This window comes from Streptomyces sp. NPDC058665, from assembly GCF_042714995.1.
GTDB lineage: Bacteria > Actinomycetota > Actinomycetes > Streptomycetales > Streptomycetaceae > Streptomyces.
In genome coordinates this window covers 57,672-99,031 of record NZ_JBHXRX010000031.1, presented here as the reverse complement: position 1 = coordinate 99,031, position 41,360 = coordinate 57,672, and the positions used below count along the sequence as shown (strand labels likewise).

The window sequence follows — 41,360 nt, the reverse complement described above, 5'->3', positions numbered from 1 at the left end:
CTGCCGAGATCGGTCGGCTTGCCGTCCTTGTCCTTCCCGCCCTTGCCCTTCGTGAAGGACTTGCCGAAACTGACGCTCCCCGCCGCCTCCGTGCTGGTCTTCGTGATGTCGACGTCCGGCGCCTTCTCGGGCGGCAGGTCGGGCTTCTTCTTGTTCGCGTGGTAGCCGCAGATCGCGCCCAGTTCGGAGGAACGGGGGCCCGCGGGCCTGCTGTTGCACTCGTCCTGTGCCTTCAGATACTCGGTGAACTGCTTGGCGTCCTCCAGATTCAGCTCCAGGTCCTTCTGCGGGTCGCCGGTCCTGTTGCCGTTGAACAGCCACTGACCGCCGCTGCCGCTGCCCTTCATGTAACTGCCGCTCAGCGAAGCGCTGCCGCCCCAGTCCTTCAGACCGGGAATCCCGGCCGAGATGCTCGCGGTGACGCCGCCTCCGGACTCGGTGATCCGCTCCAGGGTGACGGTGCCGTCCGACCACTGCTGGAGTTTGACCTGCTCGGAGCTGCTGATCTTGATGAAGAGGATCTGGACGACCACGGTGGTTTTCGTCTGATCCTGCGAGAGCAGGCACTTCGCGGGCTGGAACGGGTCGCCTGGCGGTCCCTCGGGTATCTCGCCGTCCCCGCCGCCACCTCCGTCCTCGCCCCCGCCGCCCCCGGAGTCACAGCCGTCGCCGCCGTCGCCCGCGTTGACGATCCGGCACACCGCGTCCTGAAGACCCACGGCCGTATCGTCGGGGACCGTCAGCGCCAGGATCCCCGCGACGACCGCGGCGACGACGCCGATCATCGCCACGTACTCGACGCCGCCCTGACCCGTCTCGGCGTACGCGTGCGCTCTGCGACGATGATCATTCCCGTTCATCCGAGCTCCTCGTCCAAGCCTTCGCTGGTTCACTTGTTGGGGCTGGAGGGTAAGGAGTGACCCGGGCCCAGACGCAGGGCCTCAGGGCCCACTCCTGGACCCACTGGGAGAAGGGGCCCCCTGATCGGGCCGTCCACTTGCCCGATACGGGCGTTCGCGGCGTGGGAACGGGCGGGGCGGTGGAGGTGCCGAGGGGGATCGGAGGTTCGGCGAGCCGCGTCGGGGAGAGTTACGGTGGGAAAGACGAGGGCTTCGGGACCCCCAGAGGGTGGCTCGGGCCCAGGAACGTCGTAGGTGAAGAGGTGCTCCGTATGGACGCGGATCGCGCCGAGCGTCTGACCACGCAACTTCGTGACCGCGGAGTCATGGCGCACATGGTGCACGCGGGTGTTTACGAGTTCGGTATCCGGGTCGTCCTCGACGACAAGATCGAGGCGCTCTGGGACATGGACGGAGCGGCGGGACTTGACGCGGAGATCGTCAACGAGGGAGCCCTGATCGGCTTCGTCCCTCATGTGCCGGGGTCGGAGGACTTCACCGAGGAACAGCTCGTGAACTGCATCGCCACCACGGACTACGCTCTCGACACCCTTCAGCGCCCGGCCGAGCGCGGCCCCGGACACGAGGCGCCCGCGCAGCCCACACAGCCTGGACAGCCGTCGGACCGGTCGCCCTCCGCGACTCCTCCGGCCCTTCGGCATCAGCGCCGGGCCCACTGGATCCACCGCGGCAGGTCCTGACCTGTCGGTGACGGCGCGTGGGCGACGCCTTGGCCGCCCGTCGCGACTCCGGCTCGGAACCTCCGGGAGTCACTCCCGCTCCGAAGTGGGGCGTTCCGCGAGACTTGCCACATGTCGGGCACTCACGGTGATACCTCGAACGCGAAGAGCAGGCGGAGTGCGGCGGTGCCTGGCACCACGCCCCTCCGGGCACTCGACGCGCAGCAGTTGGATGTGCTGCGCGGTGTGGGACGTGAGTGGCGGCGGGTGTCGGCGGGCCCCGATGTATGGCGGCGCGCGCTGCCGGTGGACCCGGACCTGGGGGCTCTGCCCACACCGGCCCAGATCACGCCCGCCCGCTTCGGCCGGGTGGTCCCGGTCTCCCCCTTCGGCCCGACCGTGCTGGGCACCCCGCAGGCCCGGCCGGCGCCCGCCCGCCCGGCGGAGGGGGGCCCTCCGGCCCCCGTCGACCGCCCTCGGGGCCTGTACCGGGTACGACGTCTGCTGCTGGGCCCCGCGCTGGCGAGCACGGCCATCGCCCGCGAGCGTATGCGCAAGCTGGTCGCCCTGCCCGTCCTGTCCGCCGACGCGCTCTCCTCCGTCGCGTACGGGCCGGAGGCGATGCTCGCCGTCCTCGTCCTCGCCGGCACCGCCGGCATCGGCTACTCGATCCCCATCGCGGCCACCATCGTCTTCCTGATGCTGGCCATCGGGCTCTCGTACCGCCAGACCATCCGCGCCTATCCCCACGGCGGCGGCTCGTACATCGTCGCGAGCGACAACCTGGGGCGCGTTCCGGGACTCGTCGCCGCCGCCGGGCTGATGACCGACTACATCCTGACCGTCGCGGTGTCCATCGCCGCCGGTGTCGCCGCGATCACCTCCGCCCTGCCGTCTCTTGCCGCCTCCTCCGTACTGATCGGCGTCGCCGCCATCGCCGTCCTTCTCGCCTGCAACCTGCGCGGGATCCGGCAGGCCGGCGCCATCTTCGCAGCGCCGACCTACGCCTTCGTGATCGCGATGGTGGCGCTGGTCGCCGTCGGTATCGCCGACGCGGGCGGCCGGGGCTTCGACCCGGTGCCGCATCCGCCCGTCAACGCCACCGAAGGGCTCGGCATCCTGCTCGTGATGCGGGCCTTCGCGTCCGGCGCGACGGCGATGACCGGCATCGAGGCGATCTCGAACGCGGTCCCCGCGTTCAAGCCCGTCGAGTGGCGCAACGCCCGTACGACGCTGACGTGGATGATCGGGCTGCTCGTCACCCTGTTCTCGGGCATCATCGCCCTCGTCCACTTCGACGGGATCCTGCCCCGCTCCGGCGAGACGGTGCTGTCCCAACTCGCCCACAGCAACTACGGTTCGGGCCCGATATACGTCTACACGCAGGCCGCCACCGCCGCCGTGCTGCTCCTCGCGGCCAACACCGCGTTCAACGACTTCCCGCGCGTCCTGTCCCTGCTGGCCCGCGACGACCACGCGCCCCGCCTCTTCGCGCGGATGGGCGACCGGCTCGCCTTCAGCAACGGCATCATCCTGCTGTCGGTCGCGGCGGGGCTGGTGTACGTGGCCTTCGACGGCCGCACCGCCTCCCTCATCCCGCTGTACGCGGTCGGCGTCTTCCTCGCGTTCTCCCTGTCGCAGGCCGGAATGGTGGTCCACTGGTGGCGTCTGAGGGACCGTCACTGGCGCAAGAGCCTGGTGTTCAACGCGACCGGCGGGGTTCTCTCCGCGATCGTCCTCATCACGGCGGGCATCACCAAGTTCACCGAAGGCGCCTGGGTCGCGCTCGTGGCGGTCGCGCTGTTCCTCTTCGTCACGACACGCATCCGCCGCCACTACGACACCGTGGCGGCGGCGCTACGGCTCCAACTGCACGCGATCGAGATCCCGCGCAGGACCATCGCGCCTCGCGTACCCGCGCCGGCCGAGGGCGTCGAGGGCTCGCCCGACCTGCCCGGCTCCGCCGACTCGTCCCACCCGTCTCACCCGTCCGAACCGGCGGATTCGCCTGACGGGCGCGAGGTACGGGACCCGGAAGCCTTCCGTGCGGCGGGGGACGAGGCGGGGAAGTCGGAGGAGACCGAGGAGGTGCCCGAGGAGGTCCGGCATCTCTCCCTCGTACCGATCGAGACGCTGGACCGCGCCGGAATGCGCGCGCTCGCGTACGCCGCCTCGCTGGAGCAGCCGGTGCTCGTCGTGCATGTCAGCACCGGTGTACGGGAGGCCGAAACCTTCCGCGAGCACTGGCGGTTGTGGGGCGACCATCTGCCCCTCCAGGAACTCGTCTCCCCGTACCGTGCGGTCATCGCGCCCCTGGTGAACTACATCGAAGCCCTGCACCACCAGCGGCCCGACCTCACCCTGACCGTGATCCTCCCGGAGGTCGTCATGCGCCAACGGCGCTACAGCGCCCTGCACGGCCGGACCGCCCCGCGCCTGCGCCGGGCGCTGCGTCCCCTGCGCAAGATCGTCGTCACCTCGGTGCCCTTTCACGTCTGAAGAGTGTCAGCGGCCCCTGGCCCGCCCGATATTCGGTTGCCCCGAGGTCCCGGCGGCGGTTTTCATGGTCGGGTACTGCTGGAACGCGACAAGGACGGTGTGTGTATGTGTACGACGCGGACGGAACCGATCTCGTGATCGAGGTGGGTTCAACTCGGCGCTGATTCCTATCAGTCGCCGGGCGAGACGAGCTCCCTCGACGCGAGACGGACATGAGACCCCGTCGTCGTTCCCGCGTCATCCAAGGAGTCGTACACAGCATGTCCCGTGACAACACGTCGCGTCACAGAAGATCCGGATCCCGCAACACCTCACGGCAGGCGCGCGGCGAGGCGCGTGCCGAGTCCTTCCGGTGTCTGCAGTGCGGGCTCGACGTATCGATGAGCGCGATGGGTACCGACCATCGCAACCACTGCCCGAACTGCCTGTGGAGCCGGCATCTCGACGACACCCCCGGCGACCGGCAGGCCGACTGCGGTGCGCGGATGGAACCGCTCGCCATCTCCGTGCGGGGTGACGGCGAGTGGGTTCTCGTCCATCGCTGCACGAGGTGCGCGGTGATACACGCCAACCGCACGGCGGGCGACGACAACGTACTCCCGCTGACCCGCCTCGCCGTGCGCCCGCTGGCCCAACCACCGTTCCCCTTCGAACGGTTGAGCGGTCTCTAGCAGGCGTTCTCCGACCCACAACTTCATACACGGCACCTCCCGGTGCGCAGGCCGCGGCTACTTCTCAGAGTGAAATCAGGCCGCACGCCGTTCTGATCTCGGGGGGCGCCGGCATCGGGGCGCCCGGTGCGAAGGCGACGGATACTTCTTTCTGCCAAAGGGGACCCGGGTTCGAATCCCGGCGGCCCGGCTCCGGCCGGGCTGTGGTGCAGCGGCCCAGCATCCATGTCTCCGCCGCCGACTCGGATCTCGGGCGTCCCGATGCCGCGCCGCGTCGTCACACCGTGCAGGCCTCGGCGATCGACAGGCTGTTCTCGTAGAGGTGATGGCGGATGATCCGGCCGTCCTCGACGGTCAGGCGCAGCGCGAACGGTCCCTCGAAGGACTTTCCCGTCGCGCGTACGGTCCCCGCCAAGTGCCCGGTCAGCACCGCGTCCTTGCCGTCGACCATGAGGGCGTCGACGGTGGCACGCGCGTCCTCGGGCACGACGTGCTCCATCAACTCACCGAACTGGGCCGCGCATTCGGCGCCGGTGGACCGCGGGCGGATCCACGGGACCACGGGGTTCTCGGCGAGCAGCCAGTCGACCTCGTCCGCGAAGAGCGCGACGAGCCGTTCGGTGTCTCCGGCCGCCCGCGCGGTGAGGAACTCCCGTACGACGGCCCGCGTCGCGTCGCCAAGAGAACTCGCCGTGGCTGAACTCACCGTGCCGGCAGGGGAGTTGTGGGACATGGGCTTCTCCTCGCGGCTGCTGTCGGGATCCCTGCGGGGGTTCCCGTCGATGTCCTCGATCCTGCCGGGAGCAGGGAGACAGGTCGATTACCTCTGAGGTAATCGGCTCAAGATGCTTGGGCCCCTCACTGACTCGACTGCGAGGGCGGCACCAGTGCCTGGAGCGCGGACAGCGCGCCGTTCGAGAGCGGGGACGGCGGCGCCGACTCGGGCGGGACGTCGCGGAAGGCGCTCGGGGCCATTCCGTAGACCGCGCGGAACCGGCGCGAGAAGTGGTACGCGTCGGCGAAGCCGCACTGCACGGCTATGGCGCCCAGCGAGAGGTTGCTCAGCCACAGCAGCGGCTCGGCCCTCGCCAGCCGGAGCCGTTCGAGCCCTTCCACGGGGCTGACGCCGAGCTGTCGCCGGCAGATACGGCACAACGTGCTCTCCGAGACCCCGGCGGCGCGCGCCAGTCGCGCGAGGGCGAGCGGCCGGGCGACGCCGTCCGACCAGTGGGCGCGGACCGCGCCCATCATGGCGACCAGCGGTTCGGAGAGTGTGTGTGCGCCGGCCCTGATGCCGGGGCCGTGCACGAAGGTGAGGAGCAGCAGCCGCAGGGTCTCCTCGGCGTGCCGCTCCCAGGCCGGCGGGCGTGTCGCGCCGAGTGTCAGGAGGTACTGGCAGAGCGCGGCCATCGGGTCGCCCCGCCCCGACAGATCCCGGACGATCGGCCAGCCGGTGTCGTCGGGGGCCTCGTCGCCCGGTACGCCGGGGCGCAGCCGGAAGTGCGTGTAGGCGTGCCGGGTGGGCCGGTGGGTGTCCCAGTGGAACGTGTCGCGCATGCCGGGCCGTACGAGCAGCAGCGCGCTCGGCGCCAGCGGCACGGTCAGATCGCCGCAGACCCAGCGGGCACTGCCGTGCAGCAGCCAGACGAACTCGTACGAACCCGCGTCCCTCGGCCCGAAGGATGACCCCGGCGGGTAGTCGGCGACCGCAGGACCGAGCCGCGCCATCAGCGTGGGCGCGAGGGGCGGGACGGGCGGGACGGGTTCCCCTCCGTCCGTCATGGCCTCACCTGTCACAGCCCCCGGCCCGGTCGCGCCGCACCCGGGGCATACGGATGCCGGCGGTGCCCTTGTAGGCGTACGGGTCGCGGCCCGCGACCAGCACGATGTCCCTGAAGTCGGCCTGGGCCATGGGCTGTTCGGCCTCGGGGGCCGCCCAGGGGAGCAGGGACGCGGCGCTCATGTAGTGGTTGACCAGGGCCCGCCGGAAGCCCCGCCGGCCCGTGTTGGGCAGCGACTTGTGCAGCAGATAGCCGTTGAACAGCAGTACCGACCCGGCGGCGATCTCGACAGGTACGGCGTCGGACTCGTCGTACGGAAAGTCGTAGGACTCCACCGTGCAGTCGTAACGCGCGTCGTCGTGCTCGCGGTTGGGGTAGATGACGCCCGGCCGGTGCGAACCCGGCAGGACCCACAGACACCCGTTGTCGACGGTGGCATCGTCGAGGGCGAGCCAGGCGGCGGTCAGCGACCGGTCCCGGGTGGGGATGAACATCTCGTCCTGGTGCCACGCCTGGCCCGGCTTGCCCTCGGACTTGACGAACAGCATCGACTGCATCGACTTGACATCGGGCCCGATCACTTCGGTCAGCGGCCCGACGACGGCGGGATGGCGCATGGTGTCGAGCATGAGCGCCGACAGCTTGTGCGGATAGTGCACGCACAGGAATCTGCGGACGGTGTCGTCGTCGCTCTCGCCCGCGACGGGGGGCAACGCCCCCTCCACGACTCCCCGTTCACCGCGGCAGATCCGCACGGTCTCCGCCCGCAGCTCCGTCACCTCGTCCGGCGTCAGAACGCCCGGCAGCACGGCGTAGCCGTCCCGGTCGAAGCGGGAAGCGAGGCCGCCGGCGGCAGAGGCCGACGGCAGCGTGCTTCCCGTGTTCTCCGGGATCGTGCGGACGGTCATCCGAATCCCTTTCTCGCCGGAACGCCGGAACGCCGGAAAGTCATTCCTTCCCGATTTTCCTGAATATCGCGCCCGCGTGCCATGGCTCGCCCGTGCGTAAGGATGGCGAATCCTGTCACTCCCCATGATCAGACCATCTGTCAGAAACAAGCAGGACAAAGGCCGTTCACGAGTCTTGACGCTTTTCGCGCCGTCCGAGTACCGTTTTGCGGCACTGCTAATACGTATTAGTTGGGAGCGCTCATGGCCTCTCCCGAACGGCGTCGACGGTCCACCCAGCGGTACATCACCCGCCCCGCCGCCCCTCGCCCGCCCGGCGGGAGGCCGAGTCCGTGCTCCGCATGATCGTGCAACGGCTGCTCATCGGGGTCTTCGTCATATGGGGCGCCGCCTCGCTGATCTTCCTCATCGTCCGCGCCGCGCCCGGCGACCCCGCGACGGTGCTGCTCGGCCCCGACGCCGAGCGGAGCCAGATCGACCAGCTGCGCGCGACGCTCGGACTCGACCGGTCGCTCGGCGCCCAGTACCTCGGCTACCTAGGCGATGTCTCCCGTCTCGACTTCGGTGAGTCGCACCGGCTCGGCAGGCCCGCCATGGACGCGGTCCTCGACCGGCTCCCCGCCACGATCGACCTCACGCTGACGGCCACCGCCATCGCGGTGATCGTGGGGCTGACGCTCGGCCTGCTGGCGGGCGGACGGCCGGGCGGTCCGCTCGACCGGGTGGTCTCGGCGTTCACCATCGCCCTCCAGTCGTTCCCCACGTTCTGGATCGGCATCATGCTCGTGCTGGTCTTCGCACTCGGCCTGCGCCTGCTGCCCAGTTCAGGGGTGGGCACGCCCCAGCACCTGGTGCTGCCGGCCGTCACCCTCTCGTTCCCGTTCATCGCGATCATCGCCAGACTGACCCGGACCAGCGTCGTGGAGACGATGCGCGAGGGCTACGTCCAGACCGCCCGCGCCAAGGGGCTGACGGAGCGTCAGGTGCTGCTCGGCCACGCCCTGCGCAACTCGCTGATCCCCGTCGTGACCGTGGTGGGCGTCCAGGTCGGCGCCCTGGTCGGTGGCGCGGTGATCGTCGAGAACGTCTTCGCCTGGCCCGGCCTCGGATCGCTCGTGGTGGACGCGGTGGCCAACCGCGACTACGCCGTCGTGCAGGGCGTCACCCTTCTGATCGCGGGCATCGTCGTCGTATTCAACCTGCTGGCCGACCTGCTCATCGCCCAGCTGGATCCGCGCATCCGGACCGGAGCCGTCTGATGGCCGACATCGCCGCCGTTCCCGGGAAGCCGCTCACGGCCCCGCCGCGCTCGCGCCGTCGGCCGCTCTCCCGTATCCCGTATCTGGTCGTGGGTTTCTATCTGCTTGTCGCCCTTCTCGGACCGCTGGTGATCGATTACGACCCGGTGCACACGTCCCTGGAGGACCGCCTGCTCTCTCCCGGTTCCGAGACGTCCACCGGAGGCACGGCCTGGTTCGGCACGGACGGACTTGGCCGCGACGTGCTGGCCCAGATCGTCTACGGGGCGAGGACCTCGGTGCTCATCGGTGTGTCCACGGTCGCGATCTCCTGTCTCTTCGGGGTCGTCCTCGGTGCCGTCGCCGGCTACTTCCGCGGCGGCGTCGACGCCGTACTGGCCCGGGTCTTCGACATCCTGCTGGCCTTTCCCGCGATCCTGCTGGCGATCGTGATCGCGGGCGCCTTCGAACGCAGCGTGCTGCTGGTGGTCGTCGCTCTTTCCGCGACCGGCTGGATCACCTTCGCCCGTGTCACCCGTGGTGTCGCGCTCTCCATCAGGGAACGGCCCTGGGTCGACGCCGCCCGGGTGCTGGGAGTACCGCGACGGACCATCCTCGCCCGGCACGTACTCCCGTTCACCGCGGGGCCGATCGTCGCCCTCGCCACGCTCGAATTCGCCCTGGTGGTGCTGGCGGAGGCGGGGCTCAGCTTCCTCGGTATCGGTCTGCCTCCCTCCGCCGTGTCATGGGGGCAGACCATCGCGAACGGCAAGGAGCACCTCGACCCGCAGTGGTGGATCTCCACCCTGCCCGGCATCGCCCTGTCCCTCCTGATCATCAACGTCGGGGTTCTCGGTGACCAGCTCACCGCCCGCTACCGGCGTGGCCGCACCGACTGACTCCGACCGACCCTCGTTCGCAGACAGGAGCACCACCATGACCAAGACGCGTGAGTACGGCCGGAGTCGGCTGCTTCGGCTCGCCGTCACCACCACGGCGACCGCGGCGCTCCTCGCCGCCTGCACGACGACATCGGGCGGCGACGACGACAACGCAGGCGGCTCCGGCGGCTCGGGCGAGGTGACGGCCGCCGGCACCTACCCGATCGAGAGCCTGGACCCGCACGGTGCCCAAGGCGCCTCCACGGGAACGCAGTTGGCCGGGCAGGAGATCTTCAGCAGACTCGTGAAACCCGACCCGGACGGCACACTCAAGGGCGACCTCGCCACCTCCTGGAAGCCCAACGGAGATGTCACGGCCTGGACGTTCACGCTGCGCGACGGGGTGACGTTCTCCGACGGCTCCCCGCTCGACGCGGACGACGTGGTCGCCTCCTTCCAGCGGATGATCAGCCTGAACGGCCCCAACGCGGGCAACTTCACAGGCTCCACGATGAAGAAGACCTCGGCCACCGAAGTGGTGCTCAGCACCCCGGCGCCCGACGCGTCCGTCCCCGGCAAGCTCGGCACCTTCTACGTCATCCCCTCCGGTGTCGGCGAGGACGACACCGCCTTCTTCAACGACCCAGTGGGCTCGGGCCCGTTCACCGTCGACGGGTTCACCCCGGGCGAGTCGCTGGTCCTGGTGCCCAACAAGGAGTTCCGGGGCGAGAAGCCCGCGCCGGGCCGGGTCACCGTACGGAACATCCCGGAGCTGTCGGCGCGCATGACCGCGCTGCGCACGGGCGAGGTCGACATCGTCTGGGGCATCCCCGACGACCAACTGGCCTCGCTGGAGAGCGAGAAGGACCTGACGGTGCGGACGGTCCCGAGCAGCGCAGAGTTCACCATGTGGTTCAACTCGTCGACGCCCGCGCTCAAGGACGCCAACGTACGCAAGGCGATCTGGCAGGCGGTCGACTTCAGCACCATCATCAGCGAGCTCTACCCCGAGACCGGCAAGCCGGCCGACGCACCCGTGACCGGCGTCGTCCTCGGCCATGTGCCGCAGCCGCCAGTGGCCCACGACGCGACAGCCGCCAAGGCGGCCCTCACCACCGCCGGCTTCGACTTCTCGAAGAAGCTGCGCCTCCAGTTCGCCAACGCCGAGTTCCGGCCCTTCATCCAGGCGGTCGTCTCGGACCTGAAGGAGGTCGGTGTACTGGCGGAGCCGCTGGAGAAGGAGCAGGCCACCTTCACGGAGGACCTGATCGCGCTCAAGTGGGACATCAACTTCCAGCAGCTGGCCACCCCCAGCTACGACGCGGCCAGCAACCTCGGCCGCCTCTACACCTGTGAGGCCAACAGGAACGGCTACTGCAACAAGGAGTTGGACGGTCTGCTGGCGGCGGCGGGAGCGACGGCCGACAAGGAGAAGCGCACCGACCTCTACGGACAGGCGAGCGCGATCATCTGGCGGGACGCCGTGGGGATGTACCCGATGTCGGTGAGCATCGCGTACGCCTGGAACAGCGACCTGAAGGGCTTCGTCCCCGACGCCAGCGGTCTGCCGGACTTCGCCACCGTACGGAGCGGTGGCTCGTGACCTCCGCCGGCACCGCCCGTCAACGCGGCATCACGAAACCGGCGCCCGCCCCCGACGGGCCGCCTCTGCGGATCGACGGCCTGGTGGTGGAACTGCCAGGCCCGCGCGGCACCCGGGTGCGGGTGGTGGACGGTGTGTCCTTCGACGTGCCACGCGCCACGACCGTGGGGCTGATCGGCGAGTCGGGCAGCGGAAAGACGATGACCGCCCAGGCGATCCTCGGTCTGCCGCCCGAGGGCGCCACCCTGGCGGGCCGGCTGCTGTGGCACGGCGAGGACCTGATCGCGGCCGATCCGGTACGGCGTCGTACGGTACGCGGCCGGGAGATCGCGATGATCTTCCAGGACCCGCTGGCCGCGCTCAACCCGACCCAGCGGATCGGCCGTCAGGTCGGCGAGATCCCACGCCGCGACCGGCTGCCACGCGCCGAGGTGCACCGCCGGGTCGTCGAACTCCTTGACCGGGCCGGGGTGCCGGAGCCGAAGCGGCGGATGCGCGCCTACCCGCACGAACTCTCCGGCGGGCTGCGCCAACGCGCCATGATCGCACTGGCGTTGGCCGGAGAGCCCTCGCTGCTGCTCGCCGATGAGCCGACCACTGCGCTGGATGTCACCGTGCAGTCCCGGATCCTGCGGCTGCTCGCGAACATCCAGGAGACGGAAGGCCTGTCGATGCTGCTGGTCAGCCATGACCTGCGGGTGGTGTCGCATGTCGCCGAGCGGGTCGTGGTGATGTACGCGGGACGGGTCTGCGAGCGCGGGCCCACCCGCGACGTACTGCGCCGGCCCGCCCACCCGTACACCGCCGCCCTCGTACGCAGCGTGCCCGCCGTCAGGACCCGTACCGCGCCGGCCGATCCGCTTCCTGGTGCCCCGGCGACACCCGCGAACCGGCCGGCCGGCTGCGCGTTCCATCCGCGCTGCCCACTAGCCCGCGAGCGGTGCCGCGGGGAGGTGCCGGCGGTGCGTGAGGTGGCGCCGGGGCGCTGGAGCGCCTGCCACTTCGCCGAGGAGGTGGTGGGGTCGTGAGCGGGAGCCAGGGCCCACTGCTCGATGTGCGCGGTCTGCGCGTGCGCTACGGCGGGCGGGGACGGGGCCGCCGGGGCGGTCAGGTCGCCGTGGACGGCGTGAGTCTGTCGGTGGCGCCGGAGGAGATACTCGGTCTGGTCGGCGAGTCGGGCTCCGGCAAGACGACCGTCGCCAGGTGCGTGGCGGGACTGCTCGGGCCCGGCGCGGGGACGCTCACCTTCGACGGCCGGCCCCTCGGCCGCGCGGGACGCAGACCGCCCGAGTTGCGGCGCGCGGTGCAGATGGTGTTCCAGGATCCCCGTTCGTCGCTGAATCCGCACATGACGGTCGCCTCGGTGATCGCCGAGGTCTGGAGCACCCATCCGGTCACCGCGCCCAAGGGCGACCGTACCGAGGCGCTGCACCGGCTACTCGCCGAAATGGGGCTCGACCCGGAAGTGGCGTCGCGGCGGGCGGGGGACCTGTCGGGCGGTCAGTGCCAGCGGGTGAGCATCGCCAGGGCGCTGGCGGTACGGCCCCGGCTGCTGGTGTGCGACGAGGCGGTGTCGGCGCTGGACGTGTCGGTCCAGGCCCAGATCCTGCGGCTGCTCGTCGATCTGCGTGCCAGGCACCGGCTCGCGATGCTGTTCATCTCGCACGACCTGGGCGTGGTGCACCAGATCGCCGACCGGGTCGCGGTGATGCACCGGGGTGTGATCGTGGAGGAGGGCCCGACGGGCGAGGTGCTGACCGCGCCGCGTGACGCGTACACCCGGGCGCTGTTGGACGCGGCCCTGGACCTGGACGACTCGGTGCCGGACGACGGCACCGCCGACGACAAGGCGGTCGTATGAGCGAGGGTCGTACGAAGGAGAGCCGTGCGGCCGAGGAGCGTACGGACGAGAGGCGGGCCGCCGTCGCTCCTGCGGCGACCGGCTGGAACACCTGGGACGTCCGCACGCACACCGGTATGAGCGTGCTGCCGTCCGGACCACGGACGCGGTTCGGCGTGCTTGGCCCCGGAGGCCCCGTACTGGACGGCTTCACCTGGCGTGACGGGCTTGAGCGGCTGGGGCACCACACCGTGGACGGCACCTACGCCGAGGTGACCGTACGGGCGGCGGGCCACCGGCTGCGGCTGGAGTTCGCCGGCGGCCCCGGCGAGGTCCTGCACGCGCGCGCCGAGAGCACGGGCGCCGTCGTACTGTCCGTGGAGGGCCTGGACGGCGTCGACGACCGTACGCCCCGACCGGACCGGGCGGGAGCCGCGTCTGCCGGCACCTTCCTCCTCGCCACCGTCCTTGCGGGCGGCCTCCGTTGGACGGTCTCCGCCTCGTCGCCGGCCCACAGGATCGAGGGCCCGGCGCACGCGCTGGTGCTGGCGTTCGACACACGGCCCGCCGAGCCCGACGACGAGACCGGCAGCCACCCCGGTCCCGTCACCGTGGACGTACGGATCGCGCCGGAGCGCGCGCCCGGCACGGCGGCGGAGACCAGGGACGTACTCGCGGCGCGCCGCGCCGCCACCGACCGCACCCGGCTCCGCTCGGGCGGCTGGCTGGGCGATGCCGCCGCTGCCCTGACCAGGGCCGTCACCTGGAACACCATCCACGCCCCCGACATCGACCGCGTCCTCACCCTGACCTCGCGGGACTTCGTCTGCGCCGAGCGCAAGGGCTTCTACGGCACCTGGGCCCTGCACGCCTGGGACACGTTCTTCACCGGTCTCGCGGCCTCCGCCGTCGACCGGGACTACGCGCGGGGCGTGTTCGGGCAGATCCTTCCGTACGCCGACGCAGCCGGCATGATCCCGAACCGGATCTCGGACGAAAGGGGCCGTACCGACGACCGTTCACAGCCGCCCGTCGGCGCGCTGACGGTGTATCAGGCCTATTTGGCGGGCGGCCTGTCGCCCGGGACCCGCGACACCGCGCTGCTCGAAGACACCTTCCCGGCGCTGCTGGCCTGGCACGACTGGTGGCCCCGGGCCCGCCGGGGGCCGCACGGGCTGCTCGCCTGGGGCTCCGACCCCGTCGCGGGCGACCCCGCGTCAGCGACCCTCGACCGGGCCAAACGGGAGTCGGGCCTGGACGATTCCCCGATGTACGACGAGTCGCTGTACGACCCGGCGACCCACACCATGGACCTGGCCGACGTCGGATTGAACGCTCTGCACATCGCCGACGCCGAGGCCCTGGCGGACATCGCCGGCATCCTGGGGGAGCGCGCGACGGCCGCCCGGCTGCGCACCGAGGCCACGGCGGCGAAGGAGGTCGCCGGCCGACTGCTGTGGGACGGCGAGCGCGGCGGCTACCGCAATCTCACGGCGGCGGGCGAGCACGACCCGCATGTTTCGCCGACGATGCTGTACGCGCTGCTGGGCGGGCTGCCGGAGGCCGGCCGCGCGGCGGCCGTGGCCGCCGATCTGCTGCGCCCCGAAGCGCTGGGCGGCGTACGGCCGCTGCCCAGCGTGGCCCGGAACGACCCCGGCTTCGCGGCGACCTACTGGCGCGGCCGGATCTGGGCACCGATGGCGTATCTCGCCGTGCGGGGGCTGCGGCGCTACGAGTTGACCGAGCTGAGCCGGCCGGTGGTGGGAGCCCTGCTGCGGCTGTTTCTCGACGAATGGCGCGAGTACGGCCATGTCAGGGAGAACTATCCGGCCGTCGACGGGGAGAATCTGACGGGTCTTCAGAAGCGCTCGGACGGACTGATGGCCTGGGGAGGTCTGTTGGCGTATCTGGCCTTCGGTGAACTGGCTGACGCGCGTCCCGACGGCTGGCGGTTCGCCCACCCGGGCGAACCGGCCGAGCTGTGCGGCCTGCCGCTCGGCGATGGCCGTCTCGACGTCCGGGCGGCAGGCCGCCTCACCGTCGCTCTGGACGGAAAGCTCCTGCTGGACCTGGCACCGGGCGTGGTCGTAAGGGGCTACCGGCTGACCCCCGACCGCGTCACCGGGACCGCCGATGGCGACGGCGACCTGCTCGTCACTCCGCCGGGCGGGGGCCCGCCCGTGCAGGTGGACGTACGGGGCGGACCCCGGAGCTTCACATTCGGCCCGGACGGAGGGCCGGCCGGGCGTGCGGCTCCGGCCGCCACCGGCGGTGACGCCGACAGCGCGGGCAACGCCCGGGAGGGGAGCGGCACATGAGCGCGGACACGTCGGCAGCCACCGAAATCCTTGTCGTCGGCGGGGGCCTCGGCGGCGTGGCCGCCGCGCTGGCCGCCCTCGACCGGGGACGGTCGGTCCTGCTCACGGAGGAGACCGACTGGATCGGCGGCCAGCTCACCAGCCAGGGTGTGCCGCCCGACGAGCACGCCTGGATCGAGCAGTTCGGCGCCACCCGCACCTACCGCGCGCTGCGCGAGGCGATCCGCGATCACTACCGGACCTGGTATCCGCTCACCGACGAGGCCAGACGGCGCCGCTATCTCAACCCCGGCGAGGGGCGCGTGAGCGCGCTCTGCCACGAGCCGAGGGTCGCCGCCGCCGTGCTGGACGCCATGGTCGCGCCGTACGTGGCCGCAAGCCGGCTGCGGATCCTGTACGGCCACCGACCGGTGGCCGCCTCCGTGGACGGCGACCGGGTACGGTCCGTGGTCGTCGAAGGCCCGGACGGCACGCGCGTCGAGGTGTCCGCGCCGTACGTCCTGGACGCGACCGAACTCGGCGACCTGCTGCCGCTGACCGGCGCCGAGCATGTGACGGGCTTCGAGTCGCGCCGGGACACGGGCGAGCCGAGCGCACCCGAGGAGGCGGGGCCCGCCAACATGCAGGCGTTCTCCTGGGTGTTCGCGGTCGACCATCTGGCGGGCGAGGACCACACGGTGGACCGGCCGGCCGGCTACGACGGCTGGGCCGCGTACCACCCGCCGCAGTGGCCGAACCGGCTGCTGAGCCTGAGCGCGCCCGACCCGAGGACGCTTCGGACCGTGCGGCGCGGCTTCACGCCGAACGCCGAGTCGGGGCCGGTCGTCGCCGACCAGAGCAAGGACGCGGGCGACAAGGAGCTGTGGGAGTTCCGCCGGGTGGTCTCCCGCAAGCTGTACCGGCCCGGCTTCGTCGCGAGCGATGTCACCATCGTCAACTGGCCCATGATCGACTACCTGCCGGGACCGCTGATCGGGGTGGACGACAAGGAGCGGGACCGTCATCTGGCCGGGGCCCGTGAGCTGAGCATGAGCATGCTCTACTGGCTCCAGACCGAGGCGCCGCGCCCCGACGGCGGCACCGGCTGGCCCGGTCTGCGGCTGCGCGGCGATGTGTTCGGTACGGCCGACGGGCTGGCCAAGGCGCCGTACATCCGTGAGTCACGCCGGATCGTCGCCCGGCGCCGGATCGTCGAACAGGATCTGTCGCTCGCCGTCAGGGGCGAACGCGGCGCGGTGCGTCATCACGACTCGATCGGCATCGGGATGTACCGGATCGACCTGCATCCGTCCACCGGCGGCGACACATACATCGACATCGCCAGCAGCCCCTTCCAGATTCCCCTGGGCGCGCTGCTCCCCGTGCGGCTGCGGAACCTGCTGCCGGTGTGCAAGAACATCGGAACCACCCACATCACCAACGGCTGTTACCGGCTGCACCCCGTCGAGTGGAACATCGGCGAAGCCGCCGGCTCGCTCGCGGCGTACTGCCTCGACAACCGGCTTGATGTCGAGCAGGTGTACGAGGACGGCGCGTGTCTGCGCCGCTTCCAGGACGAACTCACGCGCGCCGGGGTCGAACTGGCCTGGCCCGAGGTCAAGGGGTACTGATGGCCGGCCAGGACAGAGGGGGCGACGTGGAGAGACCGGCCGACGGCCGCGCCTTGCTCGCCGGGGTCATGGTCCCGCTCGTCACACCGATGGACCGGCCGGGACGCCCGTCGGCCCCGGCGGCGGACACCCTGCTCGGCGCCCTGGCGGCGGCGGGCGCCCGGAGCCTCATGCTGTTCGGCAGCAACGGCGAGGGCCCGCTGCTGCCCACGGCCCAACTGGGGGACTTCGCCGCCGGGGTGGCCAAACGCTGGCGCGAACTGACGGGCGGCGGGCCGGTGTTGGTGAACGTCACGGCCCCAGGCACCGCCGAGGCGCTGGCGCGGGCGGAGGCCGTCCTGCCCGCTGCCCCGGACGCGCTGGTGCTCAGCCCGCCGGTCTACTTCCACCACAGGCACGACGAGATCGTCACCCACTACGCGGCCATGGCCGGTCTCGGCGTGCCCGTCGTCGCCTACAACGCCCCCCGCTACAGCAATCCGCTGACCCCCGCCCTGCTCGACCAAGTGACCGAGCTCGCCCACCTCGTGGGCATCAAGGACAGCTCGGGAGATCTCGCGCTCTTCGGCCACGCTCTCGCGGCGGCCCGCCGTCGCGACGACTTCGGGGTCAGCCAGGGCGCGGAGAGGCAGGCGCTCGACGCGCTGCGCCTCGGGGCCGACGGTGTCGTCCCCGGAGTGGCGAATCTGGCGCCCGGGGCGGCCGTCGAGCTGTTCCGGGCCCACCGCGAGGGACGGGACGGCGAGGCGCGGCGCGCACAGCGGGTGATCGACGAGGTGCTGGCGCTGCACACCGTACGACCCGGTGTGCCGGCGGTGAAGGCGGTCCTGGCCGCACGAGGGCTCTGCCCGCCGTATGTCGCGGCGCCCTTCACACCCTGCTCCGACGACGAACGCCGCGCGCTGCTCGACCTGCTCGCTCCTCTCGACGCGCACCTCATACGCGCCTGATCCCGCGAAGGCGCGCGCCCGATCCGGTCCGTGCCGGCTCCCTCTCCTCCGTACCGCCCGAAAGGGGTGGCTCACCATGTCCGACACCGGACCCAAGCGCACCGCCATGAACCGCAGATCCTTCGCCCTCGGCGTCGCCGGCGTCTCGGCGACCGCCGCGTTCGGCCCCGCGGCCCTCGGTTCGGCGGCACACGCCGCCGGCCCTTCCTCCGCGCCCGGTCTGCCGGCCGCGCCCGACCGGCACGGCTCCTTCTTCCATGAGCAGACTCTCTGGGACTCCGTCGCCGGCCCACTCGTGAACTACCACGTCCACGCGCTCGCCGTCCTTCCCGACGACACGATCCTCGCCGTGACCGAGGGCCGCCACGAGGTGTGCGACGCGGGGCCCCGCGATCTGCTGCTGCGCCGCAGCATCGACGGCGGCAGGACCTGGGAGGCGAGCCGCGCACTGGTCACCTCCGCCGACGGCGATTCCTGGGGCAACCCGGCGCTGGTCGTGGACCGCGAGACGCGGGAGGTCTTCCTCTTCTACATGCTCTCGCTCCGGCTCCCGGAGAACACCTCCTGCTCGGGCGACTCCGGCGACCTCTATGTGATCTCCAGCCGGGACAGCGGCAGGACCTGGGGCGAAGTGCGCAATCTGGCGGGGCTGTTCGACGGATTTCCCTACAACTGGGCTTTGCACGGCCCCGGTCCCGGCCATGGACTCCAGCTCAAGTCCGGCCGCCTGCTGCTCAACTGCTCCCACCGCAGGGTGATCGTCGGCAACACCGTGGCCGAGCGTTACTACGGCGTCGCGCCGATCTACAGCGACGACCACGGCGCCACCTGGCGGGCGACCGGCGAGGTGCCCGTACAGGTCAAGTACCCCATGAACGAGGCACGTATGGTGCAGCGCTCCGACGGCACCGTGCTCGTGAACGGCCGCGCGGCGGCGGGCGGTGAAGGACAGCGCATCGTCTCCGTCAGCTCGGACGACGGTACGACCTGGTCCCAGCCGGCGTTCGACGGCGGCACCGGCTCGTTCAACGCGGTGGACGCCGGATTGCTGCGCTACACCGGCGGTCCCGGCAGCCGCGACACCGGCCGGGTGCTGTTCAGCCGCCCCGACTCGCCCGTCAGATACAACATGACGGTGTCGGTCAGCTACGACGAGGGCATCTCGTACCGGTACCGGCGGGTCATCAACGAGAACCGTTCCTTCTACTCGGATCTCGCCCGGCTCTCCGACGGCACCATCGTGCTTCTCTACGGCTGCGACGGCGACCTGGCGAGCGCCCCGCGCCGGGTCAACGTCTGCCGCTTCTCGCTCGACTGGCTGACCCGTGGCCGCGACAGCCTGCGCCGTGGCCCCCGTCACCGGGAGGCGGTCATCGCGCTGGCGGACACGGACCGCGAGGTCACCGGCGGCACCGTGAAAGCCGTCGCCGATCCGCTGGCGCGCCGCGGCGAGCGACTGGTCCTCACCCCCGAACAGGTGGGCGGCGCGGCCGAGTTCACCTTCCGGGTGCCGCGCACCGGGGAGTACGAACTGGTCCTGCGCCACTACCGCTCGGCGGACGGCGCACTGGCCACCGTCACCGTGCCGGGCACCACGCTGCCCGCCTACGTGATCGACACAACGGCGCAGTCGGCGGACGGCTTCGACCTGGCCCGCATCGGCACCACCCGGCTGCGCGCCGGGCGGCACACCATGCGCTGCGAGGTGACCGGCGCCGGCAGGGGCGGCGGGACCGTGCTCGGCCTCGACTCGCTCAGCCTGGTCGAGGCGCCGGGCTCCGCCGACGTACGCGCGGAGGTGGTCGTGGACAACGACAGGCCGGGCTTCGCGGTCGTCACCGGCAGCTGGCCGACGGCGACGGCCGACCCCGGCTTCTGGGCGGGCAACTACCGCACCGCGCCCGCCGGTTCGGGTGAGCGCATGGTGCGCTGGCGTCCGGCCGTGCCGCGGGACGGGGTGTACGAGATCCAGACGTCGTTCCCGCCGGGTGCGAGCCGCGCGGGCAACGCCCCGTACTCCGTCGTCCTCGCGGAAGGAACCACCACCGTCCGGGTCGACCAGCGGATGGCGGGAGCCGCCGATCCGCGCGGCGGCTCGTGGGTCTCGCTGGGCAAGTACCGGCTGCGGGCCGGTCTCGGCACGTCGGTGGAGCTGACCAACGACGCCGACGGCACCGTGGTGGCCGACGCGATCCGGCTGCTGGGCCCGCGCACCTGAGAACCGGTCCGGCCCCGGCCGCTCGCGATCGGGGCCGTGGCGGCAGGAGCGGTTATCGCTCGACCTCGGCCCGTGCCGCCGCGAGGAGTTCGTCCGAGAGCGGGTCGTCGCGCACCGCGCGGGCCAGGATCAGCGCCCCGACCATCGTGCTGAGGCGGGCGAGGCCGTCGTCTCCCTCCTCGTCGGTGGCCATTCGGCGCGCGAAGGCGCGTACCCCTTCGGCGTAGGTGTGCCGGGCCGCGCTGCCGGCGGCGCCGCGCGCCATGTCGACGGCCAGACCCGCCGTGGGGCAGCCGCCGGCCATGTCGTCCCGGTGGGCGGGGGAGAGATAGGTGTCGACGAACGCGCGGGTCGCGGCCTCCTCGTCGTCGACCCTGGGCGTGGCGGCTCGCTCCTCCTCGAAGCTGTCGAACGCGACGGCGGTGGCCTCGTCCACCAGGGCTTCCTTGGAGTCGAAGTGCTTGTAGAAGCCTCCGTGGGTGAGCCCGGCCGCCTTCATCAGATCGGCGACGCTGACACCGTCGGTGCCCTGTTCACGGAAGAGGCGGGAGGCGGTGTCGACGATCCGACGGCGGTTCTCCTGCGCCTGTTCCTTCGATACGCGGCCCATGTGCCACCTCCCGGAATAAATGTTCGATGACATCTATCCTACGCCTCCATGCCTTCCGCTTTTAGATTATGGATGTAATCTAAGTGGGCTGGCGTACGGCCGGAAGAGGCCGTACGCCGTCGACGAAGGGGCAGGACCATGGAACTGAACAACGCCGTAGTGGTCGTCACCGGCGCCAACCGAGGCCTGGGCCGCCGGATCGCCGAGCAGCTGCTGGAGCGCGGGGCCAAGGTGTACGCCGGAGCCCGCCGTCCCGAGACGGTCGATCTGCCCGGCGCCGTGCCACTGCGTCTGGACATCACCGATCCCGAGTCCGTCCGCGCCGCCGCTGCCGCCGCACCCGACGCCACGGTGTTGGTCAACAACGCGGGCATCTCCACCCACACGCCCCTCGTGGCGGGCGAACTCGGCCGGGTCCGCCTGGAGATGGACACCCACTTCTTCGGCACCCTTCAGGTGACCCGTGCCTTCGCGCCGGTCATCGAGGGCAACGGTGGCGGCTCGATCCTGAACGTCCTCTCGGTGCTGTCCTGGTTCCACCCGGCGGGAGTCGGCGCGTACAGCGCGGGCAAGGCGGCGGCCTGGGCCCTCACGAACTCGGTCCGGGAGGAGCTGGAGCCGCGCGGCATCCAGGTGTCCGCCCTGCACGTGGGCTACATGGACACCGACATGGCCGCTGACATCGACCCCGCCCAGAAGATCGACCCGGCGGCCGTCGCCGCCCAGGCCCTGGAGGGGCTGGAGAAGGGCACGCCGGAGATTCTCGCCGACGAGGTGACGCGCCAGGTCAAGCAGGGGCTGGGGGCGGTGACCGGCTGATCCGGGGCCGGCGCCCGTCGCCGCTGCCGCCACCGGCGCCGGTCAGGTCTCCAGGGGCTCGGCGTAGCGCCGGAACTCCCCGCGGGTCCGATGCATGTCCCACAGCGTGTCGGCCAGCACCGCCGGGTCCTTGCGGGGATGGCCGGGGGTGATCGAGCCGGGGATGACGAGCTGCGTCGCGTGGATGTTCTCGTTCGCGAGGGCGTCGTGGAGCATCTGCGCGTACGCGCTCTCACCGGCGAAAGCGATCGAGGTGCCCGCGCGGTCCGGGTGCGGCTGGACGGCGGTGCCGCCGTTGATGAACAGCAGCGTGCCACGGCCGAGCGTGCGCATCCCGGGCAGGATCTGGCGGACGGCCGTCATCGGACCGATGACGGAGAACGCCACCGGTGCCTCGATGTCGGCCGGAGCGGTCTCCAGGACCGGCCTCATGTAGTCCCGGTGGGGGATCGGGCTGTACTGCAGGACCTCGACCGTGCCAAGGTCGGTGGCCGCCGCGTCCAGGGCGGCGGAGAGAGCGGCCGGATCGTGTACGTCGGCGGCGAACCCGCGCGCGTTCACGCCTTCACCGCCGAGTTCGGTGGCGAGGGCGTCGACGTGCTCCTTGGTGCGGGAGAGGAGGGCGACGTCGAAGCCTTCACGCCCGAAGCGGCGCGCCACGGCGCCGCCCAGACCGCTGCCCGCTCCGACGATGGCGATGGTGGTCATAGGGGGTCCTTGTCGTGAGAGGCGGAGGGCCGCACCCGATGCCGCCGCGGGTTCAGCGAGGGACGAGCTTGAGGGTCGCGGCGCGGGCGCCCTCGGCCACCATGGGGTCGACATAACTGTCGCTGTAGCCGCCGTACTTGCTGCGGTAGGCCCGGTCGATCCGGTCGTTGAGCGCCGGGTCGTCCTCCTCCACGAAGGTGACGTCCTTGTCCACGCCGCCCGAGCTGATGTGGCCCGCGTGCCCGGCGGTGGCGGCGCGGAACCAGTTTCCGCCGCGACCGCGGAAGGCGCGTACATGCAGGTCGTCACCCTCGCGGACCACCCAGATGGTCGTCGGCGGGCGCGGTGTGTTGTCGCTGTCGAAGGGGGCGACGAGCAGTTCGTCGGCGTGCTCGATCTTGTTCAGCTCGTCCTTGGTCCAGGTGGCCATGGGTGGTCTCCTTGTCGGCGCGGCCGGAAGGCTCGGCTCGGTGGGGTGCGAGATGTACTCGGTTCCAGACTGGCAACGATGACCCGCAACGCGCACCTCAACGGGCTGGTCCGGACTCCGCGAGACCCGCCGGGCCGAGCCGCGCCCCGCACCGCCGGCCTGCCCGGGAGCGGGTGTCCGCATCCCCTTGCGCGGCTACTCCAGATGGATGAACCCTCCGGCCGTCCATTGCTCAGACGCGTGGCCAGGGCCTTCCGCCGAGCCGTTCGATGTCGGTGTTGAAGCGCTTGAGATACGCGGCGAACGCGGCGATGTCCTCTTCCGGCCACTCGGCCATGACCCGGTTCAGACTCTGCACGATGCCCTCCCGCTCCTCGTCGAGGACACGTACGCCGTCGTCCGTGATGCGGAATTTGCGCGCCATGCCGCCGTCGGGGTCCGGGATGCGCTTCACGAATCCCGCGCGCATCGCCGCCGCCGTCTGCCGGTTGAGGGTGGAGGCGTCGAGTCCGAAGGCGTCGCTGAGCTCGCCGATCGACATCGGTCCCTGCAGCCGGATGCGGCTGAGCAGGATGTACGCGCTGCGCTCCAGTACGCCGTCCTTGCGGCGTCCGCCCTTCTGGTGCAGAAACGTGTGGCGGCTGAGCAGCATCTGCTCGTACTCGACCTCGTGCGTGGCCCCGACCATGCCTGTGTCGCCTCCTGCCTCTCTCGCCGCGCCATTGTCCCATCACGCCGGCACGGCACGGACATCATCTTCTCATGTTTGTGCAGCGTGCACGTAAAGTGCTCGATACACATGATATGTATGATGCACATGTTCGTTTCGGATGAGACAGCCCTAGGAGCCCTCTTTCATGGACGCCCCCCAGCCCACATCCCGCTCGGGCGGTGTGGTCGCGACGCTGGCGCTCGCCGGCACCACGGCCGCGATCATGCAGACACTGGTCACCCCGCTGCTCGCCGATCTGCCCAAGATCCTCAACACCTCGGCCTCGAACGCCACTTGGGTGATCACGACGACGCTCCTGGTGGCCGCCGTCTGCGTGCCGGTCGTCGGCCGCCTGGGCGACCTGCTCGGGAAGCGCCGCATGCTTCTCGTCTGCTCGGTCCCGCTGATCGCGGGCTCCGTGGTGTGTGCTCTCTCGTCCTCCGTACTCCCGATGATCATCGGACGCGGCCTCCAGGGCATGGGAATGGGCATGGTGCCGCTGGGCATCGCCCTGCTGCGTGACGTCGTTCCCACCGAGAAGCTCAGCTCGTCCATCGCCCTGGTGAGCGCCTCCATGGGAATCGGCGGCGGCCTCGGCCTGCCGATCGCCGCGGCGGTCGCCCAGTACGCGAACTGGCGCGTTCTCTTCTGGGGCTCCGCCGTGCTCGCCACGATCATCGCGCTGCTGATCTGGTTCCTGGTCCCGACCGTGCCGGCCGGCGCCAAGGGGCAGCGGTTCGACGCGATCGGTGCGGTCACTCTCGGCGCCGGACTGGTCAGTCTGCTGCTCGCGATCTCCAAGGGCGCCGACTGGGGCTGGAGTTCGGGCACCACGATCGGTCTGCTCGTCGCCGCCGTCGTACTCCTCATCGGCTGGGGCGTCTGGGAACTCCGTACCACCGACCCGCTGGTCGACCTGCGCACCACGGCCCGTCCCCGGGTCCTGCTCACCAACATCGCGTCGATCTTCGTCGGTTTCGCGATGTACGCCAGCATGCTGGTGATTCCGCAGCTGCTCCAGTACCCGGAGGCCACCGGCTACGGCCTGGGACAGTCGATGCTCGCGGCCGGTCTCTGGATGGCCCCCGGCGGCGTGATGATGATGATCGTCTCCCCGCTCGGCGGCAAACTGACCAACGCCTACGGCCCCAAAGTCACGCTCGTCGGCGGAGTCCTGGTCATCGCGGCGGGCTATGGACTCTCGCTCGCGCTGATGGGGTCGGCCTGGGGAATCATGCTGGCCATCATGGTCATCAACAGCGGTGTGGGTCTCGCCTACGGCTCGATGCCGGCGCTCATCATGGGTTCGGTCCCGCTCTCCGAGACCGCGGCGGCGAACAGCTTCAACGCCCTCATGCGCTCCCTGGGAACGTCCGTCGGCGCGGCGGTGATCGGCGTGGTCCTTTCGCAGATGACGACCGAGGCCGGCGGGTTCAGCATCACCTCGGAGAGCGGCTTCCGCACGGGCCTGCTCATCGGCTGCGGCGTCGCTCTCGTCTCCGCCGCGATCGCGGCCGCCATCCCGGCCGTGCGTGCCGCCACCGGCGGCCTGGAGAAGACCCACGCGAGCTCCGAGCCGGAGAAGTCCGCGGTCCAGGCGTGAGAGTGGGGGAGCGGTGCCCGGTGCACCGCTCCCCCGTGCCCTACCGCGTGTGAGGGGCGGTCCGCCCCTGGCGCGGGGTGACCGCCACGCACGCCAGCGCCGCCAGCGCCAGTGGGACCACCATCGCCCAGGGCGCGGACGCCGCGTTCACGACGGCGCTCACGGCCGCGCCGCCGGTAAGCGCGACGAGCCGGGCCAGGGAACCGAGATCCGCACGCCGTCCGCCCGGCGGTCCGACGGCGTGCGTGACCACCTGGGTGAGAGTGCCGGTGAAGTACGTCCCCGGCCCGCTGGCGGCGCCCGCCCCGGCCAGCGCGGCGGACTGCATCCCCATGGCGGCGGAGACCGCGACGAGCACCACATCGAGCCACGGCTGCGCGGGGGCACCGTCGGCCGCGCCCCACCCGGCGGCGACGGCGGCGAGGAGTACGACCTCGACGGCGAGACACCGCACGACCCCGCGCGGCCAGCGCGTCTCCGGTTCCGCCGCCCGGCGCCGGGCGAACGGCACCACGCCCGCGACCCCGGCGATGTAGCCGCCCAGCGCCAGCAGCGGCGCGGCAGGCCCGCCCTCGTGCCCCGTCCCCGTCAGGGACAGGCCCAGAAGCACCAGGTTTCCGGTCATCACCCCGGCGAAGACCTCACCCAGCGCGGTGAACGCCAGCACGTCCACCGCGCCCGAAGCCCCGGCGAACAGGATCAGCGCACCCCACTGGGCGCGCCCCGGACGCACCGGTTCGGTCGTCGACACCCCGTGAACACCGCCTCCGCGTCCGCTGCCCGAAGAGGCCACCAATACGGTGCGAGGACCCGCCCCGCACCACGCCGAGCCGCTGCCACGGGCCCGCTCACCCGTCCGGCGCAGACCCGCCGGGGACGCGGGAGCCGTGTCAGTCGTCCTGCTTGGGCTCCTCCGCGTTGCGCCAGATCGTGAGGTCGACGGTGATGTAGGTCGAGCCTTCGGTGCCGCCCTTGCCGCGGTAGGTCGCCACCGCGATATGGCCCGCGTCGCTCAGCACGCAGAACTGCGATCCGGCGCTGATCTGGTCGAGGGTGATCTTCTCGGTGTAACGGGTCTCCGTGCGGCAGGTCTCCAGGGAGCCCTTCTGCGAGTTGTTCAGCAGGACGAACTTCCCGTTGTCGGAGCCGATCCAGTTGTCCGAGAACACGCCGTCCATGTAGTAGTACAGATCCCTGCCGCCGTAGAGCACGTCACCCTCCTGCGGCCGCGGGGGGTTGTCGGCGAGCATCACCGCGTAGTTCTCCGTCACGTCAATGCCCTTGTACGAGGTCGGCTTCGGGTCGGGCCGCTTCTTCTCCCCGCCCGAGGCGTCGTCGCTGCCCGAACTGTCGGTGTCCGAACCGCTGTCGCTCGCGCGCCCGCCTTCGCTGGAGCTGCCGCTGGGCGACTTCGACTCGTCGTCGCCCGATCCGTTCGGCAGCAGCGACCCGATGACGGCGAGGACGACGATCGCGCCCACGACCGACGCGGTGACGATCAGGCCGGTCCGCTTCGGCTTGGGCTGCTGCGGCGGCACATAGGGGGCGTGGACGACGGGCGGCGGCGTCTGGTAGCCGGGCGGCGGGGTGTTGTAGCCGGTCGGCTGGGTGTGGTAGCCCGGCGGAGGAGTGGGCTGCATCGGGTGGCCGGGCGGCGACACCGGGCCGGGAACGCCCGGCGCGTTCTGCGTCGGCGCGGCGGACGGGGAGAACGCGGTCTGCGCGTACGGGTTGACCGCGCCCGGTGCGGGCGCCCCCGGTGCCGGATTCTGCGGCGAGAACTGGGTCGGCGTCGGCGCGACGGTCGGCTGCGGCGGCGGGGTCTTCGCCGGTTCGGGCAGCCGCAGGCGCTCCGTGATCGATCCGGCGACCGACTGCGGCAGCCAGTCCTCGCCCTGGCGCAGCGGCTCGGGCGAGATCTGGTGGCACAGCTCGATGATCTCCGTCAGGCTCGGCCGGCCGTCCGGGTCGCGCGTCAGACAGCGCGTCACCAGGGGCAGCAACTCGGCCGGCACGCGGCTGAGATCGGGATCCTCGTGCACGATCCGGTAGAGCACGGCGTGCGAGGACCCTTCACCGTAGGCCGGCGAACCGATCGCCGCGAAGGCCGCGATCTGGCCGAGGGCGAAGATGTCGGTGGCGGGGCCGACCGTACCGGCCGCCGCCTGCTCCGGTGCCATGAACGCCGGGGTGCCCACGCTGACCCCGGTGCCGGTGAGCGCGGTGGTCTCCGCGGCGCGGGCGATACCGAAATCGATCACGCGCGGGCCGTCGGAGGCGAGAAGCACGTTGGCGGGCTTGAGGTCGCGGTGGACGATGCCCGCGCCGTGGATGACGTTGAGGGCCTCGGCGACGCCGACGGTGAGCAGCAGCACACTCCGCAGCGGCAGCGCGCCGTGCTGCGCCACGGCGTGCGCGAGAGAGGGACCGGGTACGTACGCGGTGGCCAGCCAGGGCTGTGAGCCTTCGGTGTCCGAGTCGATGACCGGCGCGGTGTAGAGCCCCTGCACCCGCTGCGCGGCCTGGACCTCCCGCTGGAAGCGCCGCCGGAACTCGGGGTCCTCACTGAACTCGGGCCGGATCACCTTGATCGCGATGGGCCGGCCGCCCGGCGTGTAGGAGAGATACACCTTGCCCATACCGCCCGTGCCGAGCACGGCCGCGAGCCGGTAGCCGCCGACAACGGCCGGGTCGCTCTGCTCAAGCGGCTTGAAAAGGTTGGCCGAAGGCGTGCTTGTCATGACGATCATCCCCTGTTTACGGCAGTTCGGCTCCTGCCGATGCCCCCGAAGTCAACCGGGAGCGTATCGACTTTCTTTCAGTGTCCTCACCACGTAGGGCAACAACCCTGCAACAACAGGGCTTTTCCTGGTCGTGTCGCCGCGGCGGGTGCCCGCATTGCCAGGATCCTTCGCGTCGCCTACCGTTGCACCGTGCATCCAGGTGTAAGGCTCGTGACGCGCATCCATGTCGACCTTCTGCGGTCGGCCAGTGCGCTCTGTCTTCGGTCCACCTGACGCCGGCGCGTCGTCGCGTCCGGCGCCGCCCCCGTATCTGATTCGCCCTGGTCCGCCCTCAGTTGGGCACCGGACATCGCGGCGTCATCCCCCTTCCTGTGGCCCCTTTTCTTCTCACCGCGCCATGCCGCGCCGTGGGTTGCCCACTGACGCGGGCCGCCCGCGCGCGGCCGTGCGCGTGATGTCCCACTGAGCGAGCACGGCGGGCAACACCGCCCGCTCGACGGTGAATCGGAGGACCGACATGAGCGACGAATATCTCTGGTACATCCCCAACACGGTCGAGCCAGGCCACCGCGGCGACGACACCACCGACGGCTGGGGCACGCTCGGCTTCTCCACCGAGATCGCCCGCGCGGCGGAGGACCACGGCTGGGGCGGAGCCCTCATCGGTACGGGATGGGGCCGGCCCGACACCTTCACGGTGGCCACCGCACTGGCCGCCCGGACCACCACGTTCAAACCACTGGTGGCGATACGCCCCGGCTACTGGCAGCCCGCGCACTTCGCGAGCGCCGCGGCCACTCTCGACCAGCTCAGCGGCGGACGCCTGTTGGTCAACATCGTCAGCGGTCTCGACAAGGCCGGGGCGTACGGCGACGGAGAGAGCGACCCGGCCCGCCGGTACGACCGCACACGTGAGTTCCTCCAACTCGTACGCAGGCTCTGGACGGAGGAGAACGTCACCTTCCGGGGCGAGTTCTTCGGTGTGGAGGGCTCCACCGCGAGCCCGCGCCCGTACGGCGCCGAGAACGGCCGTACCCCCAGGCTCTACTTCGGCGGCGCCTCGGCCGCGGCCGAGGCGGTCTCGGCCACCGAGGCGGATGTCCAGCTCTTCTGGGGCGAACCGCTCGACGGCGTGGCCGAGCGGATCGACCGTCTCAGGAAGCTCAGTGAATCCCTCGGCCGTACCCACGCGCCGCTGGAGTTCGGACTGCGCATCACCACGCTGGTCCGTGACACGAGCGAGGAGGCCTGGCGCGACGCCGAGGCCAAGGTGGACCGGTTGGCCGGCATCCGTGACACGACGCTGGACAACGGACGGCGTCAAGCCGTCGGCCAGCAGCGGCTCTACGACCTCGCGGAGCGCGGAGAGGTGCTGGACTCCTGCCTCTACACCGCCCCGGGACGGGTCGGAGGCGGTGGCGCGGGTACCACCTGGCTGGTCGGCTCCCCGGACGAAGTGGCCGCCGCGCTGCGGAAGTACGGAGAACTCGGCATCACGCACTTCGTCCTCTCCGACACCCCGTACAGGCCCGAGGTGGCCCGCATCGGCGACCAACTGCTCAGCCGGCTCCGGGAACGCGCCCCGGTGGCCTGACGGCGCCCCGCGTCCCATGCCCCAAGTCCCGCTTCCCCGCGTCCCGCCGGCCGCACTCCGCTGACCCGCGCCTCAGCGGGGCAGCGGGCGCCGCAGGGCGCTGCGGCCGGCGCGCCACGCGTCCAGCAGGCGGGCCGCCAGCCGGTCCTCCACGAGCACGGTGGCCCGGACCCCGAAGGCGACATCGGGCTCCAGATGCGGCTCACCGGCCAGCAGTCCCGCGACGACCTCCCGCCGGACGACCTGTTCGTGGACGGCGTCGGCCTCCACGTGCTCGTCGTAGAAGTGCTCGGCTGCCGGGCCCGCGCCGGTCCGGCGCATGGCCTGCGCCAGCCGCCGGGACCCCGGGGACGACGTCACCTCCACCACCGCGAAATGGCCCACGAGGGCGCCCCGCAGCGCCCGGTGCAGTCCGAGCGTGGACATCAGATTGACGGAGGCCAGAGCCTCGGCGGGGGTCACGTCCACGTAGTGGCCGTAGCGGATCTCCAGATCCAGGTCCGCCATGAGATCGGCGAAGAGCCGTGCGTGGATGGACTCCGGGTGGCCGGCGCCGAACTCGTCGAACTCGACGGCCACCATGCCCGCCTTCGCCCTGCCGTGCAGCCGGGGGAGCACCCAGGCGTGCGGGTCGGCTTCCTTGAGGTGGTACGGCGAGCGCAGCGCCGCGTACTCGCGCAGCTGCTCGCGGGTGCCTTCGCGCTGAAGGAAGTGGGTCATGCTCGTCGCGTCGTGGCCCAGGGGCTCGACGAGCAGCCCGGCCAGCGCTTCGTCCGCCGTATCGCCCTCGCCCGGAGCGACGGCTTCCCGTACAGCGCCGAGGAACCGGTCCTCCAAGCGGCGGCGTACGCGCAGCAGGTCCGGGTCCCACTCCCGCCGGTCGTCGATCCCGTCGAATCCCTGGTAGTGCAGCTCGTACAAGACGTAGAGAGCCAGTTGCAGATCGTCACCGAAGGGGTCAGCGTCCGCCATGGACTCCGGCGGGAGCGCGACGGCCGTTCCGTCGCGCAGCGCCGTGCGTACGGAGGCGGAGACCGCGCCCCGTTCTTCCGGCAGCGGCGGACTCAGCGCGCGTGACTCACGGTACGTCGTCACCACCGGGCCCTCCCGCCTCCGGGGCCTCGTCATCGGCTCCGGAGGCGTCCGCCGGGCCGGAGCGCTCCGCCCCGCGCACCCGGCGGCGGTGGCTCGCGTCGCACCACGGGTAGGAGCGGCTGCGGCGGCAGACACACAGGGCGACGACGAACCGGTTCGACACGCAGATGTTCCCGGCTCCGTCGACCGCCTCCACGGGGCCCTCCACGAGGACCGGCCCGTCGCGGCCGACCGAGACACGGCGCGGACGCGGACGCGGGTGTTCGGACGAGTTACGCACCGTTGACCACCAGCTTTCCCTTGTCCGCCGTGCCGCGGCAGGCCCGTGCGCCGTACGAGCACGACCCCCGCACCTTCCAAGCTCCCCCGAAGGGGGCTGACGCACCACCCGGGAGCCCGTGGAGGCCCGGCCCCACATGAAGAATTCCTCATCCCGGCTTCATGCTGGTGCCTGTCCCGGTCGCCAGGATGGGCGGCATGGCCTTCTCGATTCGTCTCGCGGCCCTGGCGGCCGTCGTCGCCGTCCCTCTGGGGATCGCCGCTACCAGCTACGCTATGACCGACAGTCCTGAGGCGCCCAAGGTGCCCCCCGGCGTACAGCTCGACGAGACGTCGAGCGGCACACCGGGCGACCGTGGGAGCAGCGGACCCGGAGAGCCTTCGCCCACCGGCTCGCCCACGGGTCCACCCACCGGTTCGCCGGGCGGCCCACCCGGCGACGACATCGTGCCAGGACCGTCCACCGGCGACGGTGACGACGACGATGACGACGACTTCGGTGATGACGGTTGACCTTCCCAGGATCACCGCCCGCGTGCGGATCCTGTTGTGGCTGCTCGTGGTGATGGCCGTGGCCCTCGGCGCGGTGGCCGTCACGGTGCGCTCGATCCTCCACCGGGACGTCGAACACCGGATGGGCGAACTGCTGTCGCAGGAGACGGGCGAGTTCGCCAACTTCGTCGAGCAGGGCGTGGACCCGGAGACCGGCCGGAGCTTCGGTGACACGCGAAGGCTGCTCCAGACCTTTCTGCGGCGTCAGTACGCGGACAGGGACGAGGAGTTGCTGGGTCTGCCCCACGCCTCCGCGGGCCGGCCCGACGTCATCCGGCAGCGCCGCGACTTCCCCGACCGCGTAGCCCTGTGGCGGGACGACGCCGCGCTCACCCGGATCCTGGCCTCCAAGGACTCCTCCGGCACCCTGCACCGCGCGCACGGGGAGGTGCGGTGGGCCAAGGTCACCATCCGGCCGCTCGGTGACGCCCCGCCGGGCGCCTTCGTGGTCGCGCTCCACGCGGACCGCGAACGGGCCGTCGCCGACAAGACGTTCTGGACCCTGCTGGCCCTGTCGGGCATGGCGCTGATCCTGGTGAGCGGCATCGGGTGGGCCGTCGCCGGCCATATCCTGGCGCCGGTCCGCGTCGTACGGAAGACCGCGGCCGAGCTGACCGAGCGGGATCTCACGCGCCGTATCCCCGTGGAGGGACGCGACGACATCGCCGCGCTCGCCGAGACGTTCAACGGCATGCTCGACCGGCTGGAGCAGGCGTTCGCCGCGCAACGGGTCTTCGTGGACGACGCGGGACACGAACTCCGTACCCCCATCACCATCGTGCGCGGGCATCTGGAGCTGATGGGCGACGACCCGGCCGACCGCGAGGAGACGATACGGCTCGTCACGGACGAACTCGACCGGATGAGCCGCATCGTCGAGGACCTGCTGCTGCTCGCGCGCGCCGAGCGCCCCGACTTCGTCCGCCCGGAGCCCGTCCAGCTCGCGGAGCTGACCGCCGACGTCTTCGTCAAGGCGCGGACCCTCGGCGAGCGGGAGTGGCTGCTCGACGCGGTCGCCGACCGCGAAGTCCCGCTGGATCCGCAGCGGATCACCCAGGCGATGGTCCAGCTCGCGCAGAACGCCGTCCAGCACACCGTGCCCGGCCAGCGCATACGGATCGGCTCACGGACCCACGGCGAGCGGATCGAGCTGTACGTCGCCGACAACGGCCCCGGCATTCCACCGCAGGACGCCGAGGTGATCTTCGAGAGATTCCGGCGCGGTACGGCCCGCCGGGGCACCCGCACCAGCGGCGCCGGACTCGGACTGGCCATCGTCAAGGCGATCGCGGAAGGCCACCACGGCCGGGTCGAACTGCGCCGCACCGACGGCGGCGGCGCCACCTTCGTACTCATCCTGGAGACGGGCTCATGAATCGCATTCTGATCGCCGAGGACGAGGAACGGATCGCCTCCTTCGTGGAGAAGGGGCTCCGGGCCAACGGCTTCACCACCGCCGTCGCCGACGACGGCGACTCCGCGCTGCACCACGCCGTGTCCGGCGGATTCGACCTGGTGCTGCTCGACATCGGCCTGCCGGGGCGGGACGGATTCACCGTCCTGCGGGAGATGCGCGAGGCACGCGTCACGCTGCCCGTCATCGTGCTGACCGCCAGGGACTCCGTACGCGACACCGTGGCGGGACTCGAAGGCGGCGCCGACGACTGGATGACCAAACCGTTCCGCTTCGAGGAACTGCTGGCGCGGGTACGGCTCCGGCTGCGTACGGCGGCGCGCGCGCCGGAGGTCACCATGCTGCGCAGCGGCAGCCTCAGTCTCGACCTGAGGACGCGGCGCGCACGGGCCGACGAGCGGACCGTGGATCTGACGGCACGTGAGTTCGTGCTGCTGGAGATGTTCCTGCGCCATCCCGGCCAGGTGCTGTCGCGCGAGCAGATCCTGTCCCATGTGTGGGGCTACGACTTCGACCCCGGCTCCAACATCGTGGACGTCTATGTGCGGGCGCTGCGACGGAAGTTGGGGGCGGAGCGGCTGGAGACGATACGGGGGATGGGCTACCGCATGCCGTGAGCGCGAAGTGCCCGACCGGACGCGCGGGGCCGGCGGCGCCGCCACGCAGATGAAGCGGCTTTCACCCAAGGCTCATTCGGACCTCACGGCCCGCGCCCAGGCTGATCGTCGTGCCCCTGTCTCTCCGGCAGACCAGCTGCCTCTGCGCCGTTCTCAGTCTCTGCGCTCTGCTCGCCGTGCCCGGTGCTTTCCCGGGTCTCAGCGGCGACGCGCGGTTCACCCTCGTCGTCTTCACGCTCGCCACGTACACCTGGATCGCCACCTCGGTGGACGACACCTACGTCGCACTCGGCGCCGGACTCGCGCTCACCGCGACCGGGGTGATCAGCAGCGAGACGCTCTTCGCGACTCTCGGCGACGAGATCGTCTGGCTGCTGATATGCGCGTTCGTCCTGGCCACCGCCGTCACCAAGACCGGACTCGCGGGCCGCGCCGCCGCCTTTCTGGTCGGCGGGGCGGGCACCGTACGGCAGTTGGTGCATCTGACCACGGCCGCTCTGGTGGTCACGGCCTTCGCGGTGCCCGCGACCTCGGGCCGTGCCGCGCTCGCCCTGCCGGTCTTCCTGGCGCTCGCCAAAGCGCTCGCCGACCGGACCCGGCTGGTGGTGATGCTCGCGCTCCTCTTTCCGACGGTGATCCTGCTCTCCGCCGTCGCCACCCTGATCGGCGCAGGTGCCCATCTGATCACCGTCGGCGTGCTGTGGGAGCAGACGGGGGAGGAGCTGGGCTTTGTCGCCTGGCTGATCCTCGGGCTGCCGCTCGCCGTGGTCTCCTCCCATCTGGCCGCCGAACTGGTCCTGTTGACGACGACCCGCCGGGCCGACCGTAAGGGGCCCGTACGGATCACCGCCGCGCAGATCCAGGAGCACTCCGACGCTCCGGTAGAAGGACCGCTCAGCCCGTCGGAGGCCCGGTGCCTTCTCCTGCTGGGGACCGTCGTACTGCTGTGGTGCAGCGAACCGCTCCACGGGGTGTCGCCCGCGGTGGTGGCCCTGATCGGCGCCGTCGTCGCCTCCTCACCGGCGCTGGGCACGGTGCGCCTCAAGGACGGTCTGCGTACGGTGCCCTGGCCGCTGCTCCTCTTCATGGCCGCGACCATGGCGATGGGCATCGCGCTCGCCGAATCGGGGGCGGCCGACTGGCTGGTGGCATGGGTACCGGGCGGTGCGTCGATGCCGCCGTGGATATTTCTCGCCGGTGTGATCGTGATCAGTACGGCGGCTCACCTGGCGCTCCAGTCCCGCTCCGCCAGATCGTCCGTGCTGGTCCCCCTGGTGGTCGCCGCGGCGCTGGCCGCGGGCGTCAATCCGGTGGCCGCCGCGTTCGCCTCGACCGCCGCCGCCGGCTTCTGCCACACGCTCCCCGCGTCCGCCAAGCCGGTCGCGCTCTTCGCCGACCTGCCCGCCGGCACCCCCACGTACACCCCGCGCGACCTCCTGCGGCTCTCGGCCGTGCTCGCGCCGCTCACCGCGGCACTCGTGCTGCTCTTCGCCCTCGCCGTCTGGCCGCTGCTCGGCGTGCCCGTCCATCTGGAGACCCAGCCATGAGCTACCGCATCGTCATCGCCCCCAGCGGTTTCAAGGAGTGCCTCTCCGCGTCCCAGGTGGCCGAGTCCATCGCCGAAGGCGTTCTGCGCGTGATCCCCGACGCCGACATCGATCTGATTCCGCTGGTCGACGGGGGCGAGGGGACCGCCGAGGCGCTGGCCCTCGCCGGTGGCGGCCGGCTGGTGCGGCGTACCGCGACGGGCCCGGTCGGTGCGCCCGTCCGCACACACTTCGCCCTGCTCGGCGAGGACGGCCCCGGACCTGTCACCGCCGTCGTGGAGATGGCCGCGGTCGCCGGGCTCTCCCTCGTACCGGCCGACCGGCGTGATCCGGCGGACACCACCACGTACGGCGTGGGCGAGCTGATCCGCGCCGCCCTGGACCTGGGGGCGCGGCGCGTGCTCGTCGGCTGCGGGGACTCCGGGACGTCGGACGGGGGCGCCGGGGCGCTCCAGGCGCTGGGCGCCCGGCTGACCGACCACCGGGGCCGCGAACTTCCACCGGGCGGCGCGGCGCTCGTGGAACTGGACCGCGTCGACCCGTCCGGGCTCGACCGGCGTCTCGCCGGCACCGAACTGCTCGTGGCCTGCAACCCGTTCAACGTGCTGTGCGGTGCCCAGGGTGTGGCGCGGGTGTTCGGGCCGCAAAAGGGCGCGACCCCCTTCGGTGTCGAGGTGCTGTCGGCGGCCCTGGAGCGCTGGGCGACGGTCCTCACCCGCGATCTGCCGCCCGGGATCGATCTGCGGACAGCCCCCGGCACGGGAGCGTCCGGTGGTCTGGGAGCCGGACTCGCCGCGCTGGGCGGCCAACTCCTGCCCCGTTTCGAGGTCTTGCTCGACCGGCTCGACCTGGACGCCAGGCTGGCCCGCGCCGATCTGGTGATCACGGCGGAGGGGGCGCTCGACCACCAGACGGTACGGGGCAAGATCCCCGCCGAGGTCGCGAGCCGGGCCCATGCGGCCGGGGTGCCGGTGTTCGTGCTCGCGGGCACGATCGGGCCGGGCGCACACCTGGTGCGGGCGATCGGCGTCGACGCGTACAGCGCGATCCTGCCGGCGCCGATGTCGCTGCCCGAGGCGATCGAGGGCAGCAGCGAGATCCTCGCCGATGCCACCGAACGCTCCTTGTGGATCCTGGAGTTGGGCACGAGGCTGGGTGTCCGGGCGGCGTGAGGCGTCAGGCTCCGCTCTCGCCTGTGCCGCCGACGACGCGGGCCACCGCCTCTACCACCGTACGGCGCCGTTCACGGCGGCTGATCGGCGCGGCGAGGGCCGAGAACTCCGGGTTCATCGTGGCCCAGGACGTCGACAGCGCCTGGATCAGGGCCAGCAGCTGCACGGCCGAGAAGTGGGACGGGACCGATCCGTCGTCCTGCGCCGCGGCGATGCGGCGGACCCGGAGATCGTTGGTGTCGATCAGGGTCTGGAGGGGCGTGGCCCCGGCGCGCTCCAGGCGGTACCAGGTCGACAGCCGCAGCCGCTCGGGGTCGTCGGCGAAGTGGTCGAACATGCGGCCCGCGTACGCCGGCAGATCGTGGGCGTCGAAGTCGACCTCGGCGAGGGACTCCTTGACGTAGTTGCTGAAGACGGCGTCGAAGAGCTGTTCCTTGTTCCCGAAGTACGTGTAGATGCGTTCCTTGCTGCTCGCGGCCCGCTCGGCGACGCGGTCCATGCGGGCACCCGCGATCCCGTACGTGGCGAACTCGTCGGTCGCCGCCTTCATGATGCGGGCTCGGGTCGCGTCCGGATTGCGGGGCATGGGCCCAGCTTACCTACCAACTAGTAGGTTGCCAACCGGCGCGGATCGAGGCACGCTGGAAGTACCAACCAACTAGTACGTAGGTAGTAAGGAGCGCATCATGGCACGCCACACCTGGCTGATCACGGGAAGCTCCCGCGGTATCGGGCACGAGCTGGCCAAGGGGGCGCTGGAGGCCGGCGACAACGTCGTCGCCACCGCGCGCCGGCCCGAACAGCTCGCGGAGCTCGCCGAGACCTACGGCGACCGCGTCCGTACCGTCGCTCTCGACGTCAACGACCCGGAGGCCGCCCGCGCCGCCGTCGCCACCGCGGTGGAGGGCTTCGGCTCGCTCGACGTGGTCGCCAACAACGCCGGTTACGCCGGCTCCGCCTCCATCGAGGACATGGACCCGGCCGACTTCCGGGCCCAGATCGAGACCAACCTCTTCGGCGTCGTCAACGTCACCCGCGCGGCGCTGCCGCACATGCGGGCCAGGCGCGCCGGTCACTTCCTCCAGTTCTCCTCCATCGGCGGACGCGTGGGCGGCACCGCGGGCATGGGCGCCTACCAGACCGCCAAGTTCGCCGTCGAGGGCTTCTCTCAGGTCCTCAACACCGAGGTCGGACCCCTCGGTATCAAGGTCACCATCGTCGAGCCCGGCGCCTTCCGAACCGACTGGGGCGGCTCATCCATGACCCTCCACGAGCCGAGCCCCGACTACGAGCAGACCGTCGGACGGATGCACGCCTACCGCCGCGAGAACGAGGGCAAGGAGCAGGGCGATCCCGCCCGCGCCGCCCAAGTCCTGATCGACATCGTCAACAGCCCCGAGCCCCCGCTGCGGATGCTGCTGGGCGCCGACGCGGTCACCTTCGCCAAGCGGGCTTCCGACGAACGTGCCGCCGAGGCCGCGCTGTGGGCCGACGTCAGCGGCTCCACCGCGTTCCCCGGGGCGGAGACGGCCGCCTGACGGCCGCACGTGCGGAGCCCGGTCCCGTCCACTTCCCCGCGGCTCGACTCATCCACCGTTCCCCGGACGCCGATCCGCCCGGCGGACCAGGCCGCCGGACACCGGCGCGGCCCCGAGATCGCCGTCCCCGTCCTTGTGGCGCAGCACCCAGTCGTCGAGGTCGTGGGCCGCTTCGAGCGGCGCTGCGGCCAGGTAGGGGCGCCACCAACTGACCTCGTGGGCCTCGGCGGACGCCTCCGTCGCCTCCGCCCGGCCGGAACGCGCGCCCTCCCCGAAGCGCTCGAACGCGGCCGCGGCGTCGTGGAACCGGCGTGCCGCCGCGAGGACTTGGGCGGCGTCGGCCGACGCGCAGTCCGCCGTGCGGGCCCTGCCGTCGGGCGTCAGCTCGTACGCGCCGATCGGGACGGCCGCACGCGCGAGTTCAGCCAGCTCGTACGCCGCGAAGGCCATCTCCAGCCTCGCCCGCGCCGCGTCCGGGTAGGGCGCTCCCGTATCGCCCCCGACTCCCGCTGCCATGTCAGCCGGCCTCCCTACCGCGCAGGAAATAGAGGGCGGTCATCGTGACGGCGAGGGTCAGGATGGTGCCGCGCAGAAACCGGGCGGGAAGGCGGCGGGCGAGGTGCGCGCCCGCGAACCCGCCGGCCACCCCGCCAACCAGCATCGCGGTGAGGATCGGGGGCGTGCCGAGCGCGTCCGAAGCCACGAGGAACAGTGCGGTCGCGCTGAGATAGACCGCGGCGACCTGGGCGATCCGCATCGGGTTGCCGGCCGCCGTGTCCAGTCCGAGGCCGATGCTCCACACCGCCAGCATCATGATGCCTATGGCTCCGCCGAAGTATCCGCCGTACACGGCGAGGACGAACTGCGTGATCAGCAGAGCCCGCGCGCTCATGCCGGCGGTGGCCGAGCCGCCCGGCGCCGTGCTCAGCGCACGGGAGACGCGGCGTCCGAAGGCGAGGACGACCGTGGCGAAAGCGAGCAGCCACGGCACCGCCGCGCTGAACGAAGCAGTCGGCAGGGTCAGCAGCAGACCGGCACCGAGTGCGCCGCCCAGCACACTGACCGCTGTGAGCGCGGGCGTGGATGTCCCGCCGACCGGGGTCAGTTCACGCCGGTAGACCCATGCCCCGGCCAGGGCGCCGGGCACAAGGGCGATGGTCGACGACGCGTTCGCCGTCACGGGAGGCAGGCCTGCGGAGACGAGGTCCTGTCCGGTGGGTCTTCGCGGATAAGGCCGGGGCGTCTGGTGCGGTGCATCGCAAGGCGCCGAAGTGCCCGCAGGGTGGTTTCCTGTGGGCACTTCGGCTACGCGGCGAGGTGCCGTGCCAGGCGTTCCGGGCCCGCGAAAGATCCGCCGGACAGGGCCTGGTGCGGGCAGCGCCACGAAGGTACCTCCGCCGCCGACGGCGTTCAGTGTTCCGGCGACGGCACCGGCCAGCAGGACGAGCGTTATCTCGGGCACCCGCCGAGCATCACCCGGCGCCCGGGTGGTTCACAATGCGTCATTTCCGCACCCAGCCTAAGGCCCTGCCTTAGGCTGGGTGGATGCGCTACGACCTGGACGACCTGCGGCTCTTCCTCGACATCCTGACGGAGGGGTCCATCACCGGAGGCGCCCGCCGGGTGCATCTGAGCCTGCCGTCCGCGAGCGCGCGCGTACGCGCGCTCGAACACACCGCCGGTGTGCCTCTGCTGATCCGCGGTCGCAGGGGAGTGCGCCCCACACCGGCCGGGACGACGCTCGCCCGCCACGCGCGCGACGTACTCGCCCAGACGGCGCGGCTGGAGAGCGCCGTGGCGAGCTACACCCGGTCCCAGGCCGCGCCGCTGACCCTGCTGGGCGGGGGCTCCGCCATGCAGGGATTCGTGCCGGGGGCCCTGGTCTCGTTCCTCCGCGCGCACCCGGACGCCGACGTCAGGGTCTCCGAGAGCCGCACCCCGCAGACCGTCCGGATGCTGACCGAGGGCGAGGCGGATCTTGGGATCGTCATCGACGACGAGGAGGCCCGGGACTCCGGCCTCGACATGGAACCCCTCGGCGACGACTCCCTCGTCGTGGTCGGCCAGGCAGGCGGGATCCTCGCCGGGCGCAGTGGTCTGACCTACAGCGAGGTCGCCGAGCACCCCCTCGTCGGGCTCGACGCCGACTCATCGCTGCGCCGCTGGATCGAGAAGAACCTCGGCCCGCACGCCCCCGTGGTGCGCTACCGCACCACTGTCGCCGGCCTGAACGTTCTTGTCGCCCTCGCCGCAGCCGGGGTCGGGCTCGCCGTCGTACCGCGTCGCACCGTCGACCCCGACCGGCCGCTCGACGTCTGTGAACTGGAGGATCCCTGGGCGCGCCGGCTCCATCTGCTGGCCTGGGGCGCGAAGGCCGGGACCTCGCGGACGGGGGCCGTCGCGGCCCTCGCGGAGCACCTGCGCGACGCGGCACGGTCCGAACGGGGCACCCACACCGGCTCCGGAGAGCCGGCCGACGAGCCCCGGCTGTAGGGCGAGCGGTGCGTTCAGGCGGCCGGGATCCGGCGCGCGGCGGCGGCCTCCAGTAGCTCCAGCACCGCCCGTTCACCGGGCCCGAGTTGGTGGCCCTCGCCGAGAAACCCCTCCGCGGCCCTGTGATCCTCCGAGGTCAGGGACCCCACCGGGCGCAGAAGCCGGGCCAGCGGGTGATGGAAGTCGTGGACCGTGAGGGCGAAGCCCGTGCGGCCGTCGAGCGTTCCGACGGCGGCGAACCGGCCGTTGGCCGACGCCGCGACAGTACGCAGCACCCCCAGGCGATCCCGGAACTCCACCAAGGGACGGGGCCAGCCGGCCGGCCCGAGTGTCACCGGGTCGAAGAACCGGTGCCTGCCCTCGCTGCCCACGTGCGCGACCAGCACACCCCAGGCCGGGACGGCGAACAGGCCGGTCAGCAGAGGCGCGTCGCCCACCGCCGCGAGGACAAGCGCCTCGTGCGGTTCGACACGCCACCGGCTGAGCCCGCCGTCCATGCCGCACGCGACGACCTCGCCCGCTCCGGTGAACGTCAGCTCGCGCACCGGCCCGTGCGGCACCGGCAGGACGGTACGCGCGATCAGCCGCTCCAGTCCCGCGTCGAGAACCACGATGCCCGTGCTGCCGCCGAACGCGACCGCGCCGCCGTCCGGTGCGACGGCGAGACGGTGGGCGGTGTCGATGCCGTACGTGCTCAAGTCCACCAAGCCGGGGTCGAGTTCGGGACCGGCCACGGCCGCGACCGGCCCCAGCGCGGCGCCCGCGACGAAGCCGGCGGCCGTACCCGCGGGCCGCATACCCGTCAGCGCCCTGCCGTGCGACACGTGGAGGGTGTCACCGCGCCGGTAGTGCACCAGCGCCCGGCCGTTTCCGGGCTCCTCACGGACGGCCACGACGTTCTCCTCGTCCACGCACGCGACGGCGTGATGACTGAGCTCACCCAGGTAGACGTCCCGCCAGGAGCCGCCGGACAGCAGGGCGACGCGGGTGAGACCGTCGGCCTCGTGGCCGGTGAGGGTGAGAACGGGGGCGTCGACCCCGAAGGACAGCCACTCGGCGGCGCCGGTGACGAGCGGATGCACGGAACGCGAGGCGTCCGCGGCCGTCGCGGTCACCCGCGCCACCAACTCCTCGTCCGCCGCGGCGAGTCGGGCGACGGAGGGGGCGTCGCGGTGGTCCGCAGGGAAGAGATCGGCGTACCGCTTCGCCAGCCGTACGCCGTCCGCCAACGGCACCGAGGTGATCAGCTCCCCGAGTACGTTCCGGTGCCTGGGGCGGAGATGTCTGGTGGCCTGCCGGTCGATCCCGGCCGCGTCGTCCCAGATGGCGCGCCCGGC

General features: G+C 71.5%; 39 protein-coding genes and 1 pseudogene (1 of these 40 only partly in view). 23 read left to right on the top strand and 17 right to left on the bottom strand.

Annotated features, from left to right (window positions below; translation table 11 throughout):
• Nucleotides 1-860 (bottom strand): annotated as a pseudogene (locus tag ACFWV8_RS21565) (hypothetical protein); the annotation flags it as partial.
• Nucleotides 861-1,171: 311 nt separating this feature from the next.
• Between ACFWV8_RS21565 and ACFWV8_RS21560 the strand changes: the two are divergent.
• From ACFWV8_RS21560 to ACFWV8_RS21550, 3 genes are all read left to right on the top strand, one after another.
• Entirely contained in the window at nucleotides 1,172-1,600 is a 429-nt protein-coding gene (locus ACFWV8_RS21560; protein ID WP_384204412.1) for a hypothetical protein, read from the top strand.
• A 528-nt stretch (nucleotides 1,601-2,128) separates the two neighbouring features.
• Nucleotides 2,129-4,078 carry an APC family permease gene (locus ACFWV8_RS21555; protein ID WP_384204426.1) on the top strand — a complete coding sequence of 650 codons (1,950 nt, stop codon included), beginning with the start codon at nucleotides 2,129-2,131 and terminating at the stop codon, nucleotides 4,076-4,078.
• A gap of 260 nt (nucleotides 4,079-4,338) precedes the next feature.
• On the top strand, nucleotides 4,339-4,749 hold the full coding sequence (locus ACFWV8_RS21550) for an RNHCP domain-containing protein (RefSeq protein WP_384204409.1): 411 nt from the start codon (nucleotides 4,339-4,341) through the stop codon (nucleotides 4,747-4,749).
• 277 nt (nucleotides 4,750-5,026) lie between these two features.
• Here ACFWV8_RS21550 and ACFWV8_RS21545 read toward each other — a convergent pair whose 3' ends face one another.
• From ACFWV8_RS21545 to ACFWV8_RS21535, 3 genes are all read right to left on the bottom strand, one after another.
• Complete coding sequence (locus tag ACFWV8_RS21545) at nucleotides 5,027-5,482, bottom strand: nuclear transport factor 2 family protein (protein ID WP_384204406.1); 456 nt, start codon at nucleotides 5,480-5,482, stop codon at nucleotides 5,027-5,029.
• Nucleotides 5,483-5,607: 125 nt separating this feature from the next.
• Complete coding sequence (locus tag ACFWV8_RS21540; RefSeq protein WP_384204403.1) at nucleotides 5,608-6,531, bottom strand: AraC family transcriptional regulator; 924 nt, start codon at nucleotides 6,529-6,531, stop codon at nucleotides 5,608-5,610.
• A gap of 4 nt (nucleotides 6,532-6,535) precedes the next feature.
• Nucleotides 6,536-7,438, bottom strand: coding sequence for a phytanoyl-CoA dioxygenase family protein (locus ACFWV8_RS21535; protein WP_384204400.1), 903 nt, complete (start codon nucleotides 7,436-7,438; stop codon nucleotides 6,536-6,538).
• A 341-nt stretch (nucleotides 7,439-7,779) separates the two neighbouring features.
• Between ACFWV8_RS21535 and ACFWV8_RS21530 the strand changes: the two genes are divergently transcribed.
• From ACFWV8_RS21530 to ACFWV8_RS21490, 9 genes are all read left to right on the top strand, one after another.
• Nucleotides 7,780-8,697: an ABC transporter permease gene (locus ACFWV8_RS21530; RefSeq protein WP_384204424.1), complete on the top strand. Its 918-nt coding sequence runs from the start codon at nucleotides 7,780-7,782 to the stop codon at nucleotides 8,695-8,697.
• Complete coding sequence (locus tag ACFWV8_RS21525; protein WP_384204398.1) at nucleotides 8,697-9,575, top strand: ABC transporter permease; 879 nt, start codon at nucleotides 8,697-8,699, stop codon at nucleotides 9,573-9,575. The genes ACFWV8_RS21530 and ACFWV8_RS21525 overlap by 1 nt, the downstream gene beginning before the upstream one ends.
• 37 nt (nucleotides 9,576-9,612) lie before the next feature.
• Complete coding sequence (locus tag ACFWV8_RS21520) at nucleotides 9,613-11,160, top strand: ABC transporter substrate-binding protein (RefSeq protein WP_384204395.1); 1,548 nt, start codon at nucleotides 9,613-9,615, stop codon at nucleotides 11,158-11,160.
• Nucleotides 11,157-12,188 carry an ABC transporter ATP-binding protein gene (locus tag ACFWV8_RS21515; RefSeq protein ID WP_384204392.1) on the top strand — a complete coding sequence of 344 codons (1,032 nt, stop codon included), beginning with the start codon at nucleotides 11,157-11,159 and terminating at the stop codon, nucleotides 12,186-12,188. Before ACFWV8_RS21520 ends, ACFWV8_RS21515 begins: the two co-directional genes overlap by 4 nt.
• Nucleotides 12,185-13,021 carry an ATP-binding cassette domain-containing protein gene (locus tag ACFWV8_RS21510; RefSeq protein WP_384204389.1) on the top strand — a complete coding sequence of 279 codons (837 nt, stop codon included), beginning with the start codon at nucleotides 12,185-12,187 and terminating at the stop codon, nucleotides 13,019-13,021. The genes ACFWV8_RS21515 and ACFWV8_RS21510 overlap by 4 nt, the downstream gene beginning before the upstream one ends.
• Nucleotides 13,018-15,318, top strand: a complete 2,301-nt coding sequence (locus ACFWV8_RS21505) for a trehalase family glycosidase (RefSeq protein WP_384204386.1) — start codon at nucleotides 13,018-13,020, stop codon at nucleotides 15,316-15,318. Before ACFWV8_RS21510 ends, ACFWV8_RS21505 begins: the two co-directional genes overlap by 4 nt.
• Nucleotides 15,315-16,928 carry an FAD-dependent oxidoreductase gene (locus ACFWV8_RS21500; RefSeq protein WP_384204383.1) on the top strand — a complete coding sequence of 538 codons (1,614 nt, stop codon included), beginning with the start codon at nucleotides 15,315-15,317 and terminating at the stop codon, nucleotides 16,926-16,928. The genes ACFWV8_RS21505 and ACFWV8_RS21500 overlap by 4 nt, the downstream gene beginning before the upstream one ends.
• On the top strand, nucleotides 16,928-17,878 hold the full coding sequence (locus ACFWV8_RS21495) for a dihydrodipicolinate synthase family protein (protein ID WP_384204381.1): 951 nt from the start codon (nucleotides 16,928-16,930) through the stop codon (nucleotides 17,876-17,878). Before ACFWV8_RS21500 ends, ACFWV8_RS21495 begins: the two co-directional genes overlap by 1 nt.
• 76 nt (nucleotides 17,879-17,954) lie before the next feature.
• Nucleotides 17,955-20,096 (top strand): exo-alpha-sialidase, encoded by a 2,142-nt coding sequence (locus ACFWV8_RS21490; protein WP_384204378.1) that lies wholly within the window; start codon nucleotides 17,955-17,957, stop codon nucleotides 20,094-20,096.
• Between the two features lie 52 nt (nucleotides 20,097-20,148).
• On the opposite strand, the gene ACFWV8_RS21485 is transcribed toward ACFWV8_RS21490, so the two are convergent.
• Nucleotides 20,149-20,706 (bottom strand): TetR/AcrR family transcriptional regulator, encoded by a 558-nt coding sequence (locus ACFWV8_RS21485; RefSeq protein ID WP_384204375.1) that lies wholly within the window; start codon nucleotides 20,704-20,706, stop codon nucleotides 20,149-20,151.
• A 138-nt stretch (nucleotides 20,707-20,844) separates the two neighbouring features.
• Here ACFWV8_RS21485 and ACFWV8_RS21480 point away from each other — a divergent pair, with 138 nt between their 5' ends.
• On the top strand, nucleotides 20,845-21,525 hold the full coding sequence (locus ACFWV8_RS21480; RefSeq protein WP_384204372.1) for an SDR family oxidoreductase: 681 nt from the start codon (nucleotides 20,845-20,847) through the stop codon (nucleotides 21,523-21,525).
• A 42-nt stretch (nucleotides 21,526-21,567) separates the two neighbouring features.
• On the opposite strand, the gene ACFWV8_RS21475 is transcribed toward ACFWV8_RS21480, so the two are convergent.
• The 3 genes from ACFWV8_RS21475 to ACFWV8_RS21465 all read right to left on the bottom strand — a co-directional run bounded on the left by ACFWV8_RS21475 (nucleotide 21,568) and on the right by ACFWV8_RS21465 (nucleotide 23,351).
• Nucleotides 21,568-22,233, bottom strand: coding sequence for an SDR family NAD(P)-dependent oxidoreductase (locus ACFWV8_RS21475; RefSeq protein ID WP_384204369.1), 666 nt, complete (start codon nucleotides 22,231-22,233; stop codon nucleotides 21,568-21,570).
• A 52-nt stretch (nucleotides 22,234-22,285) separates the two neighbouring features.
• The gene (locus tag ACFWV8_RS21470; RefSeq protein ID WP_384204366.1) at nucleotides 22,286-22,663 is read right to left on the bottom strand and encodes a DUF2255 family protein; all 378 of its coding nucleotides are present in this window, start codon (nucleotides 22,661-22,663) and stop codon (nucleotides 22,286-22,288) included.
• Between the two features lie 232 nt (nucleotides 22,664-22,895).
• The gene (locus ACFWV8_RS21465) at nucleotides 22,896-23,351 is read right to left on the bottom strand and encodes a MarR family transcriptional regulator (RefSeq protein WP_329377637.1); all 456 of its coding nucleotides are present in this window, start codon (nucleotides 23,349-23,351) and stop codon (nucleotides 22,896-22,898) included.
• Between the two features lie 169 nt (nucleotides 23,352-23,520).
• Between ACFWV8_RS21465 and ACFWV8_RS21460 the strand changes: the two genes are divergently transcribed.
• Nucleotides 23,521-24,978: an MFS transporter gene (locus ACFWV8_RS21460; RefSeq protein WP_384204363.1), complete on the top strand. Its 1,458-nt coding sequence runs from the start codon at nucleotides 23,521-23,523 to the stop codon at nucleotides 24,976-24,978.
• Nucleotides 24,979-25,018: 40 nt separating this feature from the next.
• On the opposite strand, the gene ACFWV8_RS21455 is transcribed toward ACFWV8_RS21460, so the two are convergent.
• The gene (locus ACFWV8_RS21455; RefSeq protein ID WP_384204360.1) at nucleotides 25,019-25,729 is read right to left on the bottom strand and encodes a YoaK family protein; all 711 of its coding nucleotides are present in this window, start codon (nucleotides 25,727-25,729) and stop codon (nucleotides 25,019-25,021) included.
• 139 nt (nucleotides 25,730-25,868) lie between these two features.
• Nucleotides 25,869-27,728, bottom strand: coding sequence for a serine/threonine-protein kinase (locus tag ACFWV8_RS21450; RefSeq protein WP_384204358.1), 1,860 nt, complete (start codon nucleotides 27,726-27,728; stop codon nucleotides 25,869-25,871).
• 30 nt (nucleotides 27,729-27,758) lie between these two features.
• Here ACFWV8_RS21450 and ACFWV8_RS21445 point away from each other — a divergent pair, with 30 nt between their 5' ends.
• Nucleotides 27,759-27,995: a putative leader peptide gene (locus tag ACFWV8_RS21445; protein ID WP_384204355.1), complete on the top strand. Its 237-nt coding sequence runs from the start codon at nucleotides 27,759-27,761 to the stop codon at nucleotides 27,993-27,995.
• Between the two features lie 114 nt (nucleotides 27,996-28,109).
• Here the strand turns inward: ACFWV8_RS21445 and ACFWV8_RS21440 are convergent, their stop codons facing one another.
• Nucleotides 28,110-28,241, bottom strand: coding sequence for a hypothetical protein (locus ACFWV8_RS21440; RefSeq protein WP_384204353.1), 132 nt, complete (start codon nucleotides 28,239-28,241; stop codon nucleotides 28,110-28,112).
• Between ACFWV8_RS21440 and ACFWV8_RS21435 the strand changes: the two genes are divergently transcribed.
• Nucleotides 28,240-29,316 (top strand): LLM class flavin-dependent oxidoreductase, encoded by a 1,077-nt coding sequence (locus ACFWV8_RS21435; RefSeq protein ID WP_384204350.1) that lies wholly within the window; start codon nucleotides 28,240-28,242, stop codon nucleotides 29,314-29,316. The genes ACFWV8_RS21440 and ACFWV8_RS21435 overlap by 2 nt on opposite strands.
• A 72-nt stretch (nucleotides 29,317-29,388) precedes the next feature.
• Here the strand turns inward: ACFWV8_RS21435 and ACFWV8_RS21430 are convergent, their stop codons facing one another.
• On the bottom strand, nucleotides 29,389-30,411 hold the full coding sequence (locus tag ACFWV8_RS21430) for an iron-containing redox enzyme family protein (RefSeq protein ID WP_384204347.1): 1,023 nt from the start codon (nucleotides 30,409-30,411) through the stop codon (nucleotides 29,389-29,391).
• Entirely contained in the window at nucleotides 30,395-30,691 is a 297-nt protein-coding gene (locus ACFWV8_RS21425) for a CDGSH iron-sulfur domain-containing protein (RefSeq protein ID WP_384204345.1), read from the bottom strand. Before ACFWV8_RS21425 ends, ACFWV8_RS21430 begins: the two co-directional genes overlap by 17 nt.
• Nucleotides 30,692-30,888: 197 nt before the next feature.
• Between ACFWV8_RS21425 and ACFWV8_RS21420 the strand changes: the two genes are divergently transcribed.
• From ACFWV8_RS21420 to ACFWV8_RS21400, 5 genes are all read left to right on the top strand, one after another.
• On the top strand, nucleotides 30,889-31,203 hold the full coding sequence (locus ACFWV8_RS21420) for a small hydrophilic protein (protein WP_384204342.1): 315 nt from the start codon (nucleotides 30,889-30,891) through the stop codon (nucleotides 31,201-31,203).
• Nucleotides 31,193-32,617 (top strand): ATP-binding protein, encoded by a 1,425-nt coding sequence (locus tag ACFWV8_RS21415; RefSeq protein WP_384204340.1) that lies wholly within the window; start codon nucleotides 31,193-31,195, stop codon nucleotides 32,615-32,617. Before ACFWV8_RS21420 ends, ACFWV8_RS21415 begins: the two co-directional genes overlap by 11 nt.
• Nucleotides 32,614-33,273 (top strand): response regulator transcription factor, encoded by a 660-nt coding sequence (locus ACFWV8_RS21410; RefSeq protein ID WP_329377618.1) that lies wholly within the window; start codon nucleotides 32,614-32,616, stop codon nucleotides 33,271-33,273. Before ACFWV8_RS21415 ends, ACFWV8_RS21410 begins: the two co-directional genes overlap by 4 nt.
• Nucleotides 33,274-33,383: 110 nt before the next feature.
• Nucleotides 33,384-34,820, top strand: a complete 1,437-nt coding sequence (locus ACFWV8_RS21405; RefSeq protein ID WP_384204336.1) for an SLC13 family permease — start codon at nucleotides 33,384-33,386, stop codon at nucleotides 34,818-34,820.
• Nucleotides 34,817-35,992, top strand: coding sequence for a glycerate kinase (locus tag ACFWV8_RS21400; RefSeq protein WP_384204333.1), 1,176 nt, complete (start codon nucleotides 34,817-34,819; stop codon nucleotides 35,990-35,992). The genes ACFWV8_RS21405 and ACFWV8_RS21400 overlap by 4 nt, the downstream gene beginning before the upstream one ends.
• Before the next feature lie 4 nt (nucleotides 35,993-35,996).
• Here the strand turns inward: ACFWV8_RS21400 and ACFWV8_RS21395 are convergent, their stop codons facing one another.
• Nucleotides 35,997-36,578 (bottom strand): TetR family transcriptional regulator, encoded by a 582-nt coding sequence (locus ACFWV8_RS21395; RefSeq protein WP_384204330.1) that lies wholly within the window; start codon nucleotides 36,576-36,578, stop codon nucleotides 35,997-35,999.
• Between the two features lie 100 nt (nucleotides 36,579-36,678).
• Between ACFWV8_RS21395 and ACFWV8_RS21390 the strand changes: the two genes are divergently transcribed.
• Complete coding sequence (locus ACFWV8_RS21390; RefSeq protein WP_384204327.1) at nucleotides 36,679-37,530, top strand: oxidoreductase; 852 nt, start codon at nucleotides 36,679-36,681, stop codon at nucleotides 37,528-37,530.
• A 48-nt stretch (nucleotides 37,531-37,578) separates the two neighbouring features.
• On the opposite strand, the gene ACFWV8_RS21385 is transcribed toward ACFWV8_RS21390, so the two are convergent.
• Nucleotides 37,579-38,046, bottom strand: coding sequence for a hypothetical protein (locus ACFWV8_RS21385; protein WP_384204324.1), 468 nt, complete (start codon nucleotides 38,044-38,046; stop codon nucleotides 37,579-37,581).
• Between the two features lies 1 nt (nucleotide 38,047).
• Entirely contained in the window at nucleotides 38,048-38,710 is a 663-nt protein-coding gene (locus tag ACFWV8_RS21380) for a TSUP family transporter (protein ID WP_384204322.1), read from the bottom strand.
• Between the two features lie 365 nt (nucleotides 38,711-39,075).
• On the opposite strand from ACFWV8_RS21380, the gene ACFWV8_RS21375 reads away from it, so the two are divergent.
• Entirely contained in the window at nucleotides 39,076-40,023 is a 948-nt protein-coding gene (locus ACFWV8_RS21375) for a LysR family transcriptional regulator (RefSeq protein WP_384204319.1), read from the top strand.
• 14 nt (nucleotides 40,024-40,037) lie between these two features.
• Here the strand turns inward: ACFWV8_RS21375 and ACFWV8_RS21370 are convergent, their stop codons facing one another.
• Nucleotides 40,038-41,360, bottom strand: partial view of a hypothetical protein gene (locus ACFWV8_RS21370; protein ID WP_384204318.1) — the 3' portion only. The gene runs 3 nt beyond the window's last position; the window shows 1,323 of its 1,326 coding nt (coding positions 4-1,326); its start codon lies beyond the right edge, outside the window; its stop codon occupies nucleotides 40,038-40,040.

What these genes read in the sequence shown, in the direction of transcription:
- ACFWV8_RS21435 (WP_384204350.1), top strand. Translation starts at nt 28,240, where the DNA reads ATGAGCGACGAATATCTCTGGTACATCCCCAACACGGTCGAGCCAGGC.
- ACFWV8_RS21465 (WP_329377637.1), bottom strand. Translation starts at nt 23,351, where the DNA reads ATGGTCGGGGCCACGCACGAGGTCGAGTACGAGCAGATGCTGCTCAGC.
- ACFWV8_RS21440 (WP_384204353.1), bottom strand. Translation starts at nt 28,241, where the DNA reads ATGTCGGTCCTCCGATTCACCGTCGAGCGGGCGGTGTTGCCCGCCGTG.
- ACFWV8_RS21415 (WP_384204340.1), top strand. Translation starts at nt 31,193, where the DNA reads ATGACGGTTGACCTTCCCAGGATCACCGCCCGCGTGCGGATCCTGTTG.
- ACFWV8_RS21390 (WP_384204327.1), top strand. Translation starts at nt 36,679, where the DNA reads ATGGCACGCCACACCTGGCTGATCACGGGAAGCTCCCGCGGTATCGGG.
- ACFWV8_RS21540 (WP_384204403.1), bottom strand. Translation starts at nt 6,531, where the DNA reads ATGACGGACGGAGGGGAACCCGTCCCGCCCGTCCCGCCCCTCGCGCCC.
- ACFWV8_RS21450 (WP_384204358.1), bottom strand. Translation starts at nt 27,728, where the DNA reads ATGATCGTCATGACAAGCACGCCTTCGGCCAACCTTTTCAAGCCGCTT.
- ACFWV8_RS21530 (WP_384204424.1), top strand. Translation starts at nt 7,780, where the DNA reads ATGATCGTGCAACGGCTGCTCATCGGGGTCTTCGTCATATGGGGCGCC.
- ACFWV8_RS21375 (WP_384204319.1), top strand. Translation starts at nt 39,076, where the DNA reads ATGCGCTACGACCTGGACGACCTGCGGCTCTTCCTCGACATCCTGACG.
- ACFWV8_RS21400 (WP_384204333.1), top strand. Translation starts at nt 34,817, where the DNA reads ATGAGCTACCGCATCGTCATCGCCCCCAGCGGTTTCAAGGAGTGCCTC.
- ACFWV8_RS21550 (WP_384204409.1), top strand. Translation starts at nt 4,339, where the DNA reads ATGTCCCGTGACAACACGTCGCGTCACAGAAGATCCGGATCCCGCAAC.
- ACFWV8_RS21480 (WP_384204372.1), top strand. Translation starts at nt 20,845, where the DNA reads ATGGAACTGAACAACGCCGTAGTGGTCGTCACCGGCGCCAACCGAGGC.
- ACFWV8_RS21470 (WP_384204366.1), bottom strand. Translation starts at nt 22,663, where the DNA reads ATGGCCACCTGGACCAAGGACGAGCTGAACAAGATCGAGCACGCCGAC.
- ACFWV8_RS21410 (WP_329377618.1), top strand. Translation starts at nt 32,614, where the DNA reads ATGAATCGCATTCTGATCGCCGAGGACGAGGAACGGATCGCCTCCTTC.
- ACFWV8_RS21485 (WP_384204375.1), bottom strand. Translation starts at nt 20,706, where the DNA reads ATGGGCCGCGTATCGAAGGAACAGGCGCAGGAGAACCGCCGTCGGATC.
- ACFWV8_RS21420 (WP_384204342.1), top strand. Translation starts at nt 30,889, where the DNA reads ATGGCCTTCTCGATTCGTCTCGCGGCCCTGGCGGCCGTCGTCGCCGTC.
- ACFWV8_RS21545 (WP_384204406.1), bottom strand. Translation starts at nt 5,482, where the DNA reads ATGTCCCACAACTCCCCTGCCGGCACGGTGAGTTCAGCCACGGCGAGT.
- ACFWV8_RS21555 (WP_384204426.1), top strand. Translation starts at nt 2,129, where the DNA reads ATGCGCAAGCTGGTCGCCCTGCCCGTCCTGTCCGCCGACGCGCTCTCC.
- ACFWV8_RS21445 (WP_384204355.1), top strand. Translation starts at nt 27,759, where the DNA reads ATGCCCCCGAAGTCAACCGGGAGCGTATCGACTTTCTTTCAGTGTCCT.
- ACFWV8_RS21490 (WP_384204378.1), top strand. Translation starts at nt 17,955, where the DNA reads ATGTCCGACACCGGACCCAAGCGCACCGCCATGAACCGCAGATCCTTC.
- ACFWV8_RS21395 (WP_384204330.1), bottom strand. Translation starts at nt 36,578, where the DNA reads ATGCCCCGCAATCCGGACGCGACCCGAGCCCGCATCATGAAGGCGGCG.
- ACFWV8_RS21560 (WP_384204412.1), top strand. Translation starts at nt 1,172, where the DNA reads ATGGACGCGGATCGCGCCGAGCGTCTGACCACGCAACTTCGTGACCGC.
- ACFWV8_RS21525 (WP_384204398.1), top strand. Translation starts at nt 8,697, where the DNA reads ATGGCCGACATCGCCGCCGTTCCCGGGAAGCCGCTCACGGCCCCGCCG.
- ACFWV8_RS21385 (WP_384204324.1), bottom strand. Translation starts at nt 38,046, where the DNA reads ATGGCAGCGGGAGTCGGGGGCGATACGGGAGCGCCCTACCCGGACGCG.
- ACFWV8_RS21495 (WP_384204381.1), top strand. Translation starts at nt 16,928, where the DNA reads ATGGCCGGCCAGGACAGAGGGGGCGACGTGGAGAGACCGGCCGACGGC.
- ACFWV8_RS21505 (WP_384204386.1), top strand. Translation starts at nt 13,018, where the DNA reads ATGAGCGAGGGTCGTACGAAGGAGAGCCGTGCGGCCGAGGAGCGTACG.
- ACFWV8_RS21535 (WP_384204400.1), bottom strand. Translation starts at nt 7,438, where the DNA reads ATGACCGTCCGCACGATCCCGGAGAACACGGGAAGCACGCTGCCGTCG.
- ACFWV8_RS21520 (WP_384204395.1), top strand. Translation starts at nt 9,613, where the DNA reads ATGACCAAGACGCGTGAGTACGGCCGGAGTCGGCTGCTTCGGCTCGCC.
- ACFWV8_RS21475 (WP_384204369.1), bottom strand. Translation starts at nt 22,233, where the DNA reads ATGACCACCATCGCCATCGTCGGAGCGGGCAGCGGTCTGGGCGGCGCC.
- ACFWV8_RS21460 (WP_384204363.1), top strand. Translation starts at nt 23,521, where the DNA reads ATGGACGCCCCCCAGCCCACATCCCGCTCGGGCGGTGTGGTCGCGACG.
- ACFWV8_RS21500 (WP_384204383.1), top strand. Translation starts at nt 15,315, where the DNA reads ATGAGCGCGGACACGTCGGCAGCCACCGAAATCCTTGTCGTCGGCGGG.